The sequence below is a fragment of the Oerskovia sp. NPDC057915 genome, assembly GCF_042887685.1.
Taxonomy (GTDB): domain Bacteria; phylum Actinomycetota; class Actinomycetes; order Actinomycetales; family Cellulomonadaceae; genus Oerskovia.
Window position 1 is genome coordinate 57672 of record NZ_JBHVOS010000014.1, and the last position, 57074, is coordinate 114745.

The following is a 57074-nucleotide window of genomic DNA, read 5'->3' on the forward strand; positions in this document are numbered from 1 at the left end:
GCAGGCCATGACGGTCTGGAAGGACACCCGCACGCTCGGCGACCAGGTCGCCAAGATGGTCCAGCAGATCGTCGACGGCAAGGAGGTCGAGGTCAACGACACCGAGACCTACGACAACGGCGTGAAGGTCGTGCCCTCGTTCCTCCTCGACCCGCAGGTCGTGACCGCCGACACCGTCCAGACGACGCTCGTCGACTCCGGCTTCTACACGGCCGACAAGCTCGGCCTCTGACCGGACGCACCGTGCCCGGCCCCGGGGCAGCAGTCCCGGGGCCGGGCACGGTCCGCGCAGCACGACGGGCGAGACGGTCGTCCCCGCCGCGGCACCTCCGCGGCGACGGGCCACCACGGAACGGACGAGTGAGGAGCTGACCCATGGCCAGCGAGAGCAACATCCTCGAGATGCGGGGGATCACCAAGGAGTTCCCCGGCGTCAAGGCCCTGCAGGACGTCACGCTGGACGTGCGCCGGGGCGAGGTCCACGCGATCTGCGGGGAGAACGGGGCCGGGAAGTCGACCCTGATGAAGGTGCTGTCGGGCGTCTACCCGCACGGCACCTACGAGGGCACGATCGTCATGGACGGCGAGACGTGCGAGTTCAGGACCATCCGCGACAGCGAGGCCCGCGGGATCGTCATCATCCACCAGGAGCTGGCGCTCGTCCCGCACCTGTCGATCGCGGAGAACATCTTCCTCGGCAACGAGAAGGCCTCCGCGGGGATCGTCGACTGGCACCGCACCACGAGCGAGGCCGCGGCCCTGCTCGAGCGCGTCGGCCTGTCCGAGAACCCCGCGACCAAGTCGATGGACATCGGCGTCGGCAAGCAGCAGCTCGTCGAGATCGCCAAGGCGCTGTCGAAGCGCGTGGACCTGCTCATCCTCGACGAGCCCACCGCGGCGCTCAACGACGAGGACAGCGCCCACCTGCTCAAGCTCATCGACGAGTTCCGCAGCCACGGGATCACCTGCATCATCATCAGCCACAAGCTCAACGAGATCGCCGCGATCGCCGACCGCGTGACGATCATCCGCGACGGCGCGACGATCGAGACCCTCGACCTGCACGGCGACGAGCCCGTGACCGAGGACCGCATCATCCGCAGCATGGTCGGGCGCTCGCTCGACAGCCGCTTCCCGGACCACGAGCCGACCATCGGCGAGGAGGTGCTGCGCATCGAGGACTGGACCGTGCACCACCCGATCGACACCGAGCGCGTCGTCGTCGACCACGCGAACCTGCACGTGCGCGCCGGCGAGATCGTCGGCATGGCCGGGCTCATGGGGGCCGGGCGCACCGAGCTCGCGATGAGCGTGTTCGGACACTCCTACGGGGCGAAGATCTCCGGGACCGTCTACAAGAACGGTGCGCCCATCCGGACGCGCAGCGTCTCCGAGGCCATCGGGCACGGGCTCGCGTACGCGACCGAGGACCGCAAGCGGTACGGCCTCAACCTCATCCAGACCATCCGGGAGAACATCTCGGCCTCCGCGCTCGGCAAGGTGTCCCGCTGGGGCGTCGTCGACTCGCAGGCCGAGACCCAGGTCGCCGAGCGCTACCGCACGGACTTCCGGATCAAGGCGCCCACGGTCGAGGCGATCGCCGGCAAGCTCTCGGGCGGGAACCAGCAGAAGGTCGTCCTGTCGAAGTGGGTGTACTCCGACCCGGACGTCCTCATCCTCGACGAGCCCACGCGCGGCATCGACGTGGGCGCCAAGTACGAGATCTACGCGATCATCAACGCGCTCGCCGACGCCGGCAAGGCCGTCGTCGTCATCTCCTCCGAGCTCCCCGAGCTCATCGGCCTGTGCGACCGTGTCTACGCGATGAGCCAGGGCCGGATCACCGGCGAGGTGGCGCGAGCCGACGCCACCCAAGAAGCACTGATGCACTACATGACCATGGACAAGGGAGTCGACGTCCGATGAACGCCGTCAGGGAATACCTCGGCCGCAACGTCCGCCAGTACGGCATCGTCGCGGCACTGCTCGTGATCGTCCTGCTCTTCCAGGTCCTCACCGACGGGCGCCTGCTCTACCCGAACAACGTCGCGAGCCTCATCCAGCAGAACGCCTACGTGATGATCCTCGCGATCGGCATGGTCATGGTGATCGTCGCCGGGCACATCGACCTGTCGGTCGGTTCGGTCGTCGCGTTCGTCGGCGGGCTGTGCGCCATCATGATGAGCCAGTGGGAGCTGCCGTGGCTGCTCGCCGTGGTCCTGTCCCTCGGGGTCGGGGCGCTCGTCGGGATGTGGCAGGGCTTCTGGGTCGCGTACGTCGGGATACCGGCGTTCATCGTGACTCTCGCGGGCATGCTCATCTTCCGCGGCCTCGCGATCGTCCTGGTCGGCACCACGGTCGCGGGCCTGCCCAGCGGCTTCATCGCGATCAGCAACGGGTCGGTGCCCAACTGGTTCGGGTTCGTCGGGAACCTCGACGTCGTGACGCTCGCGATCGGCGGGATCGGCATCGTGGCGTTCGCCGTGGCGCAGTGGCGCTCGCGGACGTCGCTGCGGCGCCACGACCTCGCGGTCGAGCCGCTGCCCGCGTTCGTCGTCAAGATCGTCCTGGCCGCGGTGCTGATCGGGGTCGTGACGTACTGGCTGTCGCTCAGCTCGGGCGGTACGCCGATCGTGCTGCTCATCGTGGGCATCCTCATCATCGCGTACTCGTTCGTCCTGAACCGCAGCGTGTTCGGCCGCCACATCTACGCGATCGGCGGCAACCGTCACGCGGCCGTGCTGTCGGGAGTGAACTCGCGCCGCGTCGACTTCGGCATCTTCGTCAACATGGGCGTGCTGGCCGCGGTCGCGGCCGTCATCACGACCTCGCGTGCCGGTGCCGGTGTGGCCGCTGCGGGCATGAACTACGAGCTCGACGCCATCGCCGCGTGCTTCATCGGCGGCACCGCGGTCGCGGGTGGCGTGGGCCGTGTGTCGGGCGCCATGATCGGTGCGCTCATCATGGGCGTGCTCAACATGGGCCTGTCGATCATGGCCGTCGACGCCGCCTGGCAGCAGGCGATCAAGGGTCTCGTCCTGCTCCTCGCGGTCGCGTTCGACCTGCTGAGCAAGAGGCGCGCCGCGCTCTCCTGAGCCGGTGACCAGGAGGTGGCACGGGGGAGGGCGCACACCCTCTCCCGAGGTCACGGACCAGCGGGGTGCGTGCGGTGGGGACCGCACGCACCCCGCTGCGTCGTGCAGGACCCGACGGCGCCGCTCACCCCGTGCGCGCGCCGCCGCCCCGCCCGGCCCCGCCGAGGACGCCCCGCCCCGCAGACGGTGACGCCCCGCTCCGCCGAGGGCGACGCCCCGCTCCGCCGACGGTGACGCCCCGCTCCGCCGAGGGCGACGCGCCGCCCGCCCGAGGGTGACGCACCCGTCGCCCGACGGTGACGCACCCGCCCGACGCGCGCTCCGCCGTCGGGCAGGAGGAGCGACACGGCGTGACGGCCGCCACTGCCGCCCCCGCGCGGACGTGGGCTAGGATCGTGCACGTCGCGACTGGCGCACCCGCGCCCCGCACGCCGCCCCCCGGGGAGGCCACGGGACGGACGGGAATGGTGGATCACCACCGGGGAGCGGCATGCTGTGTAGACGACGGGTCGTTCGCCTGGGCCCCGGGTCGCCCCCTGTGGGGAGCGTGCCCGGACGGGGCACGCCCTCCCGCGAGACCGTCATCCGCAGACGCACCCAAGGAGACGCATGAGCGCTCAGCCGAACGTCCTGAACCAGTCCCTGCTCGAGGTGGACCCGGAGATCGCCGCGGTCCTCGACGGGGAGCTCGCGCGTCAGCGCGACACCCTCGAGATGATCGCCTCGGAGAACTTCGTGCCGCGCGCGGTCCTGCAGGCGCAGGGCTCCGTCCTCACGAACAAGTACGCCGAGGGCTACCCGGGCCGCCGCTACTACGGCGGCTGCGAGCAGGTCGACATCGCCGAGAACCTCGCGATCGCGCGCGCCAGGTCGCTGTTCGGCGCCGAGCACGTGAACGTCCAGCCGCACTCGGGCGCGACCGCGAACGCGGCCGTCCTGCACGCCCTCATCAACAAGGGCGACAAGATCCTCGGTCTCGAGCTGGCGCACGGCGGCCACCTCACGCACGGCATGAAGATCAACTTCTCGGGCAAGCTGTACGACGTCTCGGCGTACGGCGTGGACCCGCAGTCGTACCGCATCGAGATGGACGAGGTCCGCAAGACGGCCCTCGAGACCCGCCCCGACGTGATCATCGCGGGCTGGTCGGCGTACCCGCGCCACATCGACTTCGCGGCGTTCCGCGAGATCGCGGACGAGGTCGGCGCCAAGCTCTGGGTCGACATGGCGCACTTCGCCGGCCTGGTCGCCGCGGGCCTGCACCCGTCCCCGGTGCCCTTCGCCGACGTCGTGTCCTCGACGGTCCACAAGACCATCGGCGGCCCGCGCTCGGGCTTCATCCTCTCCAAGGAGGAGTACGCCAAGAAGATCGACTCCGCCGTGTTCCCGGGCCAGCAGGGCGGCCCGCTCATGCACGTCGTCGCCGCGAAGGCCGTGTCGTTCAAGATCGCGGGCTCCGACGAGTTCAAGGACCGTCAGGAGCGCACGCTGCGCGGCGCGAGCATCATCGCGGACCGCCTGGCCCAGCCCGACGTCGCCGAGAAGGGCGTGTCCGTCCTCACGGGCGGCACCGACGTGCACCTGGTCCTCGTGGACCTGCGTCACTCGGAGCTCGACGGCCAGCAGGCCGAGGACCTCCTGCACACCGTGGGCATCACCGTGAACCGCAACGCCGTGCCGTTCGACCCCCGCCCGCCGCGCGTCACGTCGGGCCTGCGCATCGGCACGCCCGCGCTCGCGACCCGTGGCTTCGGGGACGCCGAGTTCGCGGAGGTCGCCGAGATCATCGCGGCGGCCCTCAAGGCCGGTGCCGGCGCGGACGTCGAGGGCCTGAGCGCTCGCGTGCGCAAGCTGACGGCCGACTTCCCGCTGTACCCGGGACTGTCGCAGTAAGTCACGCACGACCCGCTGAGTGCGGAGCAGCTGTCGTGGATCCGGCCGATCCGCGACAGTTGCTCCGCACTCAGCGGTCTGTTCGCCCCCGCCAGACCCCGAGGAGCCCCCCATGACCGCGCAGATCCTGGACGGCAAGGCCACCGCCGCCGCCATCAAGGCCGAGCTCAAGACCCGACTCGTGACCCTCGCCGAGCACGGCGTGGTGCCGGGCCTCGGCACCCTCCTGGTCGGCGACGACCCGGGCTCGCAGTGGTACGTCGCGGGCAAGCACCGCGACTGCGCCGAGATCGGGCTCTCCTCGATCCGCGAGGACCTTCCCGCCGAGGCCACGCAGGAGGAGATCGAGGCCGCGGTCCGCCGCCTCAACGAGGACCCCGCGTGCACCGGGTACATCGTGCAGCTCCCGCTCCCGAAGGGCATCGACACCAACCGCGTGCTCGAGCTCATCGACCCCGACAAGGACGCCGACGGCCTGCACCCGACCAACCTTGGGCGCCTCGTGCTGCGCGTCAACGAGGACGTCACGTCGCCGCTGCCGTGCACGCCGCGCGGCATCATCGAGCTCATCGAGCGCCACGGCGTCTCGCTCGCGGGCAAGGAGGTCGTCGTCGTGGGGCGCGGTGTGACCGTGGGCCGCTCGATCGGCCTGCTCCTCACGCGCCGCGCGGTCAACGCGACGGTCACGCTCACGCACACGGGCACCCAGGACCTGGCCTCGCTCGTCCGGCGGGCCGACGTCGTCGTGGCCGCGGCGGGCGTCAAGGGCATCATCACGCGTGACATGGTCAAGCCGGGTGCCGTCGTGATCGACGTGGGCGTCTCGCGCGAGGTCGACCAGGAGACGGGCAAGAGCCGTGTCGTGGGCGACGCCGACCCGGCCGTGGCCGAGGTCGCGGGCTGGATCTCGCCCAACCCCGGCGGTGTCGGGCCCATGACCCGCGCGATGCTGCTCGCGAACGTCGTCGACTCGGCCGAGCGCGCGGCGGGCATCACCGGCTGACGCCCGACGCGGAGGGTTCGACGGGACGGGCGCGACCTGCGGGTCGCGCCCGTCCTGTCGTCTCCTGACGTCCTGTCGTGCGGTGGCGCCGCGCAGGACTAGTGTTCCGCCATGACCCCCGCGTCCCGGGCAGGGGGAGACGACGGCATCGCGGCCCTCGTCCCTGCGCCTCTCGCCGTCCCCTCGCCCGTCCGGCGCGCCCGCCGCAGCGCCACGGCCGCGTACGCGGCGCAGGGCTTCGGCTTCGCCGTGATGCTGACCAACGTCCCGACGTACGAGCGCTACCTCGGCATCGGCCCCGACGTCATCACGCTCGTGATCCTCGGGGTCTGCGTGTGCGCGGCGACGGGCAGCGCGCTGTCCGGGTGGCTCGCGGCCCGGTTCGGGTCGGCGCGCGTCGTGACCGGTGGGCTCCTGGTGGCGGCGGCGGGGATCCTCGCGGTCGGGCTGAGCGCGGGGGCGGGTCTGCTCGCGACGTTCTTCCTCGCGTTCGCGGTGTACGGCCTCGCGCTCGGGTCGGTCGACGCGTCGACGTCGATGCAGGGCATCGACGTGCAGCGCGCCTACGGGCGCAGCCTCATCGCGGCGTTCTTCGCGGCCAACGCGGCGGGCGGGGTGGTGGGGTCGCTCGCCGTCTCGGGGGCCGCGGCCCTGGGGCTCGCGCTGCCCGTGTCGCTCGCGCTCGTCGCTGCGGTGGTCGCGGTGGTGGTGCTCGTGCTGCGGGCCGGGTTGCTCTCGCGGACGGCGGCGGTCGCGGTCGCGGGTTCGGTCGAGGGCCTGGCCGGATCCGGGGCCGGGGCTGGGGCCAGTGCCGGGGCCGGTGGCCGCGAGGTGCCCGACGGCGCCGCTCCCGTCACAGGGCCGGGCGCCGGGTCCGCGGTGGACGGGTCGGGCGAGGTGGTGGCCGGTGCTGCCGGGGTCGCCGGCGTCGGCGCGCCCCGCACGCCCGGCGCACGTGGCGCGACCGGCATGGTCGGCGCGGGGACCGTGATCGTGCTGGGCATCGCGATGCTGGCCTTCCCCGTCGCGGACTCCGCGGTCTCGAGCTGGGGTGCGACCTTCCTGCAGGGCGTGCTCGGGGCGAGCGCCGTCGTCGGGCCGCTGGGGTTCGGCGCCTACCAGGCGACCCTCATCTGCTCGCGGCTCCTGGGCGACCGGGCGGTCGAGCGCTGGGGGCGTGTGCGGGTCGTGGCGCTCGGCGGGTCCGTGGGGGTCGTGGGGCTCGGGCTCGTCGCGGTCTCACCCGCCTGGCCGCTCGCGGTGCTGGGGTTCGCCGCGACCGGGCTGGGGCTCGGAGTCGTGGCGCCCATGGCGTTCTCGGCCGCGGGCGACCGGGCGGCCGAGGCCGTCGCGGGGGTCGCTGCCCCCGGGGCGCGCACGGACCTCCCGACGGTCGAGGACGCGACCGACCGCGCGGTGGCCCGGCTCAACGTCTTCACGTACGTCGGCGCGGTGCTCGGTGGGGCGATGACCGGGGTGTTCGCGACGACCGACGCGCTGCGCGCAGGGTTCGGCGTGCTCGCGGTGCTGGCGCTGGCGACGGTCCTGCTCGCGGGGAGGTTCCGCGAGGCGGTGCTGCCTCCCGACGCGCCGGGACGAGCGTGAGGTGAAGTGCCCGCTCCTTGCGGCACGAGCGGGGTGACCGCGACGTACGGGCGACCGGCGCAGCCGTGACCAGCGTCTCGCCGTGCGGTTTTCGCCCGTGTGGGTGGCGTGGGGTTTGATGTCGAGGTGCTCACGATCGCCACAGCAAATGTCAACGGTATCCGCGCCGCCTACCGCCGGGGGATGGACGCCTGGGTCGCGTCGCGCACCCCGGACGTCATGCTCCTGCAGGAGGTGCGCGCGCCCGACGAGATCCTGAACGAGCTCGTCGGCGAGGGCTGGCACATCGCGCACCAGGCGTGCGACATCAAGGGGCGAGCGGGCGTCGCGGTCGCGTCACGGCTGCCCGTGACGGCCGTGCGGGTCGGGCTGGGCAAGGGGGAGCCGGAGCCGCCCGTCGACACGGGCCGCTGGGTCGAGGCCGACCTCGAGCTGCCGTCGGGCGAGAAGCTGACGGTGGTCTCGACGTACATCCACTCGGGCACCGCGGGCACGCCCAAGATGGACGAGAAGTACGCCTACCTCGAGAAGGTCACCGAGCGCCTGCGCGAGCTCTCGACCGCGGGCGGGCTCGCGGTCGTCGCGGGCGACGTGAACATCGCGCACAAGAACGTCGACATCAAGAACTGGAAGGGCAACCAGAAGTCGGCCGGCTTCCTCCCCGAGGAGCGCGCCTACCTGGACACCTGGATCGACGAGCTCGGCTGGGTGGACCTCGGACGCAAGCACGGCGGCGAGGGGCCCGGACCGTTCACCTGGTGGTCGTGGCGCGGGCAGGCGTTCGTCAACGACGCAGGGTGGCGCATCGACTACCAGCTCGCGACGCCCGCGCTCGCCGAGCGTGCCGTCAAGGTCGAGGTCGACCGCGCCGACGACTACGAGAGCCGCTGGAGCGACCACGCCGCGCTGGTCGCGACGTACGACCTCTGACGGGTCGGCCTGGGACGCCTCGGTCGCCGGTCGCCGGTCGCCAGGCCGGACGGCCCGGTCCGGCCCGGCGGCCGCGCCTCGTGCGCGGCGCCGAGGTGCGAGCGGCGGGTGCCGAGGTGCGAGCGGCGGGCGCCGAGCGCCGTGCAGCGAGCGGCGGGCGGCGTGCATCAGTCGTGGGCCGGGACGGGCAGCCCGGTCATGCGGGACAGCGGTGACAGCAGCACGGGCAGCGCCCCGAGCGACATGACGAGCGCCCCGACCCACAGCGCGGGTGCGACGCCCCACACGGTCCCGATCCACCCGCCGAGCAGGCCGCCGAGCGGGATGGGGCCCCACACGAGGAACCGGGCCGAGGCGTTCATACGCCCCAGCAGCGCGGGCGGGCACAGCCGTTGGCGGAAGCTCACCTGCGCGACGTTGTAGACGACGACCGCGAGGTTGAACACGAAGCCCCCGGCGACGAGCACTGCCGGCACGAGAGCGTCCGCGGCGCCCGTGGTCGCGACCCAGGCCGCCGCGGGCGTGATCGCGTAGGCGATGCCCGAGAAGACCGCCGAGACCGGGATGATGCGCGCGGCGCCGACCCAGCGCGCCGCCCGGTCGGCCAGGACGGCGCCGAGCAGCCCGCCGGCGGCGCTCGCCGAGAGCACGACGCCGTAGGTCGCCGTCCCGACGTCGAGCGTGCGCAGCGCGAAGATCACCACGACCGCGTTGCCGATCGCGCCGCCCAGGTTGCTGAGCGACGTGCACGCGAGGATGCGGCGGAGCAGGGGCTCGCTCGCGACGAACCGCAGCCCCTCTGCGATCTCGGTGCGCAGGGGGCGTCGGGCTGCCGGGTCGGGGAGGTCCTCGTGGTGGCGGATCCGCGAGACGGCGAGCGCGCTCGCGAGGTAGGTACCGACGGTCGCGACCATGACGAGCGGTGCGGACAGGACCCGCAGCGCGACGCCGCCGATCGCCGGCCCGGCGATCATCGCGACGGACTGGGTCGCCTGGAGCTTGGAGTTCCCTTCGACGACGTGGTCGAGCCCGACGAGCCCGGGGACGTAGCTCTGGTGCGCGACGTCGAAGAAGAGGCTGAACGTGCTGATGACGACTGCCGCACCGATGAGCAGGCCCATGCTCGCGTGGCCGGTCAGGGCGGCGACGACCACGACCGACAGGATCGCTGCGCGGGCGAGGTCTGCGGCGACGAGGACCCGGCGCTTGCGCATGCGGTCGACCCAGGCCCCTGCGGGCAGGCTGAGCAGGAGGAACGCTGCGGTCTCGGCGGCGTTGAGCGCGCCCATCTGCCACTCGGTCGCGTGCAGGTGGGACACGGCGAAGATCGGCAGGACGAAGCCGGTGAGCTGTGCGCCGAGCTGGCCGAGTGCGTCACCGCCCCACAGGCGCCGGAAGTCGCGGTGGTGGACCAGGCTGCGCGAGGGAGAGCCGGTGGTCACGAAAGGCTCGTCGGACGTCATGGGGTCAGCCTGCGGTAAGTGATTGAGGAATGTCAATCGGTTAGCCTGTGGGGGTGACCCCCGATCGCACGGCCTCGCCGGCACCGCCCCCGTCCCGCGGTTCCGGCGTCCACGCGCCGACCGCAGAGCTGCCCACGACCGGCGGTTCGGACGCCGAGCGGGACGCCGACGCACGTGCCCTCGCGTCGAGCCTCCGGGTGCGCATCCTGCGCATCTGCCTCGACGAGGCGCGCACCAACAAGGAGATCGCCCAGGCGCTCGGCAAGAACCCGGCGACGACGCTCCACCACGTCCGGACGCTCGTGGCGCGCGGGTTCCTGACGGCGCAGCCCGAGCGCACCGGAGCGCGGGGGGCGCGGGAGGTGCCGTACCTGGCGACGGGCAAGTCCTGGACCGCGGACCTGGGGCCCGGGGGTCACCGGGTGCTGCTCGACGCGTTCCTGGACGAGCTGGCCGCGGCCGATCCTGCGACGGTCGACATGGGCAGGCTCGGCCTGCGGCTCGACGCCGCGGGGCGCGAAGAGCTGTCGCGGCGCCTCAACGAGGTCCTCGAGGACTTCCGGCAGCGCGAACCGGCGGCGGGTGGCGAGCCGTGGTCGGTCTTCGTCGCGATCCACCACGACGCGAGCCGCGACCCGCGCTGAGCGTGGGCTTCGGTGACGAGGAGCCCGACCTCGCGGCGTCCCGCGCACCCGGGGTGGTCGCAGAATCTGTTGACCAACATGCGACTTTTGGTTGACAGCAGTCAAAAGCCTCCTTAGGCTCCGACGTGGTCACTGCCGACCTGTCTTCAAGGAGGAAGAACACTCGTGCGAACCTCAATGCGCCATCGACGAGGCCTCTCAGGCCTGCTCGGAGCCTCGCTGCTCGTCCCGCTCGCCTTCGCCGGAACGCTCCCGTCCGCCCAGGCGGCCGACACCGAGATGGAGCCCGGCGTCACGCTCCGTACCTTCCAGCTCGCACAGGACCCCGGGTCCGTGTGCACCCTCAAGTCGGGGACGACCCCCAACGTCGACAAGCTCATGCCGACGATCGACTGGAGCACGCCCGAGCAGTTCGGTGCGTCGGACCGCTTCATCACGCACGCGCTCGCGACGCTCACGGTCCCCACCGAGGGCGAGTACACGTTCCGCGTGACGAACGACGACGGCGCGCTCGTCTACGTCGACGACCAGCTCCTCCTCGAGAACGACGGCCCGAACGACTCGACGTCGGTCGAAGGGGCGATCACCCTCACCGCGGGGGCGCACGACCTGCGGGTCGAGTACTACGAGGGCACCGACAAGCAGCGCCTGACGCTCGCGTGGAAGACCCCCGGGGCCTCGACGTTCCAGGTCGTCCCGACCTCGGCACTGAGCACCGAGGCGAACGTCGTGCGCGTCACCGCGCCCGGCAACAAGTACTGCGAGGGGGCCACGGACACCTCGGGCGACGGCCTGCGCCTCGACACGGTCAACCCGAACTACGAGCTCGTCGACCTGCGTCCCGCGGGCTTCGAGCCCAAGGTCTCGGGCCTCGCGTTCACCCCGGACGAGAAGCTGGCCGTCGTGACCACGGGTGACGTGAGCTCGGGCGGCTGGCGGCCGAACCCGACGTCCGGCGAGGTGTACCTCCTGGACGGCGTGATCGACGCGACCGGCCCCGAGGACGTCACCGTCACGAAGGTCGCGGACAAGCTGCTCAACCCGATGGGCATCGAGGTCATCGAGGACTCGATCTTCGTCTCCGAGCGGTACCAGCTCACGCAGCTCACCGACCCGGACGGCGACGGCTTCTACGACACGCACACCAAGATCGCCGGGTGGCCCGACGGTGGCAACTTCCACGAGTTCGCGTTCGGCCTGATCCACGATGAGAACTACTTCTACGTCAACCTCTCGGTCGCGATCGACAACGGCGGCGCGACGACCACCCCGCAGCCGGCCGCCAACCGCGGCACGTCGATCAAGATCGACCGTGCGACGGGCGAGGTCACCTACGTCGCGGGCGGTCTGCGCACCCCGAACGGCATCGGTTTCGGCCCCGAGGGCGAGATCTTCGGGACCGACAACCAGGGCGCGTGGCTGCCCGCGAACAAGCTCGTCCACATCGAGCAGGACAAGTTCTTCAACCACTTCACGACCCCGTCCGGGCCGTTCGACGCGAACCCCGTGTCCCAGCCCGCGCTGTGGCTGCCGCAGAACGAGATCGCCAACTCGCCGGGCAACCCGATCCTCGTGAAGGACGGCGAGTTCGCCGGCCAGATGCTCCTCGGTGACGTCACGTACGGCGGTCTCCAGCGCGCGTTCCTCGAGAAGGTCGACGGCGAGTTCCAGGGGGCGGTCTTCCGTCACACCGCGGGCCTAGAGGTCGGCGCCAACCGCGTCATCACCGGTCCCGACGGCGCGCTGTACGTCGGCGGTACGGGTGAGGGCGGCAACTGGGGCGAGTCCGGCAAGCTGCGGTTCGGCCTGCAGAAGCTCGCCACGGTGAACGAGGACTCGTTCGACATGAAGGAGATGCGCGTCGTCGAGGGCGGCTTCGAGATCGAGTACACCGACCCGGTGTCCGACGCCGTCGTCGCGAAGCTGGCCGACGCCTACCGCCTGACGCAGTGGCGCTACGTGCCGACCCAGCAGTACGGCGGCCCCAAGGTCGACGAGCAGCCGCTGTTCGTCACGGACGCCACCGTGTCCGAGGACCGCACCACGGTCACGCTGAAGGTCGACGGCCTCAAGCCCGGCCACGTCGTGCACCTGCGCTCGCCGCGCCCGTTCGCCTCGGACGTGGGCGCCGAGCTCCTGAGCACCGAGGCCTGGTACACGCTCAACTCGCTGCCGGGCTACGTCGCCCCTGCCGAGCGCGGCTGGTACGAGGCCGAGGAGGCGCAGCCGCTCGGCAGCTCGAGCCTCGGCTCGGACCACAGCAACTACTCCGGCACGGGCTTCGCCGCCGGGATGCAGAACGTCGGCTCGGGCCGCACGTTCGCGGTGACGGTTCCCGAGGCGGGCACCTACCCGCTCAACCTGCGCTACGCCAACGGCATCCACCCCTACACCGAGCTGCGCGCCAAGAACGTCTCGCTCTACGTCAACGGCCAGAAGGTCGGTCCGTGGACGCTGCCCACGACCGGCGACTGGAAGAAGTGGGACACGGTCTCACGTGACGTCGCACTGGTGGCGGGCAGCAACACGATCACCCTCAAGTACGACCAGGGCGACCAGGGCAACGTGAACCTCGACGTGCTGTCGATCGGGCAGAACCCCGACATCTGCTCCCCGGCGGAGGTCGAGGAAGGGTACCGCGGCATCTTCGACGGCACCCTCGCGAGCCTCGCGGACTGGAGCCTCGCCGGCGCCGGCACGTTCGGTCGTCAGGACGACTGCTCGATCCGCACCAACGGCGGCATGGGGCTGCTCTGGTACACGGCCGAGGAGCTCGAGAAGTACTCGCTCAAGCTCGACTGGAAGCTCGTCAAGGACGACAACGGCGGCGTGTTCGTCGGCTTCCCGAACCCCGGCACCGACCCCTGGGTCGCGGTCAACAAGGGGTACGAGATCCAGATCGACGCGAGCGACGCCGCGGACCGCACCACGGGCGCGATCTACACCTTCCAGGGTGCTGACGCGGCGGCCGTGACCGCGGCCCTCAAGCCCGTCGGGCAGTGGAACGCGTACGACATCCGTGTCGAGGGGGACCGTATCCGGATCTACCTCAACGACGTGCTCGTCAACGACTTCACGAGCACCGACCCGGCGCGCGACCTGTCGAGCGGGTTCATCGGCATCCAGAACCACGGCAACGGTGAGACGGTCTCCTACCGCAACATCCGCGTCAAGGACCTGGCGGCCGAGCCCGAGCCCGAGCTCGCGGTCTCGGTGACCGCCCAGCCGAAGTGCGCGGCCGGCAAGGTCACGCTCACCGTGCGTGCCGTCAACGACGACACGGTGCCGGTCGACGTCGTGATCAGCACGCCGTTCGGCAAGAAGACCATGACCGGTGTCCTGCCGGGCAGGTCCGCCCAGCAGACGTTCGCGACACGCTCGACCTCGATCGAGGCCGGGACCGCGACGGTGACGGCGAGCGCAGGGGACAAGGAGGTCGTGGTCGAGACGGCCTACGACGCGTCGAGCTGCGGCTGACGTGACATCCCCTCGCTGAGGGCATGACTCGGCTGCGACACGCCCGGCGTGTCGCAGCCGAGTCATGCACCCACCACCGCAGCACGCCGCTCGGCTCGGTCGCGGCCTCGTTTGCCGGGGCGCTGCGGCGTCTGTCACCATCTGCCGGGGCGTCGACGACGACGTCCCACCGTGTCGTCGAGAGGTAGTCGACCCATGCTCGCGCACCTGGGACGGGTCACGGCCCGGTACCGCGTCGCCGTCCTGACCTTCTGGGGCCTGCTCGCCCTGCTGGGCGCGGTGATCGGCGGCGGGGTCTTCGACCGCACGACCACGGTCGACAGCCTGCCGCCCGGTGCGCCCGCCGCGCAGGCGCAGGCTCTGCTCGACGAGCTCGACCCGCAGGGGGAGACCCTCACGGCCGTCGTCGGCGGGGTCGACTTCTTCACGCCGTCGCTCGTCGAGAGCGCGTACCGCGTCATGCCGGAGGTGCGCGCGATCCCCGGGGTCCTGGAGGTCTCGGACGCCTTCACGTCGGGCGGCCTCGTCGCGGACGACGGGTTCAGCTCGCTCGTCGTGGTCGAGCTGGACCACGACCTCACGGACGAGCAGGCGCTCGAGGTCGGGGACCGTGTCGCGGCGACCCTCCGGACCCTCGACGCCCCCGAGGTCGTGGTGGGCGGGGAGCTCATGGCCGAGCGGACGTTCGCCGACGTCGCGACGGCCGACGCCGTGGTGGGGGAGTCGGTCGCCCTCGTGGTGCTGTGCGTCGTCCTGGTGCTCGTGCTGGGAGGCCTGCGGGCCGGTCTGCTGCCGATCGTCGCCGCGCTCGCGTCGATCGCGGCGTCCCTCCTCGGGCTGAGCGCGCTCGCCGGTGCGGTGCCCGTGAGCGAGTTCGCGGTCAACGTCGTGACGCTCCTGGGGCTCGGGCTGGCCGTCGACTACAGCCTCCTGGTGATCGTGCGGTTCCGGGAGGAGCGCGGGGCGGCGCCCGAGGCTCCTCTCGAGGAGCTGCTGGCCCTGACCGTGTCGACCGCGGGCAGGGCGGTCCTCGTCTCGGGGCTCGCGGTCGCGTCGGCGCTCGGCGGGCTGCTCGTCCTGGCGGACCCTCTGCTCGCGAGCATGGCCCTGGGTGGCCTGCTCGTGGTCGCGCTCACGACGCTCGCCGGGCTCACGCTCGTGCCGGCCCTGGTCGGCGTGCTGCACGCGTCGATCCCGGCGCCGCGGACCCGGACCTGGGCCCGCCGCCGGACGGGGCGCGGCTCTGGCCTGCTCGCACGGTCCGCTGCGTTCGCCCAACGTCGACCGGTGGCGGTGACGCTCGGGTCGACCGCGGTCCTCCTGCTCCTGAGCGCGCCGCTGGCGTCGCTCGCGCTGGGCGCGTCGGACGCGCGGTCCCTTCCGTCGGGGACGCAGGAGCGCGTCGTGCAGGAGAGGATCGAGCGGGACTTCGAGATCCTGGGCGTCCAGCCGGTCGAGCTCGTGCTGGGGGCGCCCGTCGAGGACCCCGAGGTCCAGGCGTTCCTCGACACGGTTTACGCGCTGCCCGGTGTCGAGGACGTCGAGCACCTCACCGACTTCCCGGCCGACGTGACGGTCGCCGAGGTCACCCCGGAGGGCACCGCGACGGGCGAGGCGGCGCAGGCCGTGGTCCGTGACGTGCGGGCGCTCGACGTCCCGTTCTCGGTGCAGGTCGCGGGCCCTGCGGCCGAGCTGGTCGACGCGACGCAGCAGTCGCGGGACCGGCTCCCGTGGGCCTTCGCCGCGGTCGTGCTCCCCGCGATGCTCCTGCTGGGCTGGCTCACCCGGTCGGTCGTGGTCCCGCTCAAGGCGCTGGTCCTGAACCTGCTCGCCCTGACCGCGTCCTTGGGCGTGCTGGTCGCGGTCTTCCAGTGGGGCTGGGGGGCGCGCCTCCTGGGCTTCGAGCCCACGGGCACGATCGACGCGACGAGCCCCGCGCTCCTGTTCGTCTTCCTCTTCGGCCTGTCGATGGACTACGAGGTGTTCCTCCTCGCGCGCATCGCGGAGGAGTGGCGCCGTCGGACGGGGGACGACCGCCGCGCGAACGACCGCGCGGTGCTCGCGGGGGTCGTGGCGTCGGGCCCCGTGATCACGGTCGCGGCCGTGTCGATCGGGATCGTGTTCGCGGGCTTCGCGCTGGGCGACCTCGTGGCCATGAAGGAGATCGGGGTGGGGATGGCCGTCGCGGTCCTGCTCGACGTCACGATCGTCCGCGGGCTGCTCCTCCCCGCCTCGATGTCGCTCCTGGGGCGCTGGAACTGGTGGTTCCCGGGCGGAGGGACGCACCGCGGCCGCGGGGTCGGGCCGGACGGGGCGCGCGGCGAGGAGGCCTCGCCGCGCACCCTCGTGGGCAGCGGTGCGTCAGCAGGCGCCGGCCGGGGCTGACGGCACGGCCAGCAGGAACCCGGGGGCCGCGAGGCCGGCGCGGGCGAAGGCCGCGGCCACGGCGTCGGCGACGGCGCCGGAACGGTCGGCCGGGACGAGCGCGATGGCCGACCCCCCGAACCCGCCGCCCGTCATGCGGGCTCCCAGGGCGCCGGCCTCGCGCGCGGCCTCGACCGCCACGTCGAGCTCGGTCGCGGAGACCTCGTAGTCGTCGCGCAGAGACGCGTGGGACGCGTCGAGCAGCGGCCCGACGGCGGAGGCCCGCCCCGCGCGCAGCAGCGACACCAGGTCCTGGGTCCGGGCGATCTCGGTCACCACGTGCCGGACGCGGCGGCGGGTGACGTCGTCGGGCAGGCGGTCGAGCGCCTCGCCGAGAGCCTCGGCGAACACGGCCTCGTGGGCCACGGGGTCGCTCGGGGCTGCCGCCGCACCGGCGACCGAGTCCGCGAGCTCGCGCAGGTTCGCGAGGCCCAGGGTCGCGGCGGCCGCCTCGCACGTCGCCCGGCGCTGCGCGTACTGGCCGTCGACCAGCGCGTGCTCGGCCCGGGTGTCGATCACGAGGAGTGCGAGCCCCTCGGCCGCGAGGTCGAACGGGACCTGCTCGACGGCGTCGGCCGCGGCGAGCCCCGGGCGGCAGTCGAGCAGCAGTGCGTGACCCGGGGCGCAGCGCAAGGACGCCGACTGGTCCATGCCGCCCGTCGGAGCACCCGCGACCTCGTTCTCGGCGCGGACCGCGGCGGCAGCGAGGGTCGCGCGACCGGCGTCGGTGGACGCGAGCCCCAGGCCCGCGACGTCGTCGAGACCGACCGCGACCGAGCACTCGAGCGCGGCCGACGACGACAGGCCCGCACCGTAGGGCACGCACGAGTCGACCACGGCGTCGAAGCCGCGGATCGTGGCGGCCGACCCGCCCGTCGCCTCGAGGTACTGCCCGAGCGCCCAGGCGACCCCGGCCACGTACGCGGCCCAGCCCGTCACGGTCCCCGGTGCGACGTCCTCGAGCCGCCCGGTCCAGGCAGCGCCCGGCTCCTGGGCCGAGGCCAGGCGCACGACCGAGTCGGTCCGGGGGCGCAGCGCGACGTACGTGCGGTGGGGGAGCGCGATGGGCAGGCACAGCCCGGCGTTGTAGTCGGTGTGCTCGCCGATGATGTTGACGCGGCCAGGGGCTGCGTAGACGCGGACGTCTGCCGTGCTCTCGGCCGGGAACGCCGCCGCGAAGGCCTGCCGGACGCGGTCCGCGCCGACGTCGTCGGGCCAGGAGTCGACCCACTGCGTGGCAGGGACCGGGGCGAGGGCCTGCAGGCGCGCGGCGATCCGCTCGGGCGTGGTGTCGCTGACCCAGGCACCCATGCCGGACTCCGAGCCCGCGAGGTACTTGAGCTTGCCCGGTGCGCGCAGGACCGAGAAGACCTGCAGGTGCAGGCGTGACAGGTCGCGCCCCTCGCGCACCGGGGCCTGGTGCCAGGCCGCGATGTAGGGCAGGGGGACGGGTGCGCCGTCGGGTCCTTCGAAGAACAGGTCGAGGCGACGCAGGAGCTCTAGGTAGGTGACCGCGAGGTCGTCGCGCTCGGCGTCGGTGAGCGCGGGCAGGTCGGGGACGTCGCGGCGCGGTGCGAGGTGCACCTCGACGGGCCAGCGGGCCGCGAAGGGCACGTACGCGACCCAGTGCTCGGTCTCCAGGACGATGCGGCGGCCGTCGGCGAGCTCGGCGTCGAGGACGTCGCGCAGCAGGTTGCCGCCCGTGCGCTCGTGGTGGGCGCGTGCCTGCGCGAGCATCGCGCGCGTCCTGGGCGTGAGGTACGGGTAGCCGTAGATCTGGCCGTGCGGGTGGTGGAGCGTGACGCCGATCTCCTGGCCCCTGTTCTCGAAGCAGAAGACCTGCTCGACGCCCGGCTCGCGGCCGAGGGCCTCGGTGCGGTCGGCCCACGCGTCGACGATGGTGCGCACGCGCTGCGCGGGCAGCGCGCCGAACGACGAGGAGTGGTCGCTCGAGAAGACGATGACCTCGCAGCGGCCCGACGCCGGCGCGCGGGTCTCGAGCGTGCCCTCGCCACCGAAGGAGCCGTCCGCCGCGCCCGTGCCGTCACTGACGCCGGGCACGAATTGCAGCGACGGGAAGCGGTTCTCGAAGACCACGACGTCGTAGTCGGTGTCCGGGACCTCACCGTCGGAGTAGGCGGCGCCGGGGCGTGCCGGGCACAGCGGGCACGAGTCCGCCGCGGGCAGGAACGTGCGGTTCATGCGGTGCGCGGCCATCGGGATCCAGTCGCCCGAGAGCGGGTCGAGGCGCATCTCGGGACCCGTGTAGGGGTGCTCGTGGCCGTCGGGGCCGGTCACGGGGGCGAACCGGTCGCCCAGCGGGCGCGGGTCGTCGAGCCGGCGCGTGAGGTCCCCCGCGACGTACGCGGGCGAGTCGTCGAAGTAGACGAGCTCGCGGCCGTCGGCCAGACGGGTCGGGGTGCGGCGCAGGTTCTGGTTCATCGGGGGGTACGACCGTCCTGGGGTGCGGGGGTGGGTGGGTTCGGTGCGGGCTGGGGCGCGCCGTCGCGCGTGGCGACCACGAGCTGCTCGACGACGTCGCGCACCGCCTCCTGGTCTGCCGCCGGGAGGGCGTCGTCGGTCACGAGGACGTCGACCTGGTCGAGCCGGGCGAAGACGCTCAGGCCCGTGGTGCTCCACTTGGAGTGGTCGGCCAGGACGACGGTCCGGCCGGCGATCGCGACGAGCGAGCGGTTCGTCGCGGCCTCGTCCAGGTTGGGCGTCGTCAGCCCGGCCTCGACGCTCACGCCGTGCGCGCCCAGGAAGGTCTGGTCGACGCGCAGGCTCGCGAGCGCGGCCTCGGTGAGCGGCCCGACCAGGGCGTCCGACGGCGTCCGGGAGCCTCCGGTGAGGACGGTCTCGAGCCGGGGGTCGCCTGCGCGGTGCAGGGCCTCGGCGACCGGGAGCGAGTTCGTCACGACCGTCAGAGGGCGCAGGGCGGTGTCCGCGGCGATCTCCACGGCGAGGAGGTGCGTCGTGGTGCCGGCCGACAGGGCGATCGAGGACCCGGGGGAGACGAGGCGTGCGGCGGTGCGCGCGATCGCGCGCTTCTCGTCGAGCGCGAGCGTGCTCTTGGCCTCGAACCCGGGCTCGTGCGAGGTGGCCTGCGGGGAGACCGCCCCGCCGTGGACCTTGCGGAGCAGCCCCTGGTCCGCGAGCTCGAGCAGGTCGCGGCGGACCGTCATGTCGGAGACGCCGAGCTCCTGGGTGAGGTCGGCGATCCGGACGGCGCCGTGGTCGCGGAGACCCGCGAGGATGCGCTCGTGGCGCTGGGAGGCGAGCATGCAGCCATGGTGACACATTCCAACAGAAACGAACAATGTTGAACAGTCGGGGCTCGCCGGAGCATGCCCGCCCCGCAGCCGCGGGTCGGCCCGCTCCTTGCCGGACGACGACGGCCGACCACCCTGCGGGTGACCGGCCGTCAGAAGGCGCGTCGCGAGATCAGATGCCTCCGCGCAGCGCGGCGATCGGCTCGATCGCCGCGGCCTTGAGCGCCGGATAGGTCCCCGCGAGCAGGCCGATCACACCGCCCAGGAGGGCCGAGCCGATCGCCATGCGGATGTCCAGGATGGGTGTCCACTCCTGGGCGACCGACACGATCACCACCGTGAACACCCCCAGCGACGCGCCGACCAGGCCACCGAGCAGCCCGATGACCACGGACTCCACCACGAACTGCCCCGCGATGTCCCGCTTGGTCGCGCCGAGCGCACGGCGCAGGCCGATCTCCCCGACACGCTCCATCACCGACAGCAGGGTGACGTTCGCGATCCCGAGACCTCCCACGAGCAGGGCGATCCCGCCCAGGGCCAGGAAGATCGCGTTGATGTCCGCCTGGACGTTCTCCTGGAGCGCGGAGCCGCTGACGGGCGCCTGGGCCTTGAAGGACTCGGGCTCGTTGGGGTCGAGGGCGATCGGCCCCTGCTCGGCGACGAGCGAGCCGGCGCCCGTCTCGATGTGGATCTGCACCTCCTCGGGCGCGCCCACGGCGAAGTCCTGCCGCGCGGTACCGACGGGGAGCACCACCGCGTCGAGAAGATCCGTCCGTCGCTTCACGTCGCCGAAGATCCCGATGACGGTGTACGCGTCCTCGCCGATGAAGATCGACGGCTGGCTGTCGACGCGGTTGATGCCGAGCTGCTCGGCAGCCCGCTCGCCCAGCACCACGACCCGGTCGTTGCGCGCGTCGTGCCCGCTGTCGAAGAAGCGCCCGGCCACGATGCGCCCCCGCACGGCGTCGAGCAGGCCGTCGGAGCCCGCGAGCACCACGGGGCTGGCCTTCTCGGCGACCGACGGGTCGTTGACCGGTACGGCGGTCACCCGCCGGGCCTCGACGTCGACCGGCGCGACGATCCCTGCGGCGACGACCCCGTTGATCTGGGCGACACGGTCCCCGCCGTCCCACGGGATGCGCCCCTTGGGGCGGGCGTCGTCACCCGTGCCGGCCTTGGCCGGCGTGATGACGACCTGGGTCGCGGCCACGGCGTCGAACTGGCGGCTGATCTGTCCCGCGGCGGTCTGCGCGAGACCCACCGTGATCACGACCGACGCGATGCCCAGGACCGTGCCGAGGATCGTCAGGACCAGCCGCCCGGGACGGGCGCCGATCCCGTGCGCGGCCTCGGCGAAGAGGTCACGGGCGTTGAACCGGTCGCGGGCCCGGCCACGGTGGATCCGTTCCTTCGGCACCCGACGGGCACCCGGTGCCGCGTCCGCCGCCGTGCCCCGTGCCGACCGACCGGGCAGGCGGGCCCTCAACGCGTCGAGGGCCCTCATCGGTCGAGCTCCGTGAGCCGGCCGTCGGCGATGCGCACCCGACGCTGCGCCCGGGCGGAGACCGCCGGGTCGTGAGTGATGACGACGAGCGTGAGCCCGTCGGCGTGCAGCTCGTCGAAGAGCTCCATGATCTCGACCGAGTTGGTCGAGTCCAGGTTGCCCGTCGGCTCGTCGGCGAGGAGCAGGTGCGGGCTCGCCACGACCGCGCGGGCGACCGCCACGCGCTGGCGCTCCCCGCCCGAGAGCGTGGTCGGTGTGAAGTCGACCCGGTGCGACAGGTGGACCCGGTCGAGCGCTGCGCGCGCCCGCTCCTGCCGTTCCCCCCGGGGCACACCGCTGTACAGCGTCGCGAGGAGGACGTTGTCGAGCACGGTGCGGTGCGGGAGCAGGTGGAAGGACTGGAAGACGAAGCCGATCCGACCGCCCCGCAGGGCCGAGCGCACCGACTCGGACGCACGCCCGGTCGCCACACCGTCGAGCAGGTAGTCCCCGGAGGTGGGCCGGTCCAGGAGTCCCAGGAGGTTCAGCAGCGTGGACTTGCCCGAGCCCGACGGGCCGATGATCGACACGTAGTCGCCCGGCTCGATCCGCAGGCTGACCGAGGTCAGGGCATCCACGACGGGCGGTCCGGGAAAGCTCCGCGTCACGTCCACGAGCTCGACGACCGCGGGATGAGGGCTTGCAGTGTCGGCGCCGGGATCCCCGCCGGCCGGCGCCAGGGCCGGGCCGGGCCGGTCGTCGAGGACGCTCGCGGGAGGACCGGCCGACCCGTCGAGGCCGAGCCAGTCGATGTCCCCGGTCACCTGCCGACCACCACCTTGTCACCGGGTTCGAGCGGCTCGTCGGACGAGACGATCTCGACGAACCCGCCGGCGGCCAGGCCGGTCGTCACCGGAACGAGGTCGGTGGCCCTGTCCTTCTCCTTGTCCGCGCTCTTCGCACGCGCTTCGCCGCGAAGGACCTCGACCCGTGACTCACCACCGGGTCCGGCGGTCAGCGCCGCGACCGGCACGGCGAGGACCTCGCCGGCCGTCGAGCTCACCGGGATCGTGAGGCGGACGTTGCTCCCCTGCAGGAGGGTGATCTGCTCGGGCGTGAGCGCGTCCGGTGCGAGCGAGACCGTGAAGCGAGACCCCTTCGTCGCGTCGGCCTTCGACTCCCCGCCCTCCGCCTCGGCCTTGCGGGCCTCGACCGAGGTCACGGTCGCCGTCCCCTCTGAGTCGTCGGGCAGCACGAAGGTCGCCTTGGCCCCGGGGGCGAGGAGCTCGGCGTCGGACGAACCGGCCGAGGCCTCGATGACGAGCGTCGCCCCGGAGACCGCCATGACGGGGCCCGAGACGGTCGCGCCGCGCTCGACCAGCACCTCGTCGACCCGTCGCGGCAGGCTGGAGAGGAACAGGACCTCGCTCGCAGGCAGGGCGGTCAGCGTCTCCGAGCGGGCCTCGGTGAGCGCCTTCCTGGCATCCTCGAGGGCGCGCTGTGCGGCCGTGACCGCCGCTGTCTCCGCCGCGACGTCCTTGGGCTTGTCGAGAGCCGCACGCTGCGCCCGCGCGAGCGTGAGCGCGTCCTGGGCGCCGGCGACGTCCCCCGGCTGAGGAGCAGTCCCGGGCTCTGCGGCCGGGTCCGGCGGGGTCCCGGCCTGGGCTGCGGTGAGAGCGCGCTCGGCCGCCCGCACCGCGTTGTCGGCCTCGAGCTTCTCGACGTCGGTCGCGCCGCCGCGCGACGAGGAGAGCGTCACACGGGCGGCGGCAAGAGACTCCTCCGCGCCCTTGACGCCCTCGGCCGCTGCCTCCACACCGGCCCTGGCCTCGTCGTCGCTCGACGGCGAGGGGTACCCGACGTTCGCGTAGAGCTTGTCCACGGCGGTCGCCGTCGCGGCGTCGTAGACGTTGCTGTCGGCCTTGCCCGGGTCGATCCCGACCGCGGCGAGCGCAGCCTTGAGCTGGGCGACGTCCGGCCCCGAGACCCCGACCCGCAGGGTCCGGTACGCAGGGAGCTCGCCGGGAAGGACGATGACCGGGCGCCCCGAGACCTCCAGCGCGATCGAGGTCTGCCCGAGCTCGGTCCCGAGCGCCGGGACCTGTCCTGTCACGACCGCGGGTCCGCCGAGGTCGGCCGTCTCGACCTTGACCTGGACGGCATCGTCGTACTTGACGTCCCCGCGCAGCGTCACGTCGTTCGCGATGACCTTCTTCTCGACCGGGACGGTGATGAGTCCGGCGGCTGGCGCCTGCGCGTCGGCGGCGGCCTGGGCGGGCGAGACGACAAGTCGGCTCACGATGATGCCCGCCAGCAGGCTCAGCACGGCGATCCCGGCGACGAGCCAGATGAGGCGGTGGCCCCGCAGCCCGGTGCCGGGCGTCGCCCCGAGGGCGGCCTCGCCGGCCGGCCCGCCCTCGGCACCGGTCGCCGGTGCACCCTCGGCGCGGTCTGCGCGGGAGCGGGAGAGCTTCACTTCTCGAGCTCCTTGTAGATGGCTGCCACGCGGTCGAGCAGGTCCTTGTTCTCGTCGATGAACGTCTTCTCGAGCTCGAACTGGACCGTGCGGTGGACGTCCTGGTAGTCGACCTTCTCCTGGCAGGCGTAGTCCGCCACAGCGGTGCTCTTCTCCTCCTCCTGCAGCGCGGTCAGCTCGTCCTCGCTGGGCCCTTCGGCGCTCTCGCCGTCGTACAGCGAGTTCGACGCCTCCATGAAGTGGTCCATGGCCGCCTGCGGGGTGGCGTGGTCGAACCCGGCGTCCGCCATGCAGGCGGACCACTTCGCGGCGACCTCGGTCAGCTTCGGCGACTTCTCGATGTCCTCGTAGAGCTTGGTGCTGGCGTCGCTGAACGCGGTCATCTCCTCGGACTCCCAGAGCGCCTGCTCGCCACCGCTCGCCTCGTCCTGTGCGATGCCCTGGCATCCCATCTCTTCGGGGCTGAACTGGGGCATCTCACCGTTCTCGTCGGGCTCTGCCGTGTTCATGGCACCGTAGAGGGCGTCGTAGTAGGCGTTCGTCTCGGTCTCCGACATCGACTCCAGGTACGCCTGGTTGGGGTCGACGTACGAGTCCATCTCCGCCTGCTGCTCCTCGGTCGGCTCCTGGTAGATGGTCATGCCGTAGCCGTACTCGGCGGCGTACTTCTCCGGGTCGTGCTCCTCCTCGTCGAAGGTGACCATGCCGGCGCTCTGGTCGACCGGGATGTACTCGAAGCCCTGCTCGACCATGCAGGCGGCCGTCAGCTCCTCGGCCTTGCGGTTCTGCTCCTCCCACTTCTTCTGCTGCGCCTCGGAGTCGAGGTCGCCGCTGATGGACTCGTAGAACGCGGTCAGCGGGCTGTCCTCGTCCGCCGAGGGTGCGTCGGCGCCGCCCCCGCAGGCCGTGAGGAGGAGCATCCCGGTGATGCTCAGGGCCGTGATCGCCGTGGGTCGTGCCGAGGGTCGACGCATGGTGTGTTCCTTCGTTCGATCGGTAGGGGTGGGTAGACGTACGGGGAGCGGCGAGCCCGGACACGGCCCGTCGGGCGCGCTCATCGGGTCGAGGTCCGTCCGGAGACCTTCTCGAGCGGGGCGAGCGGGGCGAGCGGGGCGAGCACCCGCCCGACGAGCTCGTGGCTCTCCGCGCGGGAGTCCGCCTCGAGGTCCGGGGGCATGCCGACGACCGCCGCGAGCCGCGGGTCGTGGGCGATCTGGAGGTCGACCTGCACCTGGACGGCGTGCGCGGCCTTCACGGGTGCTCGACGGGCGCGACCGAGCCCGTACGGACGGGTGGATGACGGTAGGTTCATGCGGTGTCCCCCCTAGGACATCTCGTGTCGACACTGCGCGCGGTTCTCGCCCGCGATGGTTCGTCGGGCTCCCGGGAGGGTGGCGCTGCGGCGCGCTGCCGGGTCCGGGAGCGTCGGATCAGTACCGGATGGCGTCGATCACCTTGACCCGGACCGCGACGAGCGCGGGGATCAGACCAGCCAGCGCACCCACGCTGACGGCGGCGACCATGCCGGTCACGGCGGCGGAGGCCGGGAAGCCCGGTCGGTCCTGGACCGGGGAGCCCATCATCGTGTCGAGCGGCACGTTGTGCAGGATCACGATCGCGAGCGAGACTCCGACGACCCCGGCGACGACGGTCGCGACGACGCTCTCCATGAGGACCGAGAAGAAGACCCGACCGGAGGACGCCCCGAAGCTGCGTCGGATGCCGATCTCCCGGATGCGGTAGCGCACCGTGACGAGCGCGATGTTGACGAGCCCGAGGCCGCCCAGGAGGAGTGCGACCGCGCTCACACCCAGGATGACCCACTTGGTCGCTCCGTCGATCATGTTCATGTCCGGGCTGTCCATGCGGGACACGTTGACCTGCGTCCCGGCGATGGCCCCGGACAGGTCGCGGCGGACCGCGTCGGTGAGCGCGTCGACCGTGTCGGTCGGGACCCAGAGCTCGAGCGACGGAGGGCCCCCGTTCATGAGCGACTCGGGGGTGCTCCATCGCAGCTTGGACTCGACGAGCATGTACGCCGCCGGTGGCTCGCCCGGCCAGGTGTCGGCATAGGAGCCGATGATCGTCGCCTCGACCGGGTTCTCGCCGCCGATCGTGATCGTCGGATGGTCCTCGATGCGCTGGCCGAGCGCGTCGAGGAACGCCTTGTTGACCACGAGCGCGGGGGAGAGGTTGTCGGCGTCGTCCTCGGTGAACCACCGGCCGCCGTCCACCACGAAGCGGTGCATGGTGGCCCAGTCGGCACTGACCGCGTTCGTCTGCGTCGGCATGGTGCCGCCAGGGAACCGGAAGGTCGTCTCGGACCACATGACCATGGACGAGTACTCGACCTCGTAGCGGGCCGTGATGTCCTCGTAGGCAGCGACGTACTCCTCGACGCCCGGGACCTCCTGACCCGTCGGGTACGCCGACACGCTGAGCGTCGCCGGACGGCCGCTCCAGCGCTCGTTGGCCTCGGCCGACACCTGGCGCAGCATGTCGCCGGCCGCCGTGATGGTGGTGATCGCACAGACCGCCACGGCGACCCCGATCAGCGCCAGCAGCACCCGGAGCTTGTGGACCCGCAGCTCGTCCCACGCCTCCGCCAGGGCCCCGAAGAAGCCGGTCACGAGGCCACCACCGTGTCGTCGAAGAGGCCGTCGACCCCGGTACGGGGACGGGGCGCCCCGCCGGGCTCGGATCCGTGGGCGGACGCGGACGCGACCGTGCCCAGCGTGACGGCGACGTGCTCCGCCTGGTGGTCCTCGCCGTCGGGCACGTGCTCCACGCCGGAGGCCAGACCGTCGAGCGAGCCCGCGCTGCGGGCGCCGATCGCGATGGGCGTGAGGACGCCCTCGGCGAGCCGGAAGTGGCGCTTGGCGCGCGAGGCCACCGCGAGGTCGTGCGTGATGGCGATGAGGGCGGACCCGTTCTCCTGGGCGATCGTGTCGAGCAGGTCCATGACCTCGCCCCCCGTGTCGACGTCGAGGGCCCCCGTGGGCTCGTCGGCGAGGATGACGCGCGGGCCGCGGACCAGCGCGCGGGCGATCGCGACGCGCTGCTGCTCGCCGCCCGAGAGCTTCTCGGGCATGGTGTCGAGGCGGTCGCCCAGGCCCACGCGCTCGAGCATCTCCGCCGCGAGACGCTTGCGGGACCAGAACTGCTTGCCCTGGGCGTAGAGCAGGGGAGCGGCGACGTTCTCGAGGGCCGTGCGTGCCTGGAGCAGGTTGAACTGCTGGAACACGAAGCCGAAGTCCGCGCCGCGTCGACGCGCGCGCACCCGCCCCGAGAGGCGCCCGATGGGCACGCCGTCGAGCAGGAAGTCGCCCGCCGTGGGCGTGTCGAGCAGCCCCAGGATGTTGAGCAGCGTGGACTTCCCGGTCCCGGACCGGCCGACGATCGAGACGTGCTCGCCCGCGTCGACGGTGAGGTCGATCCCGCGCAGGATCTCCAGGATCCGGTCGTCGGGGAGCCGGACCGAACGGGTCACGCCGTGCAGCTCGAGCAGGCTCATCCGACGGAGCCCCCGTACATCATCATGCTCTCGTCGACCGGTGCGACGTCCTGGCCGGGCACGAACTGGAGGACGAGGTCGCCCTCCGCGACGCCCTCGACGATCTGCACCTGCGCGCCGTCCGTGATGCCGAGCTTCACGGCGGTCTCGACGGGCTCGCTGCCCTCGTCGCCCACGAGCCAGACGTTGCCGGTCTCGACCGCGCCCTGGACGGCGGTGATGGGCACGAGCAGCGCGTCCTGCGCCGAGCCTGCCGTGACCTCGAGCTTGGCCGCGAGGCCCGCGAAGACCGTCACGCCGTCCGGGACCGCGCACGTGATCGAGGCGGACGGCGTCGCGCCGGGCTCCGAGCCCGTCGGGTCCGCGTTCTCCGCAGCGGGCGCGGCGGCGGTCCCCATGCGCAGGCCCGTGCACGTGAAGGGTGCCGGTCCGCCGGTGACCGTCACGGTGGCCTCGGTGGGGATGGTCAGGAGGCGGAACTGCTGCTCCGGGAGCATCGAGGCGGACACGGACAGCGTGCCGGGGGAGATCGTCGCGAACGAGTCGCCGACCGCGACCTCCTGGTCCTTGATCGCCGTGAAGGTCGCGACCGTCCCGGCCGTCGTGGCCTTCATGGTGGTCCTGGTGACCTTGGGCTTGCGCTCGGTCACCGTCTCCTCGCCCGTCTCCTTGTTCGTGGTGACGAGCGGCTCCTGCGGCGTCTCGAGGGTGACCTCGAGCAGCGGGGCGCCGACCGCGACGACGTCGCCGACCTTGGCGTGCACCGCCGTGACCTTGCCGAGCTGCGTGACCTTCTCCGCGCTCGCCGGGTCCGCGACGACCTGGCCCGTGAGGGTCACGGTGTTGGTGATGGGCCCCTTGGTCACGGCGACCTGCGGGAGCGTGACCACGGCGGAGGGGGTCGCGGTGTCGCCCTCCGCTTGAGGGGCGGACTTGAAGGCGATCACGACGAGGGTGACGGCGATCACCGCCCAGATCACGATGCGAAGGGCTGGGAAGATGATCCGGCGGGTGACGCCCACGGCAGGTCTCCAGGTGAATCCGATGAGCCGGGAAGCTCAAGGTCTTGGCATGCTCCGGGAAGCCTAGGGGGGCCGATTCGGCCCGCGTATCCACCTCAGGTATGAGATGTCTGCGCAGAAGATCACGATCAGGTGTGGTTCCTGCCGTGATGCGTTGTCGATGCCCCCCCGGGCGACCGGCACTGGTCGCGCTTCTGACGAACGATGAGCGCACACTACACCCGGGACAGGTGTGCCAGGTTCAGGGAGGACAGGTGCGACACGGACGGTCGTGGGCGCCGTCGGGCACGTCGCCGGACGCGACGAGGGCCCGCCCCCGAGGGACGGGCCCTCGAGAACGCTCGGGCGGTCGGGCGGTCCGGGTCAGACGGGCGAGAGACCCAGCCGACGACCCGCGAGGCCCCGGCTGCGGGCGGCCAGGCTGCGGGCGACGCCGCGCAGGGCGACGGCCGCGGGGGAGTCGGGGTCGGAGAGCGTCACGGGCGTGCCCGCGTCCCCGGCCTCGCGCAGCGACACGTCCAGGGGGACCTGCCCGAGCAGCTCGACGGGCCCGCCCGTCGCGGCCGTGAGGTTCTCCGCGACCTTCGCCCCGCCGCCGGCGCCGAACAGCTCGAGCCGCGAACCGTCGGGCTGCTCGAGCCACGACATGTTCTCGACGACACCGACGACGCCCTGCTGGGTCTGCGTCGCGATCGAGCCCGCGCGCTCCGCGACCTCCGCGGCGGCGACCTGCGGGGTCGTCACGACGAGGATCTCGCTCGTCGGCAGGAGCTGCGCGACCGAGATCGCGATGTCGCCCGTGCCGGGCGGCAGGTCGAGCAGCAGGACGTCCAGGTCACCCCAGTACACGTCCGCGAGGAACTGCTGGAGCGCCCGGTGGAGCATGGGCCCGCGCCAGATCACGGGCTGCCCCTGCGGCACGAACATGCCGATCGAGACGACCTTGACCCCGTGCGCGACGGGCGGCAGGAGCATGTTGTCGACGCGGGTGGGCTGGCGGTCCACGCCGAGCATCCGGGGGATCGAGAAGCCGTAGATGTCGGCGTCGACCACGCCCACGCTGAGCCCGTCCGCGGCCAGCGCGACCGCGAGGTTCGCGGTCACCGAGGACTTGCCGACGCCGCCCTTGCCCGACGCGATCGCGTACACCTTGGTCAGGGAGCCGGGCTTCGCGAAGGGGATCTCGGGCTCTCCGACGCCGCCGCGCAGCATGGTGCGCAGCGAGGTGCGCTGCTCGGCGCTCATGACGCCCAGGTCGACGCTCACCTCGCCCACGCCCGGCACGGTCCGTGCGGCGGCCGTGACGTCCTTGACGAGGGTCGACTTCATGGGGCAGCCCGCCACGGTCAGGTCGACGCCGACGACGACGCGCGCGCCGTCGTCGCCCTCGGTACCACCGGTCACCTCGACGGACCGGACCATCCCCAGGTCGGTGATGGGGCGCCGGATCTCCGGGTCCATCACCTGGGTCAGAGCCGTCCGGACGAGGTCCTCGAGAACGTCGGTCGTGGGTGTTGCGGAGCCGCCAGCCATGGCCCCATCCTAAGCGGCCGGTTAGCGTTCGATGATGGACGCCCTGGCCTCGATCGCGCGCGACTCGGCTCTCTTCCTCGACGCGGTGCGCGCGGCGCCGCCGGGGGCGAGCGTCCCGGCCTGCCCCGAGTGGGGCGTCGCGGACCTGACCTACCACCTGGCCGAGGTGCAGTCCTTCTGGAGCGCCGTCGTCGGGCCGGTGGCGGGTGCGGGCCTCGACGCCGACGACGTCACGCCCCTCGTGCGCCCGGCGCACGACTCGGCGCTGCCCGACCTCGCCGCGGTCGCGACCGCGCGCCTGCTCGCGGCCCTCACCGGCCGCGACCCGTCCGAACCGTGCTGGTCCTGGCACGACGCGGGGCGCACCGTGGGGTGGGTGGTCCGGCGTCAGGCCCACGAGGCCCTGGTGCACCGGGTGGACGCCGAGCAGACCGCGGGTCGCGACGTGACCGGCGCGGACCCCCAGGTCGCGGCGGACGGGGTCGACGAGGTCCTGCGCGTGCTGGTGGACGGCATCCCCGCGTGGGGGACGTTCACGCCCGACGGGAGCACGGTCTCGGTCGCGGTCGACGGGCCGGGCGAGACGCCGCGGTCGTGGGAGCTCGCGTTCGGGCGGCTCACGGGGGTCGGCCCCGAGTCGGGCACGGCGTACGACCTCGACTCGGCGCAGCTCGTGGACCTGCCGGGCTCCACGACGGCCCAGGTCTCGGGCTCGGCGTGGGCGCTGGACCTGTGGCTGTGGGGCCGGTCGGACCGGCGGGGGCTGGCGGTGCACGGCGACCCGGCGCTGGTGGACCGGTTGCGGGCCGTGGCGACCGAGGGGATGCGGTAACAGCCCCGCCCCTCCAGGCCTTGTCCTGTCGCTGCCCGGCCCTACTGCTCCGGCGAGGTGTCCGGTGCGCGGCGCCCCGTGGTCGCCCGGCGCCCGTCGCGGTGCGTGCCGCGACCGCCTGAGGACCGCGGCAGCGGGGCGTCGGGCCGCGCCTGGGCGGACGACGAGCCCGCCGCCCCCGAGCGGCCGGCGTCGGCGGCCTCGGCCTCGGCCGCACGCTCCGACTGCTTCTCGTCGAGCTCCTCGAGCAGGTTGCGGATCTCGGAGCGCACGAAGTCGCGCGTCGCGACCTCGTTGAGCGCGATGCGCAGCGCGGCCATCTCCCGCGCGAGGTACTCGGTGTCGGCGAGGTTGCGCTCGCCGCGCTGGCGGTCCTGCTCGGCGCTCACGCGGTCGCGGTCCGTCTGGCGGTTCTGCGCGAGCAGGATGAGCGGGGCCGAGTACGACGCCTGGAGCGAGAGCATGAGCGTCAGGGCCGTGAAGCCCAGGGCGGCGGAGTCGAAGCGCAACGACTCGGGCCCCCACGTGTTGAAGCCGAGCCACAGGAGGCAGAACACGGTCATGTAGAGCAGGAACCGCGGGGTGCCCATGAACCGGGCGATGCCCTCGGAGATCTTGCCGAACGCGTCCTGCTCGACGCGGACGCGCGGCAGGAGGGTGCGGCGCGCGGCCTTGGGGGTGTCGAGGCGCTCAGCCACGGCGGCCTCCTCGGCGGATCGGGAAGGCGGAGGACGCGGGGGTCTGCGTGCCGAGACTCGTCTCGTCCGCGTCGTCGTCGGTCTCGCGCCAGTCGTCGGGCAGCATGTGGTCGAGCACGTCGTCGACGCTGATGGCGCCCAGCAGGCGCTTCTCGTCGTCGAGCACGGGCAGCGCCAGCAGGTCGTACGCCGCGAGCAGTCGCGTGACGCGCCCGAGCGGCGCGTCGGGGCGCACCCACTCGATGTCGGAGTCGAGCACCGACCCGACCGACACGTGCGGGGGCTCGCGCAGGAGCTTCTGGAAGTGCACGACGCCCAGGAAGCGCCCGGTGGGCGTCTCGAGCGGCGGACGGACGACGAACACGAGCGCCGCGAGCGCGGGCGGCAGGTCCTGCCGGCGGATCTGCGCGAGGGCCGTGGCGATCGTGGTCTCGGGGCCGAGGACCACGGGCTCGGTCGTCATGAGGCCGCCTGCGGTGTCCTCGTCGTACGCGAGGAGCCGGCGCACGTCGCGCGCCTCCTCGGGCTCCATGAGCTCGAGGAGCTCGGCGGCCTGCTCCTGGGGGAGCTCGTGCAGGAGGTCGGCGGCGTCGTCGGGCTGCATGGCCTCCAGGACGTCGGCCGCGCGGTCGGTGTCGAGGCCCGAGAGGATCGCGACCTGGTCGTCCTCGGGGAGCTCCTCGAGGACGTCGGCGAGGCGTTCGTTGTCGAGGGCCGTGGCGACCTCGAGGCGGCGCGTGTCGCCGAGGTCGTGCAGGACGTCGGCGAGGTCGGCCGGCTTGAGGTCGTCGTAGGCCGCGAGCAGGCGGGCGGCGCCCTGGGTCTCGGGCGTCCCGGCGAGGCCCGTGACCGCGCCGATCTCGACGACGAACGCGTCGCCACGCCGTCGGATGCCCAGGGCGTTCGGTGTCGTCTGCCGCCGGACGAAGAGCTGGTTGACGAGCCAGTCGCCCGTGCGCTGCTTCTCGATCGAGAGGTCCTCGACCGTCGCGGAGCCCGAGCCGTCGACGAACTGCACGGTCCGGTCGAGCAGCTCGCTCACCGCGAGGGTCTCCATGGCGCGCTGCTCGAAGCGGCGCATGTTCACGAGACCGGTGCTGATGACCTGCCCGGCGTCGATGCTCGTGACGCGGGTCAGGGGCAGGAAGACGCGTCGCCGTCCGGGTACCTCGACCACGAGGCCCACCGCGCGGGGAGCCCCCTTGGGGCGGAGGAGGACGACGACGTCACGCACGCGTCCGACCTGGTCACCGAGGGGGTCGAACACCGCCGTACCGGCCAGGCGCGCGACGAAGACGCGGGTAGTTGCACTCACGTCGCAAGACTACGCACCGCGCGGTGCGGTGGCGCCCCGACGGTCCGGGGTCCGGGAGGACAGGGGGCGCGGACCCTGGACCGAACGGCGGGGACGGCAGTGGTGTGCTGGACGAACTCGACGGAGTCTGCTTGAATCTGGCAATAACAGACGTGAATCAATCAGAAACAGTCAGACGGTTCACGAGGTGGTCCGGCCCGCAGTGCAGAGGCCGCAGCCCCGAGGCAGGGAGAGACGCATGGCACGCCACGACGACCCGACCGTCGGTGACGCCCCGGGAGGGCTCAGCAAGTCCGTCCGGTGGGAGCGCATGCTCGCGCTGCTCGCCGACCGCCGGCGGCTCTCCGTGACCGAGGTGTCCGAGCAGTTCGGCATCTCCGAGTCGACGGTGCGCCGCGACTTCGACCAGATGGCCGACCGGCGCCTCGCGCACCGCACCCACGGCGGCGTCGTCGCGGCGTCCGTCGCCTACGGGCTGCCGGGTCGCTACGGCCAGCAGGTCGACGCCCGCCAGCTCGTGGCCGAGGCCGCCGCACGGCTCGTCGCCGAACGCCACACCGGCCAGCCCGTCGTCGGCTTCAACGGTGGACGCACCACGACCCTCGTGGCGAAGGCGCTCGGCGAGATCTCCGACCAGGCGTCCGAGCAGGCGGCCCGGCACGGCGAGCACGTGTACACCGTCGTCACGAGCGCGCTCAACATCGCGACCGACCTCGTCCTGCGCCCCCAGGTGCGGACCGTGTGCCTGGGCGGCACCGCGCGGGCACAGTCCTACGAGCTCACCGGACCTCTCGCCGTGACGATGGCCCGGAGCCTGTGGCTCGACGTGCTCGTCGTCGGGATGGTCGGCATCGACGAGCACGCCGGGCTCACGTGCGCCGACCCTGACGAGGCCGGGGTCACGACCGCCCTCCTCGAGCACTCGCGTGCCGTGGTCGCCGTCGGGACCTCCGACAAGCTCGGGGTGCGCTCGTTCGCTCAGATCTGCGACCTCTCCGCCGTCACCACCCTCGTCACGGACGCGGGCGCGACCGAGGAGCAGCTCGCCCCCCTGCGGGACGCAGGGATCGAGGTCGTCGTCGTCCCCACGGCACCTCCCACCGTCCCGTCCACGACGTCCGCACCATGACGGACGCCGGGCGCGCGCGGTCCGCGCACCCGGTGGCCCCACCAGAAGGGTTTGACACCATGAGCACCTCCCACGTCAGCGTCGAGATCGCGAGCCAGCCCCAGGTCTGGCGCGAGGCCGCGCGCCTCGCGGCCGAGAGCGCCGGGGTCCTCCCGCAGCCGGGCGAGCGCGTCGCGATCGTCGGCTGCGGCACCTCCTGGTTCGTCGCGCAGGCCTACGCGGCCCGCCGCGAGGAGCTGGGCCAGGGCGTCACCGACGCGTTCGCGGGCAGCGAGTACCCGGTGGGCCGCGACTACGACCGGGTCGTGGCGATCACGCGCTCCGGGACCACGACGGAGATCCTGCACCTCCTCGACGTGCTCGGCGGCAGGCAGCGCACCCTGGCGATCGTGGGCGACCCGACGTCGCCCGGCGCGCAGGCCGCGGACGACGTGGTCGTGATGCCCTTCGCCGACGAGCGGTCGGTCGTCCAGACGCGGTTCGCGACGGCCGCGCTCTCGCTCCTGCGCGCGGGCCTCGGCGACGACGTCGACGCGCTCGCGGCGGCGGCCGAGGACGTCGTCGGGTGGCAGGTCCCCGAGGAGATCCTGGCCCGCACGCAGTTCACGTTCCTGGGCCGCGGCATGGCCGTCGGGCTCGCGAACGAGGCGGGGCTCAAGATGCGCGAGGCCTCGCTCGCCTGGGCCGAGTCGTACCCGGCCATGGACTACCGCCACGGCCCGATCAGCATCTCCGACGAGACGAGCGCGGTGCTCCTGCTCGGCGCCGAGGTCCCGGGCCTCGTCGAGGACGTCTCCCGCACCGGCGCCCTGGTGGTCCGTTTCGACGAGGACGCGCAGATCACGCTCGTGCGCTGCCAGCTCCTCGCGGTCGCGAACGCCGAGCGCAAGGGCCTCGACCCCGACGCCCCGCGCCACCTGACGCGCTCGATCATCCTGGAGGACGTCGCATCATGAGGTCCGGGGAAGCGCAGGTCGCCTTCCCCGCCGTCTCGGAGCCCGTGCCGCCGTCCCGGCCCTCGTCCTCGTCGCCGTCGTCGCACGGCGGGGCGGCCCGGGCGGGGCTCCGTCCGGCGGTGATCGCGCTCGACGTCGGCGGGACCGACATCAAGTCCGCGCTGGTCGTACGCGGTGAGCACCCGGACGCCCCCGACGAGATCCTCGTCGAGCGCGTGGCACCCACGCGCGCAGCGGAGGGCCCCGAGGCCTCGGTCGCCGCGGTCCTGGCCGAGATCGAGGCCCTGCGCGCCGAGGTCCCGGCGGACCACCGGCTGCGGGGCGTGGGCCTCGCCGTGCCCGGCGTCGTCGACGAGGACGCCGGCGTCGTGCGGAACGCCGAGAACCTCGGCTGGGTCGACCTGCCGCTGCGGCAGGTCGTCGCGGACGCGACGGGACTGCCCGTGGGGTTCGGCCACGACGTCCGTGCGGGCGGCCTCGCGGAGGCCCGCCTCGGCGCGGGCCGCGGCGAGCCCGACCACGCGTACGTGTCGGTCGGGACGGGCATCGCCGCGGCGATCGTGCTGCGCGGCGAGGTGTACGCGGGGCGCGGGTTCGCGGGCGAGGTGGGGCACGGCGGGGTACGCGGCGGAGAGCCGTGCCCGTGCGGCGGCAGCGGGTGCGCCGAGACCTACGCGTCGGCCGCGGGCATGGCGCGCAGCTACCGGCACCTCACGGGTGCGGCTGTGCTCGAGGTGCCCGGCTCGGCCGAGGTCCTGGCCCGTGCGAAGGCCGGTGACCTCGTGGCTCGGGAGGTGTGGGACCGCGCGGTCGACCGGCTCGGCGAGCTCGTCGCCGCGATGGTCCGCGTCCTGGCGCTCCCGGTCGTCGTGGTCGGCGGCGGGCTCGTGCGCGCGGGGGACGACCTCATGGTCCCCCTCGACGCCGCGGTGCGGTCCTACCTGACGTTCCACCCGGCACCTCGTCTCGTCCCGGCCGTGCTGGGCGCGGCCGCCGGTACGTACGGGGCGGCCGTCCTCGCGTGGGACGCCGTGGCCACGAGCGAGCTGGAGCCGATGTGACGGGCGAGCAGCGGGTCCGGGTCCTGTGCCTCACGCCGAACCCGGCCTGGGACGTGACCTACGGCGTCGACCGACTGGACCCGGGCGAGGCGCTGCGCGTCCGTTCGGTCGCGGCCCGTGCGGGCGGCAAGGGCGTCAACGTCGCCCGCGTCGTGCGGGCGCTGGGCGGCGACTCGGTCGCGGTCGCCCCCGTGGGCGGCCTCCTCGGGCCGGCGTTCGCGGCGGACCTCGAGGCCGCGGGGCAGCCCGCCGCGCTCGTGCCCGTCGCTGGGGCGCTGCGGCAGGCGGTCGCGGTGGTCCCGCGGCACGCAGGGCCCGACGACGGCGGCCACCCCACGGTCCTCAACGAACCCGGGGCGCCGCTCACCGCGCAGGAGTGGGCGCTGCTCGTGCGCACCGCGGTCGGGCTCGCGGGGGAGGGGACGGTCGTGACGATCTCCGGCTCGCTGCCTGCGGGAACGACGCAGGACCGGTTCACCGACCTGGTGCGGTCGCTGCGCGAGGCCGGCTGCCCGGTCCATGTCGACGTCTCCGGTCCCGGGCTGCTGTGGGCCGCCCGCGCCGGCGCCGACCTCCTCAAGCCCAACCGCGCCGAGCTCGCCGAGGCGACCGGGGTCCCCGGCCTCGCCGAGGGCGTGGCCGCGCTGCAGGGCACCGGGGCGCGCGACGTCGTCGTGACCGACGGGGAGAAGGGTCTCACGGCGTTCGCGCCGGGCTCCACGGCCCCGGTCGCGCGTGCGCGGCTCGACGTGCCCGTGCAGGGCAACCCGACGGGTGCGGGCGACGCGGCCATGGCGGCGCTCGCCGTGAGCGTCGGGCGACCCTGGGCCGAGCGACTGGCCCTGACCGTCGCCACGTCGGCCGCGGCGGTGCTGCAGCCGGTCGCGGGCGAGGTCGACCCGCAGGACGTGCGCCGCCTCGGCGCGCGCGTCCTCGCCGAGAACCTGATCGACACCAGAACCACGGAGGACTGAATGCCGCTCGTCACCGCCCACCAGCTCGTCGACCGGGCCCGCGCCGAGAGCCGCGGGGTCGGAGCCTTCAACGTGATCCAGGTCGAGCACGCCGAGGCCTTCGTGGCCGCGGCGGCCCGCGCGGGCACGGGCGTCGTCCTGCAGATCAGCCAGAACGCCGCCCGCTACCACGGCGGACTGGAGCCGATCGCGCTCGCGACGCTCGCCGTCGCGCGGGCGTCGAGCGCCCCGGTCGTCGTCCACCTGGACCACGCCGAGGACCGTGCTCTCGTGAGCGAGGCCGTCCGGCTGGGGTTCACCTCGGTCATGTACGACGGGTCCGCCCTCGACTACGAGCAGAACGTCGAGGCCACGGCCGACGTCGTGCGCGAGGCGCACGCCCGCGGGGTCTTCGTGGAGGCCGAGCTCGGCAAGGTCGGGGGCAAGGACGGCGTGCACGCGCCGGGGGTGCGCACCGACCCCGCGGAGGCCGTCGCGTTCGTCGCGGCGACCGGGGTCGACGCGCTCGCGGTCGCGGTCGGCTCGTCGCACGCCATGACGGACCGGACGGCGTCGCTCGACTTCGAGCGGATCGCCGAGCTGCGTGCCGCCGTGCCCGTCCCGCTGGTGCTGCACGGCTCGTCGGGGGTCGCCGACCACGACCTGACGCGCGCGGTCAAGGAGGGCATGACGAAGATCAACATCTCGACGCACCTCAACAACACGCTCACGCAGGCGCTGCGGGCCTACCTCGACGAGCACCCGGCCGTGGTCGACCCCCGTAAGTACCTGGGGGCGGGCCGGGACGCGATGCGGGACGAGGTCGTGCGCCTGCTGGCCGTGCTCGACGCGGTCTGACAAGGACCGCCCGGCCGCGAGGCAGGGGGACGTCCTCGAGGGGGAGGAGCCGGACCCTCCACGTCGACGTGGGCCCCCTGCCTCCTGGCGCTCCCCCCTGAGCGAACCCCCTCGCCTCTCACCGCCATGTACGGGACACTGGGCAGATGAGCATGACTCGTCCCAATTCCGCGCCCAAGGTCCCGACGCCGCCGAGCGGGGAGCAGGTCGCGTCCTACGCGACCTACCTCGAGGCGCAGAAGGCCGTCGACTACCTCTCCGACAACAAGTTCGCCGTCGAGTACGTGACCATCGTCGGCACCGACCTGCGCATGGTCGAGCGGGTCATGGGCCGCCTCACGTACGGTCGGGTGGCGCTCGCGGGCCTCGCGTCCGGTGCTTGGTTCGGTCTGTTCGTGGGCCTGCTGCTGTACATGTTCAACAGCGGTGGCGGCCTGATGCTCGCGGCGATCGGTCTGGGTGCAGGCTTCGGGCTGCTCTTCTCGGTCCTCTCGTACTCGCTCACGGGCGGCAAGCGCGACTTCACGTCGTCGAGCCAGATCGTCGCGTCGTCGTACTCGCTGCTGTGCCTCGCGGAGCGGGCGGGAGACGCGCGTCGCCTCCTGTCCCAGATGCCCGACGGCGCCGCGGCCATCGCGCGTCAGGTCCCGCCGGTCTCGGGTCAGCCCGGTCAGCCCGCGCAGCCGGGCCAGTGGGGTCAGCCGGGCCAGGCGCCTGGTCAGCAGGCGGGGCAGCAGGGTCAGCCGGGCCAGCCGGGCCAGCCGAGCCAGCCGTGGGGAGCGCAGCAGCCGCAGGCGCCCGCTCCGGCCGTGAGCCCGGTCCCGCCGACCGGCGCCCCTGCCCAGCCCGCACCCCCGGTCCGGACTCCCGACCCGCGGTGGACCACGCCGTCGGGCGCCCCCCGCTACGGTGCGATGCGCAGCGACGTCGCGCCGCCTCCTGCCCCGGCCGACGGGGCACCGGTCGAGGGGCAGACGGCCCCGGTGACCGACGCCCAGGCCACGGCCGACGGCGCGACCGACGAGACGTCGTCGGGCACGCGCTAGGTCAGCGCGCCGCCCGCTCGGCGGCGGCCCTCGCTGCGTCGCGCTCGCGCTTGCGTGCCTCCTTGAGGCGCTTCTCGGCCTCCCGGACCGCCTTCTCCGCCTCGCGACGGGCCTTGGACGCCTCCTTGACCTGGGGGTCGCGCGCGTAGGCCTCGGCCGCGGCGCGCTCCTCGGGCGAGGGGAGGGGCGAGCTGGCGCGCTCGGCGGGCGAGCGGTCGACGTAGACCCCGATCCCGTCGAGCACGCGCTCGAGGCCGAAAACGACGTCGTCGACGCCGTCGTCCTCGCTCAGGTACGCGCCCGACGCCACGACGGGGTGCAGGTACGGGAAGCGCTCGGGCGTCACGAGCTCGGAGAACACCTCGGCGTACGCGGCGCCGCTCACGTCGCGCCCCCCGGGCGTCTGCCGGGCGCCACGCAGCTCGCGCTGGATCCGGGCCGCGCTCTGCGAGTAGCTCGTGACGAGCATGATCATCGCGAGCTTGTCGGCGTCGGTGAGCGACGTGTCGTGCATCGCCCGCAGGCCCAGGTCCACGAAGCGCAGGTTGTTGGGCGTGAGCGGCACGCCCTGGACCGCGACGTCGAGGAACCACGGGTGGGCCTCGTAGACCGCGAGCGTCGCGAGCGCGAACTCGCGCAGCCCGCGTCGCCACGCCGGCTCGTCGCCGTCGGGGATCCGTCCCTCCATGACCGCGTCGACCTCGGCGCGGGCGCCCGAGGGGAGGTCGACGTCGATCGCCTGCTCCTGCATGAGGAGCAGCAGGTCGTCCTTGCTCGTGACGTAGCGGTACAGCGACATGGTCGTGTACCCCAGGGCCGTCGCGAGCTTGCTCATCGAGAGCGCCGCGAGCCCTTCGGCGTCGGCGATCTCGATGGCCTGCTCGACGATCCGCTCGATGCTCAGCTCGCGGCGCGGGCCGCGCTGCGGGTTCTCGGCCACGCCCCACGCCAGGGCGATGGCGTGGGGCAGGCCGGGATCGGTGGTGTCCGTCATGGGTACATCATCGCGGGTCCGGTCGATGGTGCGCCGGGACGGCCCGCGGCGGCGTCGTCGCGCACGTGCTCGGGGCCGCGCTCAGTGCGCCGTCCGGCGGCGGTACAGCACCGAGGCCAGCGCGCACGAGACCACGAACATCCCGACGAGCCAGGCGATCGCGGGGACGAGGTGACCTGCGGTCGAGGTGCCGGAGAGCAGGGCGCGCAACGTCTCGATGATGGGCGTGAACGGCTGGTGCGCCGCGAAGCCGTGCAGCCACGTCGGCATGGTCTCGACCTGGACGAACCCGCTCGAGAGGTACGGCACGAACAGGAAGAACATGTTGAAGCTCGCGGCGGCGTCCACGCTCAGGACCAGGCCCGCGAGGCAGCTCAACCAGGTGAACGCCAGGACCATGAGCGCGAGGTAGCCGGCGACGCCCACCCAGCCGCCCAGGTCCGCGCCGGGGCTGAAGCCGAGCGCGACCGCGACGAGCAGGACGAGGGTCGCGGAGACGAGGTTGCGGACCGTGCTGGCCAGGACGTGCGCCCACAGGACCGACGGACCGAAGATCGGCAGGGTCTTGAACCGGTTGATCGTGCCGCTCGTCATGTCCTGCGCGACCGAGAGCGCGGCGGTCGCCGAGCCGAAGCCCAGGCACAGCACGAGGATGCCCGGTACGACGTAGTCGACGTAGCTGCCGTCGTCCTCGATCGCGCCGCCGAACACGACGACGAACACGAGCATGATGAGGACGGGCAGCATGAGGGCCGTGACCAGCCCGTCGACGCTGCGCAGCGTGCGGCGCAGCTCACGGCCCGTCATGGCCGAGACGTCGCGCAGCGCGGTCGCGGGGGAGTGCCGGGCGGTCCGGGCGGTGCCGGTCGCGCGGCGGCCGGCGGTGGGGCGCGTGGCCCGTGCGGTCTCTGGGGCGGTGGTGCTCATCGGTGGCCTGCCTCGGTCGGAGCGGGGAGGTGCTGGGCGCGGGGCCCGGGGGTCGCGGACGGGCTCGCGGCCCGGGAGCCGCGTGATCCCGTGAGGGCGAGGAAGACGTCGTCGAGCGAGGGCTTGACCACGCTGACCCCGGTCACGGGGATGCCGCGCTCGTCGGCCAGCGACAGGACGTCGCGGACCGTGCGGAGCGGGTCGGTCGTGGGGACCATGGCCGCGAGGTCCTTCCGGTCGATCCCGGAGATCTCGAGTCCGAGGTCCTGAACGGCCGCGAGGGCCCGTGCGTCCTCGACGTCGACCCGCACGTGCTGACCGGGGACGAGCGCCTTGAGCTCGCTCGCGGTGCCGCGGGCGACGATGCGCCCGCCGTCGAGGACCGCGATGGTGTCGGCGAGGCGGTCGGCCTCCTCGAGGTACTGGGTCGTGAGCAGGACCGTGATGCCGTCGGCCGCGAGCTCGCGGACGACGTCCCACAGCTCGGTGCGCGACTGCGGGTCGAGGCCCGTGGTCGGTTCGTCGAGGATCAGGACCTGAGGGTCCGCGACGAGGCTGATCGCCAGGTCGAGACGGCGGCGCATGCCGCCCGAGTAGGTCTCGACGCGCCGCCGGGCGGCGTCGGTCAGGTCGAAGCGGTCGAGGAGCTCGGCCGTGCGCGCCGCGACGACCGCGCGGGGCAGGTGCGCGAGCGTGGCCATCATCGCCAGGTTCTCCTCGCCCGTCTGGAACCCGTCGACCGACGCGTACTGGCCGGTCAGCGCGATGACCTCGCGGACCCTCGCGGCCTGCCGGACGACGTCGTGGCCCGCGATGCGCGCCGTCCCGGCGTCCGGCCGGACGAGGGTCGTGAGGATGTTGACGGCGGTGGTCTTGCCCGCGCCGTTGGGTCCGAGCAGCGCGTAGATCTCGCCGCGGCGGACGCTCAGGTCCACGCCCTGCAGGACGGCGTGGGATCCGTAGGACCTGGTGAGCCCTCGGACGTCGATCATGGGGTCGGGCATCGCTACCTCCGTGTGCATCGCAGACTGTTGTGTACTTCTTACACTGTGTAGACCATACGCACTGTGTGTTCCGTATACAAGAGGGGAATTCTCGTGACCGCCCGCGAGGAGCCGGTTAGCGTGACCGCATGCACACCGCCACGCACCAGGCCGAGTTCCGTGAGGCCCGCCTCGTCGAGGTCTACGACGCCCAGAACACCTGGGGCCCCGACGACGAATACTTCCTCGCCCGCGCGGCCGAGGGCCCCGGCCCGCGCGTGCTCGACCTCGGTTGCGGGACGGGACGGCTGACCGTGGCCCTGGGCGCCGCGGGACACCGCGTGACGGGCATCGACCCCGCCGGTGCGTCGCTCGACGCCGCCCGGCGCCGCCGCGGCGCCGAGGCCGTGACCTGGGTCCACGGGACGTCCGCCGACGCGCCCACCGGGTCGTTCGACGTCGCCCTCATGACGAGCCACGTCGCCCAGTTCTTCGTCGCCGACGACGAGTGGGCGGGCGTCCTCGCGGACCTCCGCAGGGCCCTCGTGCCCGGCGGGATCCTGGCCTTCGACACCCGGGACCCCCGCGCCCGCGCCTGGGAGGCGTGGCACACGCCGGACGAGCGGGACCCGGTCGTCCTGGGTGACGGGCCGGGTGACGGGCCGGGCGGTGGGCCGTCCGGCGGGCGCGTCGTCCAGACCTGGTGCGAGATCACGGGCGAGCGCGACGGCGTCGTCGACTTCACGCTCGGCTACGAGATGCCCGAGGGCGACGAGCTCCGGAGCACCGCGACGCTCCGGTTCCGTCCCGAGGGAGACGTGCGCCGGAGCGTCGAGGAGGCGGGGTTCGCCGTCGAGCAGGTCTTCGGCGGGTGGGCGTGCGAACCCGTGGGTGAAGGTGCCGGCGAGCTGCTCGTCGTGGCGCGCGCCGTCTGACGGACCGGCGCGACGAGGGCGGGCGCGACGAGGGCGGGCACGACGAAGGCGGCGCCCCGAGATGGTGTCCTCGGGGTCGCCGCCTTCGTGGTGCTGAGGGGCTCGGTCAGTCGCGCAGCGACGCCATCCACGCCTCGACGTCCTCGGGGCGGCGGGGGAGCGCGGCCGAGAGGTTCTCGTTGCCGTCCTGCGTGATCAGGACGTCGTCCTCGATGCGGACGCCGATCCCGCGGTACTCCTCGGGGACCGTGAGGTCGTCGCTCTTGAAGTACAGGCCGGGCTCGATCGTGAAGACCATGCCGGGCTCCAGGACGCCGTCGACGTACAGGTCGCGACGCGCCTGAGCGCAGTCGTGCACGTCCAGGCCCAGGTGGTGGCTCGTGCCGTGCACCATCCAGCGGCGGTGGAACTGGCCCTCGGGCGCGAGCGAATCCTCGGCGGTCGCGGGCAGCAGGCCCCACTCGGCGAGGCGCTCGGCGATGACCTCCATCGCGGCGGCGTGGATGTCGCGGAAGCGCGCCCCCGGGACGGCGACGGCGAAGGCCGCGTCGGCGGCGTCGAGCACCGCGGTGTAGATGCGGCGCTGGACGTCGGTGTAGGTGCCGTCGACGGGCAGGGTGCGCGTGACGTCGGCGGTGTAGAGCGAGTCGACCTCGACGCCCGCGTCGAGCAGCACGAGCTCGCCCGTGCGGACCTGGCCGTCGTTGCGGATCCAGTGCAGCGTCGTGGCGTGCTCGCCCGCGGCCGCGATGGTCTCGTAGCCGACCGTGTTGCCCTCGAGGCGCGCGTGCGCGTCGAACGTCGTCTCGATGACGCGCTCGCCGCGGCGGTGCTCGGTCGCGCGGGGCAGGTTGCGCACGACCTCCGCGAAGCCCTCGATCGTCGCGTCGACGGCCTCGCGCATGTGCTCGATCTCGAGCGCGTCCTTGACGAGGCGCAGCTCCGAGGCGGCCTCGACGAGCGTGGCGTCCGCGGCGGCGTCGTCGGTCTGGCCGTTCTCGAGGCGGATGGCCTCGACCAGAGCCTCGATGTTCTCGTCGGCCCCGGTGACGACCAGCAGGACGACGTGCTCGCCGACGTCCTTGGCGAGCGCGTCGCGCAGCTCGTCGATGTGCGCGGCCTCGATGCCGGTCACGGTGGTGACGTCGTCGAGGCTCGGGCGGGCGCCGACCCAGAACTCGCCGTAGCGCGAGTCGGCGTAGAACTCCTGGGTGTCGCGCGCCGCGAGGGGGCGCACGTACAGGACGGCGTGGTGGTTCGAGCCGTCGTCGCCCGTGCCGGGCTCGACGGGGTGCAGGACCAGGACCGCGTCGGGCTCCTGGTCCGTCCCGAAGCCCGTGAGGTGCGCGAACGCCGAGTGCGGGCGGAACCGGTAGTCCGTGTCGTTCGAGCGGACCTTGAGCGGTCCGGCGGGGATCACGAGGCGAGCGCCGGGGAAGCCCGCGGACAGCTCGGCGCGGCGGGCCGCGGTGTACGGAGCGGCGACGCCGGCCTCGACGTCGCTGCTCGCGCGCGGCGCCCAGCCGCTCGTGATGAACGCCTTGAAGGCCTCGGAGTCGGGCCGGTGCGACCGGTTGTCGTTCCGGGCGGCGATCTCCTGCTCGGACTCCGCGGCCGGCGCGCTGACAGGGGTGGTGTCGTTGCTCATGGGTACCAGTCTCCCATCGGTGTCGGGGAAGGGGCGTGCGGCCCGACGGCGGCGCGGGTGTCGGCTGCGGCGAGCGGGTGGTCGCCGGTCAGGCGGCCGCGCCGACGAGCGTCTGCTCGCGCGCGGGGGACCAGCGGCTCGTGAGGTCGCCGAGCGCTCGGGTCAGCGCCGCGTTGAAGGCGTCGGGGGCGTCCAGGTTCACGTCGTGGCCGGCGCGCGGCACGACGACGAGCGCGGTGCCCGGGACGGTGTCGAGGTAGCGCTTCTCGTCGAGGCGCAGGTGGTCGCGCTGCCCGTTGATGAGCCACACCGGCACCTTCGCCGAGCGCAGGTCGGCGCGCGAGGACCGGCCGGCGAGCTCGTGCAGCATGTCGGTCACGACCTGCCACGCGGGCCGGCCGGGGAGCTGCGGGTCCGCGAACGACCCGGCGCTCGTGAGCTGTGCCGAGGCGCGGGCGCCGCCGGGCAGCGAGCGCCCGGCCCGCAGCACGTCCTGCACGCGCCCCAGGGCGCGGCGGGACGCGGCGCCCGCAGCGTCGACGAGGGCGGCGGCCTCACGGAACAGCGCGACGGGCTTCCCGCGCGGGTCGGCGCTGCACGCGCAGGCCACGACCCCGGCCAGCCGCTCGGGGTGGCTCGCCGCGTACGCGAGCGAGGTGTAGCCGCCGAGCGACATGCCCACCACGACGACCGGGACGTCGTCGGGGAAGGACGCGACGGCGTCGTCCAGGATCGCGAAGGCTCGATCGAGCGTGAACCGCTCGCCGCTGCGCTCGCCGTGCCCCGGCAGGTCGACCGCGACTGCGAGGTGTCCCGCGTCGCGCACGTGGGCGAGCTGACGACCCCAGATCGCGTTCGACGTGCGCACCCCGTGCACGAACACGACGGCGGCGGGAGTCCCCGCTGCAGAGGCCTGCGCCAGGCTCGGGAGGAGGTCGATCGACGGGGCGGACGGGACGGCGGTGGCCCGGAGGACGGGCTGGCTCTTACGCATCTCTCCGGATGCTGCCAGCGCCACCTGGGAGCGCTGCGAAAGCCCGGCGCTGCTCACGTGAACGTCCTGTGCGGGCCTTGGGACGGTCCGTCGCCGAGGGGTGCCCCGCCGAGAGAGGTATTGCTGGACCCTGCCTGCGGAGGGGCGTCGGACGTAGCGTCGTCGGTGCGGCGGTCGACGACGCGGGGCCGACCAGGCGCCCGTCGTCGCGACCCCCACCCGCCACGACACCACAGGAGGCCTGCATGGAGACACGGACGCTCGGACGAGGGCTCGAGGTCTCGGCCCTCGGGCTGGGATGCATGGGCATGAGCCAGAGCTACGGACCCAACCCTGGCGACCGCGACGAGATGATCGCGGTGCTGCGCGGGGCGGTCGAGCGCGGTGTCACGTTCTTCGACACCGCGGAGGTGTACGGCCCGTACGTCAACGAGGAGCTCGTGGGCGAGGCGCTCGAACCGCTGCGCGACCAGGTGGTCCTCGCGACCAAGTTCGGCTTCGACGTCCGCGACGGGAGGTCGGTCGGGGTCGACAGCCGCCCCGAGCAGATCCGCCGCGTCGCCGACGCGTCGCTCCAGCGCCTGCGCACCGACCGGATCGACCTGTTCTACCAGCACCGGGTGGACCCGGCGGTGCCGGTCGAGGACGTCGCGGGCACGGTCGCCGAGCTCGTCGCCGAGGGCAAGGTGGCGCACTTCGGGCTCTCCGAGGCGGGCGCGGGCACCATCCGCCGAGCCCACGCCGTCCATCCCGTGACCGCGCTGCAGAGCGAGTACTCGCTGTGGACCCGGGAGATCGAGCACGAGATCCTGCCGACCCTCGACGAGCTCGGGATCTCGCTCGTGCCCTTCAGCCCGCTCGGCAAGGGGTTCCTCACGGGCACCGTGGACGCCTCGACCGAGTTTACCGACGGGGACGTCCGGACCCTCATCCCGCGTTTCACCGAGGAGAACCGGGCCGCGAACCAGGCGCTCGTCGACCTCGTCACCGAGGTCGCGCGTGCGCACGGGGCGACCCCCGCCCAGGTCGCCCTCGCCTGGCTGCTCGCCCAGCGGCCGGACCTCGTCCCGATCCCGGGCACCCGCAGGCTCTCCCGCGTCGAGGAGAACCTCGGCGCGACCACGCTCGACCTCACCGCGGCCGACCTCACCTCCCTCGGGGAGGCCGCGACCCGCCTCGGCGTCGCCGGGGCCCGCTACAACGAGGCCATGCAGAGGATGACCGGCCTCTGACCCGTCGTGCCCGCCCTCGCCCGGTCGCTCACCCGGGCGAGGGGCCACGCGCGAGGGCGGCGGCGCCGTCGGGTCATGCGACCACCTGCCCGAGGACCAGCGCGGCGCCGATCAGGATCATCGCGGTGCCCGAGAAACGCGTGACGACCCGCGACGCGCCCGGCCGGGAACGCAGGACGTGGCGCGCCCCGAACGCCACGAGGAGGTAGACCACCGCGCAGCCGACCATGTGCACCGCCCCCAGCACGGCGATCTGCGCGCCGACCGGCCAGCGGCCCGCCGGGTCGGTGAACTGCGGCAGCAGCGCCAGGAACAGCAGGAGGACCTTGGGGTTGAGCCCGCTCGTCCCGAGGCCCTTCGCGGCCTGACGCACCCACGACCCGGCGACGTCGTCGCCCGCCGTGACGGGTCCGCCCGGACGGGCGAGCGTCGTCACCCCGAGCCACCCGATGTACGCCGCGCCCAGCAGGGTCAGCACGGTGAGCACGGCCGGCGATCGGGACACCAGGACACCGACCCCTGCCGCGACCACGAGCGCCGTCGCGAGGTGGCCGGCCAGCATCCCGCCCACCGCGGGCAGGACGGACCGGTGCCGCACGCCGGCCGTGATCGCGTAGGCCCAGTCGGCCCCGGGGGTCACGACGAACAGCAGGGACACCGCCCAGAACGCGGCGATCGTGGCGACGGACATGCTTCCTCCCGGGGCGTGGGCGCCGACGTCCGGCGCGAGAGAAACGTTAGGTCGGAACTGCGCAAAGGTGCTTCCAACTTCTTGCCCCAAATCGCGTCCAGGTGGAAAGATCATGCGTATGGACGACATCGACCGGCAGATCCTTGCGGAGCTGCAGCAGGACGGCCGGCTCACGCTCACCGAGCTCGCCGAACGGGTCCGCCTCAGCGTCTCGCCCTGCCACCGCCGGCTCCGTGCGCTCGAACGCTCGGGGGTCATCAGCGGCTACCGCGCGCACCTCGACGCGGCCTCGGTCGGGCTGACCTTCGAGGCGCTCCTGTTCGTGACCATGCAGTCCGCGACCCGGGACACGCTCGAGGCCTTCGAGACCGCGGTCGTCGAGGTCCCGAACGTCGTGCAGGCCCAGCGGCTCTTCGGCGACCCCGACTTCCTCCTGCGCGTCGTCGCGAGCGACCTCCAGGGGTTCCAGGTGCTCTACGACGAGCGGCTCTCGACCCTGCCCGGCGTGATGCGCCTCAGCTCGACCCTCGTCATGAAGAGCGTCGTCGAGGACAGGCCGCTGCCGCTGTAGGCGCTCGCGGGGCCTGCCCTGCCGGGCCGCGGCGCGCGCCCTCACTATCCTGAGACGGTGCGCATCGACCTCCACACCCACTCCACGGCGTCCGACGGGACCGACGCCCCGGCGCGTGTCGTGGCGGACGCAGCCGCCGCAGGGCTCGACGTCGTCGCCCTCACTGACCACGACACGACCGCGGGCTGGGCCGACGCCGCCGAGTCCGCGCAGCGTCACGGCATCGCCCTGGTGCGCGGCGCGGAGATCTCGGCCCGTGCCGGGCACGTCTCGGTGCACCTCCTCAGCTACCTGCACGACCCCACCCACCCCGACCTGCTGGCCGAGACCGAGCGCACGCGCGAGGACCGCGTCTCGCGCGCGCGCCGCATGGTCGAGCGGATCGGCGAGGACTACCCGCTCACGTGGGAAGATGTCCTGTCGCAGACGGAGGAGGGGACCACGATCGGGCGGCCGCACATCGCGGACGCCCTGGTGGCCACCGGCCACGTCAGCGACCGCTCGGCGGCATTCGCCACGATCCTGCACCCCGGCACCGGCTACTACGTGCCGCACTACGCACCCGACGTCCTGGACGCCGTGCGCGCGGTGCGCGCGGCGGGCGGCGTGCCCGTCTTCGCCCACCCGGGCGCCGACGGACGAGGACGCGTGGTGCCGGACGTGGTCATCGAGCAGATGACCGACGCAGGACTGCTGGGGCTCGAGGTGCACCACCGCGACCACAGCGAACGGCAGGTTGCCCGCCTCGAGGACATCGCCCACACCCTGGGCCTCCTCGTGACGGGTTCGAGCGACTACCACGGGGCCGGCAAACCGAACCGGCTCGGCGAGAACACGACAGCACCACGAGTGCTGGAGACGATCGAGGAGCTAGGCACGTTGGACGTGATCCGATGACGGCGCGGGCGGTGGTGTCGTGAACGACATCATGGACCTGCGCCTCTTCACCGAGGTGTTCATCACGCTGTTCGTGATCATGGACCCTCCCGGGACGGTCCCCATCTTCCTGGGACTGACCAGCGCCATGGGCGCCAAGCAACGCAACCAGGCCGCCCGGACGGCGATCCTCGTCGCGTTCGGCGTGATCGTGTCGTTCGCGGTCTTCGGCCAGCAGATCCTCAACTACATGGGCATCTCGCTCCCGGCGCTCAAGGCGTCCGGCGGCCTCCTGCTCCTGCTGGTCGCGATGGAGCTGCTGACGGGCAAGATGGAGGAGCCGACGCCTTCGGGCAACAAGGGCGTCAACGTCGCCCTGGTCCCGCTCGGCACGCCGCTCCTGGCCGGACCCGGCGCGATCGTCGCGACCATGGTCTTCGTCCAGCGCGCCGACGGGTCCGCGGCCGACTGGGTCGCGATCGCCGCCGGCGTCGTCGCCGTGCACCTCACGCTGTTCCTGGCGATGCGCTTCGCGAACGTCATCCACCGCGTCCTGGGCGACTCGGGCACGATCCTCGTGACCCGCATCGCGGGCCTGCTCCTCGCGGCCATCGCGGTGCAGCTCGTCGCGGACGCCGTCACGGCGTTCGTGCAGATGGCGAACTAGCCGCCCTCGTCGACACGCCCGCGAGACCACCCGGTCTCGCGGGCGTTCTCGTGCCCGACGGCGTCGCGCACCCGGGGGGGCGGGTGCTGCGGACCGCGTGAGGGGGAGGTGGGGTGTCGGGGACGGCGGGGTCAGTGTCGACCTCACGGCCGACGTCACGCCGGGGACGAGGCAGGTGCGGCGCGTGAGGTGGGCTCTGAACGGGCAAGGATGGGCACGGCCTCGGCGAGCGCGGTGGTGGCGACGAGGGTCCACCGCCTCTGGAGCGTGAGGCGCTCGTCAGGGTCGTCCATGAGCGGGGCGCCGATCGCGCCGTCGAGGTCCTGCTGCCCGGCCAGCAGGTCCGCCGCGTCGCGGAGCAGCCGGTGCGGCACACGGGGCAGCCGGGGCAGGGCGCGCAGGACGACCGCGAACAGGGCAACGTCAAAGGACTCGACCGCCTCGCGCCCCGCTCGGGCCAGAACGTCGAGCGCCTGCGCCGCGTCGGCGGGGGTGAGACGTGGCCGGGGGCCGCGAGACAGCAGGTCGGCGGCGAGCGCGAGGGCACGGTCGCGCAGGCCGGTGTCCGAGTTGTCGCCGGGTTCACCGTCGGGCTCGGGCGCGGGTCCTGGGTGTGGCGGAAGGTCGAGAGGGGCGGGCGTTCCTGGCGGTCTGGCTTCGCCGCGCAGGTCGGCGAGGTGGGCACGCGCGGAGCCGAGGCGGGTGTCGGTGGGGTCGGCCGGGTCCAGCGCCGCGGCCAGGGCGTCGCAGACGTCCCTAAGCGCGGCGGGCGCGGTCACGTCGTGCCGCGCGGCGAGCACGGCGGCATGCAGCACGGTCTCCGCGGGGGCCGCCACGACGGCCGCGCCCAGGTCCGGCGAGGCGAGCGCGTGTCGCAGGACGTCGCCCGCTCGGCCCGGCTGCTCGGCGAGCTCCCACGCGCGCGCCGCCCACACGGTCGCGCGAAGGTCGTGGCTGCCGTCCCGTTCGAGCCAGACGGCGGCCCGGGCGAGCGTGCCGCTGAGCCGCGCGACGTCGTCGGGCCGGTGGTACGGGCGGGCGGTGCTCGGGGGAGCCGGGGCGCGGGGCGTGACGCGCAGGAGGAGGGCGTCGAAGACGCCGACGATCGTCGTATGGTAGGCCGTCGCCCACGATCCCCAGTCCGGGTCGGCGTCCCGGAGGCGCTGCGGGACGACCCCCGGCGGGCCCTCGAGCCTCCCGTCGGGCTCCTGCCACGAGCGCAACCAGGCGCGGGCGTCGGACTCGAAGGGCGTGAGCGGTGCGCGCAGGCAGGTCAGGCACATGAGGAGCTCGCCCACGAGGTCGGCGTCCGCGCGCGCCCGGGCGAGCGCGAGGCACCCGTGCAGAAGATCGACGACGGTCGCGGCGTCGGTCGACGGCGGCCACGCGACGTCGCGGCGGCCGAAGTCGGACAGGTAGAAGACCGCGTGCGTGATCGCGTAGACGTCGCCCGTGGACAGCTCCCAGACGTTGGGGTCGTTGGCGACCAGGGTGAGCGGCAGAACCTGCTCGATGCCAGGGGCAGCGCAGTCGATACCTGCGAGATCGAGGGTGTGCAACAGGTCGAGGTGGCGGTAGGGCACGCGTTCGAACGACGTGGCGAAGCGCCCCGTGACCGTCTGTTCGAGCACGTGGCGGAACGCCGGGTCCTCGCGCCCGCACAGCCGTAGCGCCGCGTACACGCCCGCGTACAGCAGCAGCGCGCGCCGGTCACGGCGGACGAGCTCACGGTAGGACGGGCGCGCAGCGACATCCGCGACGACGTCGAGCAGGTGCTGGTAGTCCGGTGCGAGGGGAGCGGGGTCGAGGTGTGCGCGCAGACCGACCAGCACGGCGACCTCGACCAGGGCTTTGCGGGCGAACATCACGGTGTCGTCGTTCGCACGGGCCGGGTCGAGGTGCTCGCGGTGGTCGGCGAGCCAGGCGACGGCCGCCAGCTCGGACCGGGTGTCGATGTTGGTCGAAGACACGGTCGTCCTCCCGTGGGGGCAGGTCCTGGGGGCGTGGGTGCGCCCCCAGGCGTGGGTCGAGCGGTCACTTGACGACAGGATTGCCTGCGACGTCCTGGATATCCGCGACGACGAGCACGTACTTCTCCCACAGCAGTACGTAGCCGGCGACTTCGTCGATCCCCGTGAGCGAGTCTGCGAGCTTGGAGACGGGGAGGTCCAGGTTGAGGAACTCCGCACGTCGCAGTGCCTCGACCATGTTCTGGGCGACGATCTTGCGTGATTCGGCCACTTCATTCACCCCCTTCCCACGTGTACACACAGAACGAGGCCGTGGAGTGGTGATTAGATGCAGTCCACGCGAGGCGCCGGTGTGTGAGAAGCTCCGCGCGACCCGGACGTGAAGGAGGACAGATGATCGAGATCGACCCCGAGGTGGACGCGGCGTACATCACGCTGCAGCCCATCGGTGACGGCGACGCGGTGCAGCAGATCGTCGTGGACGACTCGCGGCTGTCGGGGGAGGTCGTCCTGGACCTCGACGCGCACGGCCGTCTGCTGGGGATCGAGCTCATCGGGTACCGGAGCATGCTGGACGGCGAGGGCGGCGGCGAGCATGAGTGAGATCGTCGGCTACTTGTTCGGGACCAGACTGGGGAGGCGGCGAGCGGAGAAGCGCGCCGCGCTTCTCCAAGAACAGGGAAAGGTCCAGGCGTCGGTCATCGTCGTCGCGGGCGAAGCCCGTGGCATCGGGACCACCTGGACGTCGAGGGAATGGGACATCGGACCAGGCTCAATGGGCTGCCGCTCCGTTCTCCTGGTGATCGAGGGCGTCGACCGTGCCTTCCGGTCGCCAACACCTCGGGAGGCGTGGGACATCGACCCCGAGGCCCAGATCTACTCCGCACGCACGCCGACGGGCTCGATCGAGGTCGCGCTCATGCCTGAGCAGGCGAAGTGGGCGCTCGGCGTGATCGATCCGAGGCAGTAGGGACCCGGCGGGATGTGGCTCGTCTCCGATCCATCGTCCTGTCTGTGAGATGTCTGTGAGCCAGGGCGAGGGCCTGCCCGCAGGGGGCGTGGTCTCGAACCTACGTGAAGAAGAGCCTCGCGACCTACAAGTATGGAATTACAGGTGCTCGTCCATTCAAGAGTCGCCCGAGTGTCCAGCTCGGGATCTGCAAGAGCCGGATGGGGTCGGCGTGCGGCCACCACTGGGTGGCGGTGACGCCAAGCTGGTTCTCCGCGCGGGTGGTTGAGGCTGCAGGCATCCTCGCCTACGGAAAGCGCTATGGAGAATGCCCGCCCGGACACGATGGGATGAAGTGCACATGAATAGTGGGGGTCCGATTTTCTGGCGCGTGATCGAGAAACTTGGCGGTGACCTCTCAGAGACGGAGAGAGCGTTCGCCGACGAGTTGCAACGGATGTCCGCAGCGGAGGTCACCGCCTTCGTCGAAGAGCTCCGCCGCGTCGAGGCGTCACTCTCTTCGGTTGAGATCTGGGACCCGGTCGTCGGTGTTGTCGTAGATGGCGATTCCCGCGAGCTTGCGGTCGTCCGACTGATCGCCGGTGGACCTGACGTCGTGGCGCGTGCAGTGGCCGCGGGGCGGGCAGAGGTCGGGCTGGGGCCGGAGGACGACGGTGCTGAGGAGGTCATCGGCATCATCGCGGTGGCGTACGAGCGGGCGACGGGTCTCTCGTTCGCCCCGCCGGAGGGCGAATCCCACCCAGGGGAGGTCAGCGCCCAGATGAACGAGCCTCGCTGGTGGGTCCTTCGCGCACGAGCGCACCGGGGGGCGGCGGCAGCCTGCCGGGAGATCGAGCAGAGCCAGGTCCTCAGGGAGTTCCTGCTCGGTCACGACCGTCCGAACGAGCTCTTCATGGTCGTCGAGGCGACGACCAGTGATCGTCATGCGCACGTCTACCTCCAGGGCAGCGGCATCATGGCGCTCTTCGGTGCGCCCCTGTCGCGCGGGTCCGCGGCTGAGGGGCGTCGGGAGGTCGAGCGCTGCTATGACGTGCTCCGGGAGCGGTACGGACTGCCCGACGTCATGGGACCGATTCCACCTGATTCGTTACCTCATCGAGACGGCTGAACGTGGACCTCGCGTCAAGGAACGCCCCTAGGCTGGTCGCCAGGAGACGGCGTGGCTTTCTCCGGTCATGAGTTACGAAGGAGTGCTGATGAACTCGCCAGGTCGCCGTCGACCCGCCGCCCTCACCGCGGGGGTCATCGCCACGATCCTCGCCGCGACGCTGCTCACGGCCTGCACGGCCGAGGAGAGCACGATCCCGTCGATCGGCCTGGGGCTCGTCCCCGTGCCCACGGACGTGAGCGTCGACGAGGGCAAGGGTTTCACCCTCGCGGCGGACTCGACCATCGCCCTGGTCACCCCGGAGGACATGGCCCCAGACGTCCACCACGTCGGCGAGGAGCTCGCCGAGTACCTGGGCACCGCGACGGGCTTCGAGCTGCCGCTGGGCCCGGCCGTCGACGGCGCGGCGGGCGAGATCCGGCTCGAGCTCGCCCCTGACCCCGAGGTCGTCTGGGACCGCAACGGCCTGCTCGACGACCCGGCGGTCGACGCGTACGAGCTCACGGTCGACGACGACCAGGTCGTCCTGAAGGCAGCCGCGCCCCCCGGACTCTTCCGTGGTGTGCAGACGCTGCGCCAGCTCTTCCCCGCCGAGATCGAGTCGACCACCGTCCAGGACGCCCCCGCTGACGGGTGGACCGCCCCGGCCGTCACGATCACCGACGCGCCCCGCTTCGCCTACCGGGGTGCGATGCTCGACGTGGCCCGCCGCTTCTACCCGGTCGAGTCCGTCAAGCGCTTCATCGACCACGCGTCGACCTACAAGCTCAACGCGCTCCACCTGCACCTCACGGACGACCAGGGCTGGCGCATCGCCGTCGACGCCCTGCCCCAGCTCACCGAGATCGGCTCCACGACCCAGGAATGGTGGGAGCCGGGCAGTGGCGAGGGCGAGCGCTGGTACTACACCGCCGAGGAGTACGCGGAGATCGTCGCCTACGCGGGCGAGAAGTACATGACGGTCGTACCGGAGATCGACGGCCCCGGCCACACGCTCGCCGCCCAGGCGTCGCTCGGTTCGCTGACGTGCGACGGCGTCCCCACGGCGCAGTACTGGGGCCCCGAGGTGAACAACCCGATCGTCTGTGCGAGCGACGAGAACATGGGCAACGTCCGGGCCTTCCTCCAGACGGTCCTCGCGTCCGTCGCGGGGCAGAACCCCGGCCCCTACCTGCACCTGGGTGGCGACGAGGCCCCGAGCCCGCCCGGCTGGTACGAGAACTACACCGAGGCGGCGAACGAGATCGCGACCTCTCACGGGAAGACCGTGATCGGCTGGCACCAGTGGGGTGCCTCCGAGGAGCTGCCGCCGGGCACGCTCGTCCAGTACTGGGGGGTCGACGCACAGCGGGGCGTCATCGGGTGGGAGGCCAAGAACGCGGACCTGGTCGACGTCCAGGCAGCGCTCGACAAGGGTGCCCGCCTCATCATGTCCCCGGCGGATCGCACCTACCTCGACATGAAGTACGACGACGACACCCCGTACGGCCTGGAGTGGGCCGCGCAGATCACGCTCGAGGAGGCCTACGACTGGGACCCTGGCACCCAGCTGACCTCGCCCGACGGCAAGAACGTCCTGGCCGACGAGTCGGACATGGCGGGCGTCGAGGTGCTGCTCTGGTCCGACCGTTCCTACCCCGACAGCCTCACCAGGGCCCCGGAGAGCCTCGACGAGTTCGTGCCCGTCGACCAGTACGCCGACTTCATGCTCTTCCCGCGCCTGCCCGCGACGGCCGAGGTCGCGTGGTCGGAGCAGGCCGACCGCAGCTACCCGGACTTCCGCGACCGGCTCGTCCAGGTGTCGCCGCGCTGGACGGCGGCGGGCATCGGCTGGAACGAGGTCTCGGACGTCGACTGGACGCCCTGACGTCGCCCATCGCGAGCGCGAGGTAGACCCGTGCGCGCGAGGTAGACCCCCGGGAGGTCTACCTCGCGCACACGGGTCTACCTCGGCAGTCGGCTCCGGCCTACCAGGCTCCCGGATCGGGTTCCGGCGCGACGAAGGTGACCCGGCCGTCGTCGGACACCAGGAGGCCCGGGTTGTGCGCGACCTCCCAGCGGAACCCGTCCGGGTCCGCGAAGTACCCCGAGTAACCGCCCCACACGCGCACCTGCGCGTGCACGACGACGGAGCCTCCAGCGGCGAGCGCGCTCGCCAGGACGTCGTCCACCTCGGCGGGGGAGCCGACGTTGTGCGCGAGCGCGACGGGCACCACCGGCGCGGGGCCGTGGTGGGCCTCGTGGACACCGGGACCGGCCTCTTCGAGGAGGTCTGCGCGGCGCCACAGCGAGAGCAGCAGGCCGTGCCCCACCTGGAGGAACACGACCTCGCCCGGGACCTCGTTGACCGGCTCCCACCCGAGACCGTCGACGTAGAAGGCGCGCGCCCGGGCGACGTCGCGCACCCCCAGGGTGATCAGACTGACGCGAGGTTCCATGGACCCACGCTAGACCCGACCCGCGAGCCGCGCTCCGACGAGCTCGACAGGTGCCGGCCGATCTCCGGAGCAGCGCCATCCGCCCCCGGACACGACGGCGGGCCGCCGCTCCGCAGAGCGACGGCCCGCCGTCAGGTCAGGCGAGGCGGTCGAGGATCACTCGGCCGACGCCGGTGCACCGGCTGCGTCCGATGCACCACCGTGCGTGCGGCGGCGGTTGCGCTGTCGGCGCGGACGCGAGGGAGCGCCCTCCGCCGAGGCGCCCGCAGCCGGAGCCTCGGTGCGCGGGGCCTGTGCAGCGTCGGTGGCACCCGTGGACGAGGAGCGCTGTGCACCCTCGCCGCTGCGGCCACCCTCGCGACCACCGGAACGGCCGGCGTCGCGCGAACCGCTGCGCCCGCCGTCACGGCCACCCGCACGCCCGGCGTCGCGCGAGCCCGAACGGCCCGCGTCGCGCCCAGCGTCACGACCGCCGCGCGACGGCGAACCGCCACGCTTGCCGGTCTCGCCCAGGTCCTCGAGCTTCTCGGCGTCGAGGCCGGCGCGGGTCTGCGCCGACTTGGGCAGGCGGCCCTTGGTGCCCTCGGGGATGTTGAGGTCCGTGTACAGGTGCGGGGACGTCGAGTACGTCTCGACGGGCTCCGGGATGTTCAGGTCCAGGGCCTTGTTGATGAGCGACCAGCGGGGCACGTCGTCCCAGTCGACGAACGTGACGGCCGTTCCCTTGTTGCCCGCGCGGCCCGTACGGCCCGTGCGGTGCAGGTAGGTCTTCTCGTCCTCGGGGCACTGGTAGTTCACGACGTGCGTGACGTCGTCGACGTCGATGCCTCGCGCGGCGACGTCGGTCGCGACGAGCACGTCGATCTTGCCCGAGCGGAACGCACGCAGTGCCTGCTCGCGGGCGCCCTGGCCCAGGTCGCCGTGGATCGCGCCGGACGCGAAGCCGCGGTCGGCGAGCTCGTCGGCGACCTTGGCGGCCGTGCGCTTGGTGCGTGCGAACACGATCGTCAGGCCGCGGCCCTCGGACTGGAGGATGCGCGCGAGGACCTCGACCTTGTCGAGCGCGTGCGCGCGGTAGACGACCTGCTTGATGTTCTTGACGGTCTGACCGCCGTCGTCCGGGTCGTTGGCCCGGATGTGCGTCGGCTGCGTCATGTAGCGACGCGCCATCGAGACGACCGCGCCCGGCATGGTCGCCGAGAACAGCATGGTGTGGCGGGCCGCGGGCGTGCGCGAGAGGAGCTTCTCGACGTCGGGCAAGAAGCCCAGGTCGAGCATCTCGTCGGCCTCGTCGAGCACGACGCAGCGTGCGCGCGTCAGGTTGAGGTGGCCCTGGTTCATGAGGTCGATCATGCGACCGGGGGTCCCGACGACGACCTCGACGC

General features: G+C 72.8%; 50 protein-coding genes and 1 pseudogene (2 of these 51 cut by a window edge). 26 read left to right on the forward strand and 25 right to left on the reverse strand.

The annotated features are described in order from the left end of the window. The 7 genes from chvE to ACFVQ3_RS11015 form a co-directional block, all read left to right on the forward strand. Nucleotides 1-232, forward strand: partial view of a multiple monosaccharide ABC transporter substrate-binding protein gene (chvE, locus tag ACFVQ3_RS10985; RefSeq protein WP_387638805.1) — the final stretch only. It extends 896 nt beyond the left edge of the window; 232 of the gene's 1128 nt are visible here — the last part of the coding sequence; its start codon lies beyond the left edge, outside the window; its stop codon occupies nt 230-232. A gap of 143 nt (nt 233-375) precedes the next feature. Then, entirely contained in the window at nt 376-1926 is a 1551-nt protein-coding gene (gene mmsA, locus ACFVQ3_RS10990; protein ID WP_387638657.1) for a multiple monosaccharide ABC transporter ATP-binding protein, read from the forward strand. Beyond that, nucleotides 1923-3095, forward strand: a complete 1173-nt coding sequence (mmsB, locus tag ACFVQ3_RS10995; RefSeq protein ID WP_387638659.1) for a multiple monosaccharide ABC transporter permease — start codon at nt 1923-1925, stop codon at nt 3093-3095. Before mmsA ends, mmsB begins: the two co-directional genes overlap by 4 nt. A gap of 609 nt (nt 3096-3704) precedes the next feature. Beyond that, the gene (glyA, locus tag ACFVQ3_RS11000) at nt 3705-4988 is read left to right on the forward strand and encodes a serine hydroxymethyltransferase (protein WP_387638662.1); all 1284 of its coding nucleotides are present in this window, start codon (nt 3705-3707) and stop codon (nt 4986-4988) included. A 112-nt stretch (nt 4989-5100) separates the two neighbouring features. After that, the gene (locus ACFVQ3_RS11005) at nt 5101-5991 is read left to right on the forward strand and encodes a bifunctional methylenetetrahydrofolate dehydrogenase/methenyltetrahydrofolate cyclohydrolase (protein ID WP_387638664.1); all 891 of its coding nucleotides are present in this window, start codon (nt 5101-5103) and stop codon (nt 5989-5991) included. A 111-nt stretch (nt 5992-6102) separates the two neighbouring features. After that, nucleotides 6103-7596, forward strand: coding sequence for an MFS transporter (locus ACFVQ3_RS11010; protein WP_387638667.1), 1494 nt, complete (start codon nt 6103-6105; stop codon nt 7594-7596). Between the two features lie 126 nt (nt 7597-7722). Further along, nucleotides 7723-8526 carry an exodeoxyribonuclease III gene (locus ACFVQ3_RS11015; protein WP_387638670.1) on the forward strand — a complete coding sequence of 268 codons (804 nt, stop codon included), beginning with the start codon at nt 7723-7725 and terminating at the stop codon, nt 8524-8526. Between the two features lie 167 nt (nt 8527-8693). Here the strand turns inward: ACFVQ3_RS11015 and ACFVQ3_RS11020 are convergent, their stop codons facing one another. Beyond that, nucleotides 8694-9989 (reverse strand): MFS transporter, encoded by a 1296-nt coding sequence (locus ACFVQ3_RS11020; RefSeq protein ID WP_387638673.1) that lies wholly within the window; start codon nt 9987-9989, stop codon nt 8694-8696. A gap of 53 nt (nt 9990-10042) precedes the next feature. On the opposite strand from ACFVQ3_RS11020, the gene ACFVQ3_RS11025 reads away from it, so the two are divergent. The 3 genes from ACFVQ3_RS11025 (at nt 10043) to ACFVQ3_RS11035 (ending at nt 16495) form a co-directional block, all read left to right on the forward strand. Continuing rightward, nucleotides 10043-10633, forward strand: coding sequence for an ArsR/SmtB family transcription factor (locus tag ACFVQ3_RS11025; RefSeq protein WP_387638676.1), 591 nt, complete (start codon nt 10043-10045; stop codon nt 10631-10633). A 177-nt stretch (nt 10634-10810) separates the two neighbouring features. After that, a complete protein-coding gene (locus ACFVQ3_RS11030) occupies nt 10811-14110 on the forward strand; it encodes a family 16 glycoside hydrolase (protein WP_387638678.1) in 3300 nt (1099 codons plus the stop codon). A gap of 195 nt (nt 14111-14305) precedes the next feature. Continuing rightward, nucleotides 14306-16495 (forward strand): MMPL family transporter, encoded by a 2190-nt coding sequence (locus tag ACFVQ3_RS11035; protein ID WP_387638681.1) that lies wholly within the window; start codon nt 14306-14308, stop codon nt 16493-16495. Here ACFVQ3_RS11035 and galK read toward each other — a convergent pair. The 12 genes and pseudogenes from galK to ACFVQ3_RS11095 all read right to left on the reverse strand — a co-directional run bounded on the left by galK (nt 16472) and on the right by ACFVQ3_RS11095 (nt 29837). Further along, on the reverse strand, nt 16472-17809 hold the full coding sequence (gene galK, locus ACFVQ3_RS11040) for a galactokinase (RefSeq protein WP_387638807.1): 1338 nt from the start codon (nt 17807-17809) through the stop codon (nt 16472-16474). The genes ACFVQ3_RS11035 and galK overlap by 24 nt on opposite strands. Then, nucleotides 17783-18976 (reverse strand): annotated as a pseudogene (gene galT, locus ACFVQ3_RS11045) (galactose-1-phosphate uridylyltransferase); the annotation flags it as partial. The gene galK and the pseudogene galT, both read right to left, overlap by 27 nt. Then, the gene (locus ACFVQ3_RS11050) at nt 18973-19818 is read right to left on the reverse strand and encodes a DeoR/GlpR family DNA-binding transcription regulator (protein WP_387638683.1); all 846 of its coding nucleotides are present in this window, start codon (nt 19816-19818) and stop codon (nt 18973-18975) included. The pseudogene galT and the gene ACFVQ3_RS11050, both read right to left, overlap by 4 nt. A gap of 160 nt (nt 19819-19978) precedes the next feature. Beyond that, nucleotides 19979-21226, reverse strand: a complete 1248-nt coding sequence (locus ACFVQ3_RS11055) for an ABC transporter permease (protein ID WP_387638686.1) — start codon at nt 21224-21226, stop codon at nt 19979-19981. An 83-nt stretch (nt 21227-21309) separates the two neighbouring features. Further along, entirely contained in the window at nt 21310-22032 is a 723-nt protein-coding gene (locus ACFVQ3_RS11060; RefSeq protein ID WP_387638810.1) for an ABC transporter ATP-binding protein, read from the reverse strand. Between the two features lie 80 nt (nt 22033-22112). Beyond that, a complete protein-coding gene (locus ACFVQ3_RS11065; RefSeq protein ID WP_387638688.1) occupies nt 22113-23768 on the reverse strand; it encodes a hypothetical protein in 1656 nt (551 codons plus the stop codon). Next, on the reverse strand, nt 23765-24742 hold the full coding sequence (locus ACFVQ3_RS11070; protein WP_387638691.1) for a hypothetical protein: 978 nt from the start codon (nt 24740-24742) through the stop codon (nt 23765-23767). Before ACFVQ3_RS11070 ends, ACFVQ3_RS11065 begins: the two co-directional genes overlap by 4 nt. Nucleotides 24743-24822: 80 nt before the next feature. Then, complete coding sequence (locus ACFVQ3_RS11075; protein WP_387638693.1) at nt 24823-25080, reverse strand: hypothetical protein; 258 nt, start codon at nt 25078-25080, stop codon at nt 24823-24825. A 118-nt stretch (nt 25081-25198) separates the two neighbouring features. Beyond that, on the reverse strand, nt 25199-26398 hold the full coding sequence (locus ACFVQ3_RS11080; RefSeq protein WP_387638696.1) for an ABC transporter permease: 1200 nt from the start codon (nt 26396-26398) through the stop codon (nt 25199-25201). Next, nucleotides 26395-27282, reverse strand: coding sequence for an ABC transporter ATP-binding protein (locus ACFVQ3_RS11085; protein WP_387638699.1), 888 nt, complete (start codon nt 27280-27282; stop codon nt 26395-26397). The genes ACFVQ3_RS11080 and ACFVQ3_RS11085 overlap by 4 nt, the downstream gene beginning before the upstream one ends. Further along, complete coding sequence (locus ACFVQ3_RS11090; RefSeq protein WP_387638701.1) at nt 27279-28304, reverse strand: secretion protein HlyD; 1026 nt, start codon at nt 28302-28304, stop codon at nt 27279-27281. Before ACFVQ3_RS11090 ends, ACFVQ3_RS11085 begins: the two co-directional genes overlap by 4 nt. 363 nt (nt 28305-28667) lie before the next feature. Continuing rightward, a complete protein-coding gene (locus tag ACFVQ3_RS11095; RefSeq protein ID WP_387638703.1) occupies nt 28668-29837 on the reverse strand; it encodes an Mrp/NBP35 family ATP-binding protein in 1170 nt (389 codons plus the stop codon). A 34-nt stretch (nt 29838-29871) separates the two neighbouring features. On the opposite strand from ACFVQ3_RS11095, the gene ACFVQ3_RS11100 reads away from it, so the two are divergent. After that, on the forward strand, nt 29872-30669 hold the full coding sequence (locus ACFVQ3_RS11100) for a maleylpyruvate isomerase N-terminal domain-containing protein (RefSeq protein WP_387638705.1): 798 nt from the start codon (nt 29872-29874) through the stop codon (nt 30667-30669). Between the two features lie 41 nt (nt 30670-30710). Here the strand turns inward: ACFVQ3_RS11100 and ACFVQ3_RS11105 are convergent, their stop codons facing one another. Together ACFVQ3_RS11105 and ACFVQ3_RS11110 are read right to left on the reverse strand one after the other, a co-directional pair. Beyond that, the gene (locus ACFVQ3_RS11105) at nt 30711-31367 is read right to left on the reverse strand and encodes a DUF1003 domain-containing protein (protein ID WP_387638707.1); all 657 of its coding nucleotides are present in this window, start codon (nt 31365-31367) and stop codon (nt 30711-30713) included. Beyond that, complete coding sequence (locus ACFVQ3_RS11110) at nt 31360-32682, reverse strand: magnesium transporter MgtE N-terminal domain-containing protein (RefSeq protein ID WP_387638709.1); 1323 nt, start codon at nt 32680-32682, stop codon at nt 31360-31362. The genes ACFVQ3_RS11105 and ACFVQ3_RS11110 overlap by 8 nt, the downstream gene beginning before the upstream one ends. Nucleotides 32683-32920: 238 nt before the next feature. Here ACFVQ3_RS11110 and ACFVQ3_RS11115 point away from each other — a divergent pair, with 238 nt between their 5' ends. From ACFVQ3_RS11115 to ACFVQ3_RS11140, 6 genes are all read left to right on the forward strand, one after another. Beyond that, complete coding sequence (locus ACFVQ3_RS11115; RefSeq protein WP_387638711.1) at nt 32921-33811, forward strand: DeoR/GlpR family DNA-binding transcription regulator; 891 nt, start codon at nt 32921-32923, stop codon at nt 33809-33811. A gap of 59 nt (nt 33812-33870) precedes the next feature. Next, nucleotides 33871-34767, forward strand: coding sequence for an SIS domain-containing protein (locus tag ACFVQ3_RS11120; protein ID WP_387638714.1), 897 nt, complete (start codon nt 33871-33873; stop codon nt 34765-34767). Then, a complete protein-coding gene (locus ACFVQ3_RS11125) occupies nt 34764-35828 on the forward strand; it encodes an ROK family protein (RefSeq protein WP_387638717.1) in 1065 nt (354 codons plus the stop codon). Before ACFVQ3_RS11120 ends, ACFVQ3_RS11125 begins: the two co-directional genes overlap by 4 nt. Beyond that, nucleotides 35825-36802 carry a 1-phosphofructokinase family hexose kinase gene (locus ACFVQ3_RS11130; protein ID WP_387638720.1) on the forward strand — a complete coding sequence of 326 codons (978 nt, stop codon included), beginning with the start codon at nt 35825-35827 and terminating at the stop codon, nt 36800-36802. The genes ACFVQ3_RS11125 and ACFVQ3_RS11130 overlap by 4 nt, the downstream gene beginning before the upstream one ends. Beyond that, nucleotides 36803-37639 (forward strand): ketose-bisphosphate aldolase, encoded by an 837-nt coding sequence (locus ACFVQ3_RS11135; protein ID WP_387638722.1) that lies wholly within the window; start codon nt 36803-36805, stop codon nt 37637-37639. A 152-nt stretch (nt 37640-37791) separates the two neighbouring features. Next, nucleotides 37792-38685: a general stress protein gene (locus ACFVQ3_RS11140; RefSeq protein ID WP_387638725.1), complete on the forward strand. Its 894-nt coding sequence runs from the start codon at nt 37792-37794 to the stop codon at nt 38683-38685. A 1-nt stretch (nt 38686) separates the two neighbouring features. Here ACFVQ3_RS11140 and ACFVQ3_RS11145 read toward each other — a convergent pair whose 3' ends face one another. The 3 genes from ACFVQ3_RS11145 to ACFVQ3_RS11155 form a co-directional block, all read right to left on the reverse strand. Beyond that, entirely contained in the window at nt 38687-39679 is a 993-nt protein-coding gene (locus ACFVQ3_RS11145) for a TetR/AcrR family transcriptional regulator (RefSeq protein WP_387638728.1), read from the reverse strand. Between the two features lie 81 nt (nt 39680-39760). Then, nucleotides 39761-40606, reverse strand: a complete 846-nt coding sequence (locus ACFVQ3_RS11150; protein WP_387638731.1) for an ABC transporter permease — start codon at nt 40604-40606, stop codon at nt 39761-39763. Beyond that, nucleotides 40603-41610, reverse strand: coding sequence for an ATP-binding cassette domain-containing protein (locus ACFVQ3_RS11155; protein WP_387638734.1), 1008 nt, complete (start codon nt 41608-41610; stop codon nt 40603-40605). The genes ACFVQ3_RS11150 and ACFVQ3_RS11155 overlap by 4 nt, the downstream gene beginning before the upstream one ends. 128 nt (nt 41611-41738) lie before the next feature. Between ACFVQ3_RS11155 and ACFVQ3_RS11160 the strand changes: the two genes are divergently transcribed. Then, nucleotides 41739-42524, forward strand: a complete 786-nt coding sequence (locus ACFVQ3_RS11160; RefSeq protein WP_387638737.1) for a class I SAM-dependent methyltransferase — start codon at nt 41739-41741, stop codon at nt 42522-42524. Nucleotides 42525-42630: 106 nt separating this feature from the next. On the opposite strand, the gene ACFVQ3_RS11165 is transcribed toward ACFVQ3_RS11160, so the two are convergent. Next, complete coding sequence (locus ACFVQ3_RS11165) at nt 42631-44172, reverse strand: aminopeptidase P family protein (protein WP_387638740.1); 1542 nt, start codon at nt 44170-44172, stop codon at nt 42631-42633. An 88-nt stretch (nt 44173-44260) separates the two neighbouring features. Continuing rightward, nucleotides 44261-45166 (reverse strand): alpha/beta fold hydrolase, encoded by a 906-nt coding sequence (locus tag ACFVQ3_RS11170; RefSeq protein ID WP_387638743.1) that lies wholly within the window; start codon nt 45164-45166, stop codon nt 44261-44263. Between the two features lie 245 nt (nt 45167-45411). Between ACFVQ3_RS11170 and ACFVQ3_RS11175 the strand changes: the two genes are divergently transcribed. Next, nucleotides 45412-46398, forward strand: a complete 987-nt coding sequence (locus ACFVQ3_RS11175; protein WP_387638746.1) for an aldo/keto reductase — start codon at nt 45412-45414, stop codon at nt 46396-46398. 73 nt (nt 46399-46471) lie between these two features. Here the strand turns inward: ACFVQ3_RS11175 and ACFVQ3_RS11180 are convergent, their stop codons facing one another. After that, the gene (locus ACFVQ3_RS11180) at nt 46472-47089 is read right to left on the reverse strand and encodes a LysE family translocator (protein ID WP_387638749.1); all 618 of its coding nucleotides are present in this window, start codon (nt 47087-47089) and stop codon (nt 46472-46474) included. A 118-nt stretch (nt 47090-47207) separates the two neighbouring features. Between ACFVQ3_RS11180 and ACFVQ3_RS11185 the strand changes: the two genes are divergently transcribed. Genes ACFVQ3_RS11185 through ACFVQ3_RS11195 form a run of 3 tightly spaced genes read left to right on the forward strand, consistent with a single transcriptional unit; the run spans nt 47208 to nt 49203 of the window. After that, on the forward strand, nt 47208-47660 hold the full coding sequence (locus ACFVQ3_RS11185) for an Lrp/AsnC family transcriptional regulator (RefSeq protein ID WP_387638813.1): 453 nt from the start codon (nt 47208-47210) through the stop codon (nt 47658-47660). 57 nt (nt 47661-47717) lie between these two features. Further along, the gene (locus tag ACFVQ3_RS11190) at nt 47718-48557 is read left to right on the forward strand and encodes a PHP domain-containing protein (RefSeq protein WP_387638752.1); all 840 of its coding nucleotides are present in this window, start codon (nt 47718-47720) and stop codon (nt 48555-48557) included. A 19-nt stretch (nt 48558-48576) separates the two neighbouring features. Continuing rightward, nucleotides 48577-49203 (forward strand): MarC family protein, encoded by a 627-nt coding sequence (locus ACFVQ3_RS11195; RefSeq protein ID WP_191789373.1) that lies wholly within the window; start codon nt 48577-48579, stop codon nt 49201-49203. Between the two features lie 155 nt (nt 49204-49358). On the opposite strand, the gene ACFVQ3_RS11200 is transcribed toward ACFVQ3_RS11195, so the two are convergent. Together ACFVQ3_RS11200 and ACFVQ3_RS11205 are read right to left on the reverse strand one after the other, a co-directional pair. Beyond that, nucleotides 49359-51173: a DUF6895 family protein gene (locus tag ACFVQ3_RS11200; RefSeq protein WP_387638755.1), complete on the reverse strand. Its 1815-nt coding sequence runs from the start codon at nt 51171-51173 to the stop codon at nt 49359-49361. Nucleotides 51174-51237: 64 nt separating this feature from the next. Continuing rightward, nucleotides 51238-51444 carry a hypothetical protein gene (locus ACFVQ3_RS11205; RefSeq protein ID WP_387638758.1) on the reverse strand — a complete coding sequence of 69 codons (207 nt, stop codon included), beginning with the start codon at nt 51442-51444 and terminating at the stop codon, nt 51238-51240. Between the two features lie 122 nt (nt 51445-51566). On the opposite strand from ACFVQ3_RS11205, the gene ACFVQ3_RS11210 reads away from it, so the two are divergent. The 4 genes from ACFVQ3_RS11210 to ACFVQ3_RS11225 all read left to right on the forward strand — a co-directional run bounded on the left by ACFVQ3_RS11210 (nt 51567) and on the right by ACFVQ3_RS11225 (nt 55118). Then, nucleotides 51567-51776 carry a DUF2283 domain-containing protein gene (locus tag ACFVQ3_RS11210; protein ID WP_387638761.1) on the forward strand — a complete coding sequence of 70 codons (210 nt, stop codon included), beginning with the start codon at nt 51567-51569 and terminating at the stop codon, nt 51774-51776. Then, nucleotides 51769-52143 (forward strand): hypothetical protein, encoded by a 375-nt coding sequence (locus ACFVQ3_RS11215; RefSeq protein ID WP_387638764.1) that lies wholly within the window; start codon nt 51769-51771, stop codon nt 52141-52143. The genes ACFVQ3_RS11210 and ACFVQ3_RS11215 overlap by 8 nt, the downstream gene beginning before the upstream one ends. Nucleotides 52144-52513: 370 nt before the next feature. Beyond that, nucleotides 52514-53251: a hypothetical protein gene (locus tag ACFVQ3_RS11220; protein WP_387638767.1), complete on the forward strand. Its 738-nt coding sequence runs from the start codon at nt 52514-52516 to the stop codon at nt 53249-53251. 88 nt (nt 53252-53339) lie between these two features. After that, nucleotides 53340-55118, forward strand: a complete 1779-nt coding sequence (locus ACFVQ3_RS11225; RefSeq protein WP_387638769.1) for a beta-N-acetylhexosaminidase — start codon at nt 53340-53342, stop codon at nt 55116-55118. Between the two features lie 100 nt (nt 55119-55218). Here ACFVQ3_RS11225 and ACFVQ3_RS11230 read toward each other — a convergent pair whose 3' ends face one another. Beyond that, nucleotides 55219-55689 (reverse strand): VOC family protein, encoded by a 471-nt coding sequence (locus ACFVQ3_RS11230; RefSeq protein ID WP_387638772.1) that lies wholly within the window; start codon nt 55687-55689, stop codon nt 55219-55221. Between the two features lie 156 nt (nt 55690-55845). Next, nucleotides 55846-57074: the 3' portion of a DEAD/DEAH box helicase gene (locus tag ACFVQ3_RS11235; protein ID WP_387638775.1), read on the reverse strand. It continues 496 nt past the right edge of the window; only the last 1229 of its 1725 coding nucleotides appear in the window; the start codon falls outside the window, past its right edge; it ends in the stop codon at nt 55846-55848.

Excerpts from the sequence above, each read along its gene's own strand:
- mmsA (WP_387638657.1), top strand. The coding sequence starts at position 376 with ATGGCCAGCGAGAGCAACATCCTCGAGATGCGGGGGATCACCAAGGAG.
- mmsB (WP_387638659.1), top strand. The coding sequence starts at position 1,923 with ATGAACGCCGTCAGGGAATACCTCGGCCGCAACGTCCGCCAGTACGGC.
- glyA (WP_387638662.1), top strand. The coding sequence starts at position 3,705 with ATGAGCGCTCAGCCGAACGTCCTGAACCAGTCCCTGCTCGAGGTGGAC.
- ACFVQ3_RS11005 (WP_387638664.1), top strand. The coding sequence starts at position 5,101 with ATGACCGCGCAGATCCTGGACGGCAAGGCCACCGCCGCCGCCATCAAG.
- ACFVQ3_RS11010 (WP_387638667.1), top strand. The coding sequence starts at position 6,103 with ATGACCCCCGCGTCCCGGGCAGGGGGAGACGACGGCATCGCGGCCCTC.
- ACFVQ3_RS11020 (WP_387638673.1), bottom strand. The coding sequence starts at position 9,989 with ATGACGTCCGACGAGCCTTTCGTGACCACCGGCTCTCCCTCGCGCAGC.
- ACFVQ3_RS11030 (WP_387638678.1), top strand. The coding sequence starts at position 10,811 with ATGCGCCATCGACGAGGCCTCTCAGGCCTGCTCGGAGCCTCGCTGCTC.
- ACFVQ3_RS11035 (WP_387638681.1), top strand. The coding sequence starts at position 14,306 with ATGCTCGCGCACCTGGGACGGGTCACGGCCCGGTACCGCGTCGCCGTC.
- ACFVQ3_RS11050 (WP_387638683.1), bottom strand. The coding sequence starts at position 19,818 with ATGCTCGCCTCCCAGCGCCACGAGCGCATCCTCGCGGGTCTCCGCGAC.
- ACFVQ3_RS11070 (WP_387638691.1), bottom strand. The coding sequence starts at position 24,742 with ATGCGTCGACCCTCGGCACGACCCACGGCGATCACGGCCCTGAGCATC.
- ACFVQ3_RS11075 (WP_387638693.1), bottom strand. The coding sequence starts at position 25,080 with ATGAACCTACCGTCATCCACCCGTCCGTACGGGCTCGGTCGCGCCCGT.
- ACFVQ3_RS11085 (WP_387638699.1), bottom strand. The coding sequence starts at position 27,282 with ATGAGCCTGCTCGAGCTGCACGGCGTGACCCGTTCGGTCCGGCTCCCC.
- ACFVQ3_RS11095 (WP_387638703.1), bottom strand. The coding sequence starts at position 29,837 with ATGGCTGGCGGCTCCGCAACACCCACGACCGACGTTCTCGAGGACCTC.
- ACFVQ3_RS11100 (WP_387638705.1), top strand. The coding sequence starts at position 29,872 with ATGGACGCCCTGGCCTCGATCGCGCGCGACTCGGCTCTCTTCCTCGAC.
- ACFVQ3_RS11115 (WP_387638711.1), top strand. The coding sequence starts at position 32,921 with ATGGCACGCCACGACGACCCGACCGTCGGTGACGCCCCGGGAGGGCTC.
- ACFVQ3_RS11120 (WP_387638714.1), top strand. The coding sequence starts at position 33,871 with ATGAGCACCTCCCACGTCAGCGTCGAGATCGCGAGCCAGCCCCAGGTC.
- ACFVQ3_RS11125 (WP_387638717.1), top strand. The coding sequence starts at position 34,764 with ATGAGGTCCGGGGAAGCGCAGGTCGCCTTCCCCGCCGTCTCGGAGCCC.
- ACFVQ3_RS11135 (WP_387638722.1), top strand. The coding sequence starts at position 36,803 with ATGCCGCTCGTCACCGCCCACCAGCTCGTCGACCGGGCCCGCGCCGAG.
- ACFVQ3_RS11140 (WP_387638725.1), top strand. The coding sequence starts at position 37,792 with ATGACTCGTCCCAATTCCGCGCCCAAGGTCCCGACGCCGCCGAGCGGG.
- ACFVQ3_RS11145 (WP_387638728.1), bottom strand. The coding sequence starts at position 39,679 with ATGACGGACACCACCGATCCCGGCCTGCCCCACGCCATCGCCCTGGCG.
- ACFVQ3_RS11150 (WP_387638731.1), bottom strand. The coding sequence starts at position 40,606 with ATGAGCACCACCGCCCCAGAGACCGCACGGGCCACGCGCCCCACCGCC.
- ACFVQ3_RS11155 (WP_387638734.1), bottom strand. The coding sequence starts at position 41,610 with ATGCCCGACCCCATGATCGACGTCCGAGGGCTCACCAGGTCCTACGGA.
- ACFVQ3_RS11160 (WP_387638737.1), top strand. The coding sequence starts at position 41,739 with ATGCACACCGCCACGCACCAGGCCGAGTTCCGTGAGGCCCGCCTCGTC.
- ACFVQ3_RS11165 (WP_387638740.1), bottom strand. The coding sequence starts at position 44,172 with ATGAGCAACGACACCACCCCTGTCAGCGCGCCGGCCGCGGAGTCCGAG.
- ACFVQ3_RS11170 (WP_387638743.1), bottom strand. The coding sequence starts at position 45,166 with ATGCGTAAGAGCCAGCCCGTCCTCCGGGCCACCGCCGTCCCGTCCGCC.
- ACFVQ3_RS11175 (WP_387638746.1), top strand. The coding sequence starts at position 45,412 with ATGGAGACACGGACGCTCGGACGAGGGCTCGAGGTCTCGGCCCTCGGG.
- ACFVQ3_RS11180 (WP_387638749.1), bottom strand. The coding sequence starts at position 47,089 with ATGTCCGTCGCCACGATCGCCGCGTTCTGGGCGGTGTCCCTGCTGTTC.
- ACFVQ3_RS11185 (WP_387638813.1), top strand. The coding sequence starts at position 47,208 with ATGGACGACATCGACCGGCAGATCCTTGCGGAGCTGCAGCAGGACGGC.
- ACFVQ3_RS11210 (WP_387638761.1), top strand. The coding sequence starts at position 51,567 with ATGATCGAGATCGACCCCGAGGTGGACGCGGCGTACATCACGCTGCAG.
- ACFVQ3_RS11215 (WP_387638764.1), top strand. The coding sequence starts at position 51,769 with ATGAGTGAGATCGTCGGCTACTTGTTCGGGACCAGACTGGGGAGGCGG.
- ACFVQ3_RS11225 (WP_387638769.1), top strand. The coding sequence starts at position 53,340 with ATGAACTCGCCAGGTCGCCGTCGACCCGCCGCCCTCACCGCGGGGGTC.
- ACFVQ3_RS11230 (WP_387638772.1), bottom strand. The coding sequence starts at position 55,689 with ATGGAACCTCGCGTCAGTCTGATCACCCTGGGGGTGCGCGACGTCGCC.